At 67.2% G+C, this 54147-nt stretch carries 58 protein-coding genes and 1 tRNA gene (1 of these 59 only partly in view); 24 read left to right on the plus strand and 35 right to left on the minus strand.

From position 1 onward, the window contains the following. Positions 1-92 precede the first annotated feature (92 nt). Positions 93-572: a GNAT family N-acetyltransferase gene (locus WDC82_RS03260; protein WP_340115820.1), complete on the plus strand. Its 480-nt coding sequence runs from the start codon at positions 93-95 to the stop codon at positions 570-572. Between the two features lie 60 nt (positions 573-632). Then, positions 633-1976 carry a TldD/PmbA family protein gene (locus tag WDC82_RS03265; protein ID WP_340115821.1) on the plus strand — a complete coding sequence of 448 codons (1344 nt, stop codon included), beginning with the start codon at positions 633-635 and terminating at the stop codon, positions 1974-1976. A 16-nt stretch (positions 1977-1992) separates the two neighbouring features. Here the strand turns inward: WDC82_RS03265 and WDC82_RS03270 are convergent, their stop codons facing one another. Together WDC82_RS03270 and WDC82_RS03275 are read right to left on the minus strand one after the other, a co-directional pair. Further along, the gene (locus WDC82_RS03270) at positions 1993-2652 is read right to left on the minus strand and encodes a glutathione S-transferase family protein (protein ID WP_340115822.1); all 660 of its coding nucleotides are present in this window, start codon (positions 2650-2652) and stop codon (positions 1993-1995) included. A gap of 92 nt (positions 2653-2744) precedes the next feature. After that, positions 2745-3680: a diacylglycerol kinase family protein gene (locus tag WDC82_RS03275; RefSeq protein ID WP_340115823.1), complete on the minus strand. Its 936-nt coding sequence runs from the start codon at positions 3678-3680 to the stop codon at positions 2745-2747. Between the two features lie 164 nt (positions 3681-3844). Between WDC82_RS03275 and WDC82_RS03280 the strand changes: the two genes are divergently transcribed. From WDC82_RS03280 to WDC82_RS03295, 4 genes are read left to right on the plus strand one after another with little or no spacing between them, the layout of a single operon-like run. Continuing rightward, complete coding sequence (locus WDC82_RS03280; protein WP_340115824.1) at positions 3845-5695, plus strand: ABC transporter ATP-binding protein; 1851 nt, start codon at positions 3845-3847, stop codon at positions 5693-5695. Positions 5696-5720: 25 nt separating this feature from the next. Next, positions 5721-6461 (plus strand): lysophospholipid acyltransferase family protein, encoded by a 741-nt coding sequence (locus WDC82_RS03285; protein WP_340115825.1) that lies wholly within the window; start codon positions 5721-5723, stop codon positions 6459-6461. After that, the gene (gene lpxK, locus WDC82_RS03290; RefSeq protein ID WP_340115826.1) at positions 6448-7437 is read left to right on the plus strand and encodes a tetraacyldisaccharide 4'-kinase; all 990 of its coding nucleotides are present in this window, start codon (positions 6448-6450) and stop codon (positions 7435-7437) included. Before WDC82_RS03285 ends, lpxK begins: the two co-directional genes overlap by 14 nt. Then, positions 7434-8354 (plus strand): lauroyl acyltransferase, encoded by a 921-nt coding sequence (locus WDC82_RS03295; RefSeq protein ID WP_340115827.1) that lies wholly within the window; start codon positions 7434-7436, stop codon positions 8352-8354. Before lpxK ends, WDC82_RS03295 begins: the two co-directional genes overlap by 4 nt. 1 nt (position 8355) lies before the next feature. Here WDC82_RS03295 and WDC82_RS03300 read toward each other — a convergent pair whose 3' ends face one another. Both WDC82_RS03300 and xseA read right to left on the minus strand, forming a co-directional pair. After that, complete coding sequence (locus WDC82_RS03300) at positions 8356-9174, minus strand: M23 family metallopeptidase (protein WP_340115828.1); 819 nt, start codon at positions 9172-9174, stop codon at positions 8356-8358. An 8-nt stretch (positions 9175-9182) separates the two neighbouring features. Continuing rightward, positions 9183-10649 (minus strand): exodeoxyribonuclease VII large subunit, encoded by a 1467-nt coding sequence (xseA, locus tag WDC82_RS03305; RefSeq protein ID WP_340115829.1) that lies wholly within the window; start codon positions 10647-10649, stop codon positions 9183-9185. 87 nt (positions 10650-10736) lie between these two features. Here xseA and purD point away from each other — a divergent pair, with 87 nt between their 5' ends. Together purD and WDC82_RS03315 are read left to right on the plus strand one after the other, a co-directional pair. Then, positions 10737-12017 carry a phosphoribosylamine--glycine ligase gene (gene purD, locus WDC82_RS03310; RefSeq protein WP_340115830.1) on the plus strand — a complete coding sequence of 427 codons (1281 nt, stop codon included), beginning with the start codon at positions 10737-10739 and terminating at the stop codon, positions 12015-12017. An 11-nt stretch (positions 12018-12028) separates the two neighbouring features. Next, a complete protein-coding gene (locus tag WDC82_RS03315; protein WP_340115831.1) occupies positions 12029-12553 on the plus strand; it encodes a GNAT family N-acetyltransferase in 525 nt (174 codons plus the stop codon). Positions 12554-12557: 4 nt separating this feature from the next. Here the strand turns inward: WDC82_RS03315 and speE are convergent, their stop codons facing one another. Both speE and speD read right to left on the minus strand, forming a co-directional pair. Beyond that, a complete protein-coding gene (gene speE / locus WDC82_RS03320) occupies positions 12558-13406 on the minus strand; it encodes a polyamine aminopropyltransferase (protein WP_340115832.1) in 849 nt (282 codons plus the stop codon). Beyond that, on the minus strand, positions 13403-13891 hold the full coding sequence (speD, locus tag WDC82_RS03325; RefSeq protein ID WP_340115833.1) for an adenosylmethionine decarboxylase: 489 nt from the start codon (positions 13889-13891) through the stop codon (positions 13403-13405). Before speD ends, speE begins: the two co-directional genes overlap by 4 nt. 419 nt (positions 13892-14310) lie before the next feature. Here speD and WDC82_RS03330 point away from each other — a divergent pair, with 419 nt between their 5' ends. Continuing rightward, a complete protein-coding gene (locus WDC82_RS03330; RefSeq protein WP_340115834.1) occupies positions 14311-14598 on the plus strand; it encodes a TMEM165/GDT1 family protein in 288 nt (95 codons plus the stop codon). Positions 14599-14602: 4 nt separating this feature from the next. Here WDC82_RS03330 and WDC82_RS03335 read toward each other — a convergent pair whose 3' ends face one another. Together WDC82_RS03335 and WDC82_RS03340 are read right to left on the minus strand one after the other, a co-directional pair. Then, positions 14603-14947 (minus strand): DOPA 4,5-dioxygenase family protein, encoded by a 345-nt coding sequence (locus WDC82_RS03335; RefSeq protein ID WP_340115835.1) that lies wholly within the window; start codon positions 14945-14947, stop codon positions 14603-14605. A gap of 25 nt (positions 14948-14972) precedes the next feature. Beyond that, positions 14973-15443, minus strand: coding sequence for a nucleoside deaminase (locus WDC82_RS03340; RefSeq protein ID WP_340115836.1), 471 nt, complete (start codon positions 15441-15443; stop codon positions 14973-14975). Between the two features lie 180 nt (positions 15444-15623). Here WDC82_RS03340 and WDC82_RS03345 point away from each other — a divergent pair, with 180 nt between their 5' ends. From WDC82_RS03345 to rsmD, 4 genes are all read left to right on the plus strand, one after another. Beyond that, a complete protein-coding gene (locus tag WDC82_RS03345) occupies positions 15624-16067 on the plus strand; it encodes a DUF3775 domain-containing protein (RefSeq protein ID WP_340115837.1) in 444 nt (147 codons plus the stop codon). A gap of 62 nt (positions 16068-16129) precedes the next feature. After that, positions 16130-16855 (plus strand): gamma-glutamyl-gamma-aminobutyrate hydrolase family protein, encoded by a 726-nt coding sequence (locus WDC82_RS03350; RefSeq protein WP_340115838.1) that lies wholly within the window; start codon positions 16130-16132, stop codon positions 16853-16855. Positions 16856-16866: 11 nt separating this feature from the next. Then, on the plus strand, positions 16867-17997 hold the full coding sequence (locus tag WDC82_RS03355; protein WP_340115839.1) for a pseudouridine synthase: 1131 nt from the start codon (positions 16867-16869) through the stop codon (positions 17995-17997). Further along, complete coding sequence (rsmD, locus tag WDC82_RS03360) at positions 17972-18532, plus strand: 16S rRNA (guanine(966)-N(2))-methyltransferase RsmD (RefSeq protein ID WP_340115840.1); 561 nt, start codon at positions 17972-17974, stop codon at positions 18530-18532. Before WDC82_RS03355 ends, rsmD begins: the two co-directional genes overlap by 26 nt. A gap of 7 nt (positions 18533-18539) precedes the next feature. On the opposite strand, the gene mutL is transcribed toward rsmD, so the two are convergent. Together mutL and WDC82_RS03370 are read right to left on the minus strand one after the other, a co-directional pair. Then, the gene (gene mutL, locus WDC82_RS03365; RefSeq protein ID WP_340115841.1) at positions 18540-20390 is read right to left on the minus strand and encodes a DNA mismatch repair endonuclease MutL; all 1851 of its coding nucleotides are present in this window, start codon (positions 20388-20390) and stop codon (positions 18540-18542) included. 100 nt (positions 20391-20490) lie between these two features. Beyond that, positions 20491-20637: a hypothetical protein gene (locus tag WDC82_RS03370; RefSeq protein WP_340115842.1), complete on the minus strand. Its 147-nt coding sequence runs from the start codon at positions 20635-20637 to the stop codon at positions 20491-20493. Positions 20638-20800: 163 nt separating this feature from the next. Between WDC82_RS03370 and WDC82_RS03375 the strand changes: the two genes are divergently transcribed. After that, positions 20801-21178 carry a VOC family protein gene (locus tag WDC82_RS03375; RefSeq protein ID WP_340115843.1) on the plus strand — a complete coding sequence of 126 codons (378 nt, stop codon included), beginning with the start codon at positions 20801-20803 and terminating at the stop codon, positions 21176-21178. Between the two features lie 12 nt (positions 21179-21190). On the opposite strand, the gene WDC82_RS03380 is transcribed toward WDC82_RS03375, so the two are convergent. The 9 genes from WDC82_RS03380 to WDC82_RS03420 all read right to left on the minus strand — a co-directional run bounded on the left by WDC82_RS03380 (position 21191) and on the right by WDC82_RS03420 (position 31911). Further along, positions 21191-22600: a pitrilysin family protein gene (locus tag WDC82_RS03380; protein ID WP_340116949.1), complete on the minus strand. Its 1410-nt coding sequence runs from the start codon at positions 22598-22600 to the stop codon at positions 21191-21193. 80 nt (positions 22601-22680) lie between these two features. After that, positions 22681-24057 carry a pitrilysin family protein gene (locus tag WDC82_RS03385; RefSeq protein ID WP_340115844.1) on the minus strand — a complete coding sequence of 459 codons (1377 nt, stop codon included), beginning with the start codon at positions 24055-24057 and terminating at the stop codon, positions 22681-22683. Positions 24058-24346: 289 nt separating this feature from the next. Continuing rightward, positions 24347-24904, minus strand: a complete 558-nt coding sequence (locus WDC82_RS03390) for a DUF3035 domain-containing protein (RefSeq protein ID WP_340115845.1) — start codon at positions 24902-24904, stop codon at positions 24347-24349. A 26-nt stretch (positions 24905-24930) separates the two neighbouring features. Beyond that, positions 24931-25425 (minus strand): signal peptidase II, encoded by a 495-nt coding sequence (gene lspA / locus WDC82_RS03395; RefSeq protein WP_340115846.1) that lies wholly within the window; start codon positions 25423-25425, stop codon positions 24931-24933. Positions 25426-25442: 17 nt separating this feature from the next. Continuing rightward, positions 25443-28298, minus strand: coding sequence for an isoleucine--tRNA ligase (ileS, locus tag WDC82_RS03400; RefSeq protein WP_340115847.1), 2856 nt, complete (start codon positions 28296-28298; stop codon positions 25443-25445). Positions 28299-28327: 29 nt separating this feature from the next. Continuing rightward, positions 28328-29302, minus strand: a complete 975-nt coding sequence (locus WDC82_RS03405; RefSeq protein ID WP_340115848.1) for a bifunctional riboflavin kinase/FAD synthetase — start codon at positions 29300-29302, stop codon at positions 28328-28330. Between the two features lie 102 nt (positions 29303-29404). Next, positions 29405-29908: a MaoC family dehydratase gene (locus WDC82_RS03410; protein ID WP_340116950.1), complete on the minus strand. Its 504-nt coding sequence runs from the start codon at positions 29906-29908 to the stop codon at positions 29405-29407. A gap of 206 nt (positions 29909-30114) precedes the next feature. Continuing rightward, positions 30115-31407, minus strand: a complete 1293-nt coding sequence (locus WDC82_RS03415) for an MFS transporter (RefSeq protein WP_340115849.1) — start codon at positions 31405-31407, stop codon at positions 30115-30117. Between the two features lie 153 nt (positions 31408-31560). Continuing rightward, positions 31561-31911, minus strand: a complete 351-nt coding sequence (locus WDC82_RS03420) for an arsenate reductase (RefSeq protein WP_340115850.1) — start codon at positions 31909-31911, stop codon at positions 31561-31563. A gap of 215 nt (positions 31912-32126) precedes the next feature. Between WDC82_RS03420 and WDC82_RS03425 the strand changes: the two genes are divergently transcribed. Both WDC82_RS03425 and WDC82_RS03430 read left to right on the plus strand, forming a co-directional pair. Next, complete coding sequence (locus WDC82_RS03425; RefSeq protein ID WP_340115851.1) at positions 32127-32510, plus strand: response regulator; 384 nt, start codon at positions 32127-32129, stop codon at positions 32508-32510. A gap of 372 nt (positions 32511-32882) precedes the next feature. Further along, positions 32883-33563, plus strand: coding sequence for a response regulator transcription factor (locus WDC82_RS03430; RefSeq protein WP_340115852.1), 681 nt, complete (start codon positions 32883-32885; stop codon positions 33561-33563). Between the two features lie 83 nt (positions 33564-33646). Here the strand turns inward: WDC82_RS03430 and WDC82_RS03435 are convergent, their stop codons facing one another. From WDC82_RS03435 to WDC82_RS03450, 4 genes are all read right to left on the minus strand, one after another. Next, a complete protein-coding gene (locus tag WDC82_RS03435) occupies positions 33647-34738 on the minus strand; it encodes an ATP-binding protein (RefSeq protein WP_340115853.1) in 1092 nt (363 codons plus the stop codon). A 130-nt stretch (positions 34739-34868) separates the two neighbouring features. Further along, positions 34869-35690 (minus strand): SDR family oxidoreductase, encoded by an 822-nt coding sequence (locus tag WDC82_RS03440; protein WP_340115854.1) that lies wholly within the window; start codon positions 35688-35690, stop codon positions 34869-34871. 31 nt (positions 35691-35721) lie between these two features. Then, positions 35722-36339 (minus strand): GTP cyclohydrolase I FolE, encoded by a 618-nt coding sequence (folE, locus tag WDC82_RS03445; protein ID WP_340115855.1) that lies wholly within the window; start codon positions 36337-36339, stop codon positions 35722-35724. Positions 36340-36600: 261 nt separating this feature from the next. Beyond that, positions 36601-36687, minus strand: a tRNA-Leu gene (locus WDC82_RS03450). 642 nt (positions 36688-37329) lie between these two features. Between WDC82_RS03450 and WDC82_RS03455 the strand changes: the two genes are divergently transcribed. Continuing rightward, entirely contained in the window at positions 37330-37887 is a 558-nt protein-coding gene (locus WDC82_RS03455; RefSeq protein ID WP_340115856.1) for a cold-shock protein, read from the plus strand. 144 nt (positions 37888-38031) lie between these two features. Here WDC82_RS03455 and WDC82_RS03460 read toward each other — a convergent pair whose 3' ends face one another. Continuing rightward, positions 38032-38436, minus strand: a complete 405-nt coding sequence (locus tag WDC82_RS03460) for a nuclear transport factor 2 family protein (RefSeq protein ID WP_340115857.1) — start codon at positions 38434-38436, stop codon at positions 38032-38034. Between the two features lie 207 nt (positions 38437-38643). Here WDC82_RS03460 and WDC82_RS03465 point away from each other — a divergent pair, with 207 nt between their 5' ends. From WDC82_RS03465 to WDC82_RS03480, 4 genes are read left to right on the plus strand one after another with little or no spacing between them, the layout of a single operon-like run. Then, complete coding sequence (locus tag WDC82_RS03465) at positions 38644-39225, plus strand: YqaA family protein (protein ID WP_340115858.1); 582 nt, start codon at positions 38644-38646, stop codon at positions 39223-39225. Positions 39226-39251: 26 nt separating this feature from the next. Then, positions 39252-39755 carry a disulfide bond formation protein B gene (locus tag WDC82_RS03470; RefSeq protein ID WP_340115859.1) on the plus strand — a complete coding sequence of 168 codons (504 nt, stop codon included), beginning with the start codon at positions 39252-39254 and terminating at the stop codon, positions 39753-39755. 3 nt (positions 39756-39758) lie between these two features. Then, positions 39759-40337, plus strand: coding sequence for a demethoxyubiquinone hydroxylase family protein (locus WDC82_RS03475; protein ID WP_340115860.1), 579 nt, complete (start codon positions 39759-39761; stop codon positions 40335-40337). A 17-nt stretch (positions 40338-40354) separates the two neighbouring features. Next, positions 40355-40570 (plus strand): hypothetical protein, encoded by a 216-nt coding sequence (locus WDC82_RS03480; protein ID WP_340115861.1) that lies wholly within the window; start codon positions 40355-40357, stop codon positions 40568-40570. Between the two features lie 15 nt (positions 40571-40585). On the opposite strand, the gene WDC82_RS03485 is transcribed toward WDC82_RS03480, so the two are convergent. Further along, on the minus strand, positions 40586-41146 hold the full coding sequence (locus tag WDC82_RS03485; protein WP_340115862.1) for an HNH endonuclease: 561 nt from the start codon (positions 41144-41146) through the stop codon (positions 40586-40588). 294 nt (positions 41147-41440) lie between these two features. Here WDC82_RS03485 and WDC82_RS03490 point away from each other — a divergent pair, with 294 nt between their 5' ends. Continuing rightward, complete coding sequence (locus tag WDC82_RS03490) at positions 41441-43642, plus strand: methyl-accepting chemotaxis protein (RefSeq protein WP_340115863.1); 2202 nt, start codon at positions 41441-41443, stop codon at positions 43640-43642. 3 nt (positions 43643-43645) lie between these two features. On the opposite strand, the gene WDC82_RS03495 is transcribed toward WDC82_RS03490, so the two are convergent. From WDC82_RS03495 to WDC82_RS03505, 3 genes are read right to left on the minus strand one after another with little or no spacing between them, the layout of a single operon-like run. Continuing rightward, the gene (locus WDC82_RS03495; protein WP_340116977.1) at positions 43646-43888 is read right to left on the minus strand and encodes a hypothetical protein; all 243 of its coding nucleotides are present in this window, start codon (positions 43886-43888) and stop codon (positions 43646-43648) included. A gap of 35 nt (positions 43889-43923) precedes the next feature. Next, a complete protein-coding gene (locus WDC82_RS03500; RefSeq protein WP_340115864.1) occupies positions 43924-44628 on the minus strand; it encodes an alpha/beta fold hydrolase in 705 nt (234 codons plus the stop codon). A gap of 34 nt (positions 44629-44662) precedes the next feature. Then, positions 44663-45319, minus strand: a complete 657-nt coding sequence (locus tag WDC82_RS03505; protein ID WP_340115865.1) for a DNA-3-methyladenine glycosylase 2 family protein — start codon at positions 45317-45319, stop codon at positions 44663-44665. Positions 45320-45358: 39 nt separating this feature from the next. Between WDC82_RS03505 and gluQRS the strand changes: the two genes are divergently transcribed. Then, a complete protein-coding gene (gluQRS, locus tag WDC82_RS03510; RefSeq protein WP_340115866.1) occupies positions 45359-46246 on the plus strand; it encodes a tRNA glutamyl-Q(34) synthetase GluQRS in 888 nt (295 codons plus the stop codon). Between the two features lie 6 nt (positions 46247-46252). On the opposite strand, the gene WDC82_RS03515 is transcribed toward gluQRS, so the two are convergent. The 4 genes from WDC82_RS03515 to WDC82_RS03530 all read right to left on the minus strand — a co-directional run bounded on the left by WDC82_RS03515 (position 46253) and on the right by WDC82_RS03530 (position 50456). Next, positions 46253-47038, minus strand: a complete 786-nt coding sequence (locus WDC82_RS03515; protein WP_340115867.1) for an IclR family transcriptional regulator — start codon at positions 47036-47038, stop codon at positions 46253-46255. Positions 47039-47138: 100 nt separating this feature from the next. After that, the gene (locus WDC82_RS03520; RefSeq protein ID WP_340115868.1) at positions 47139-48527 is read right to left on the minus strand and encodes a TRAP transporter large permease; all 1389 of its coding nucleotides are present in this window, start codon (positions 48525-48527) and stop codon (positions 47139-47141) included. A gap of 6 nt (positions 48528-48533) precedes the next feature. After that, positions 48534-49052: a TRAP transporter small permease gene (locus WDC82_RS03525; RefSeq protein WP_340115869.1), complete on the minus strand. Its 519-nt coding sequence runs from the start codon at positions 49050-49052 to the stop codon at positions 48534-48536. Between the two features lie 168 nt (positions 49053-49220). After that, the gene (locus WDC82_RS03530) at positions 49221-50456 is read right to left on the minus strand and encodes a TRAP transporter substrate-binding protein DctP (RefSeq protein WP_340115870.1); all 1236 of its coding nucleotides are present in this window, start codon (positions 50454-50456) and stop codon (positions 49221-49223) included. Positions 50457-50661: 205 nt separating this feature from the next. Between WDC82_RS03530 and WDC82_RS03535 the strand changes: the two genes are divergently transcribed. Continuing rightward, positions 50662-52323 (plus strand): choline dehydrogenase, encoded by a 1662-nt coding sequence (locus WDC82_RS03535; protein ID WP_340115871.1) that lies wholly within the window; start codon positions 50662-50664, stop codon positions 52321-52323. 74 nt (positions 52324-52397) lie between these two features. On the opposite strand, the gene WDC82_RS03540 is transcribed toward WDC82_RS03535, so the two are convergent. The 3 genes from WDC82_RS03540 to WDC82_RS03550 all read right to left on the minus strand — a co-directional run. Beyond that, entirely contained in the window at positions 52398-53264 is an 867-nt protein-coding gene (locus tag WDC82_RS03540) for a DUF4743 domain-containing protein (protein WP_340115872.1), read from the minus strand. A 59-nt stretch (positions 53265-53323) separates the two neighbouring features. Continuing rightward, on the minus strand, positions 53324-53770 hold the full coding sequence (locus WDC82_RS03545) for a VOC family protein (protein ID WP_340115873.1): 447 nt from the start codon (positions 53768-53770) through the stop codon (positions 53324-53326). 90 nt (positions 53771-53860) lie between these two features. Beyond that, positions 53861-54147: the final stretch of an AraC family transcriptional regulator gene (locus WDC82_RS03550; RefSeq protein WP_340115874.1), read on the minus strand. 532 nt of this gene lie beyond the right edge of the window; 287 of the gene's 819 nt are visible here — the last part of the coding sequence; its start codon lies off the right edge, out of view; its stop codon occupies positions 53861-53863.

Genomic DNA, 54147 nt, shown 5'->3' on the forward strand with positions numbered 1-54147 from the left:
AGGGCGCCGCCCACTGTTTCGCCTTAGCCGCGCCAGAACATTTGCCGGCATACTGTCTTTGGGTGGTGAATCTCCTGTGAGAGGTGCCCTTCATGACCGCCGGCCGACTTCTGCGCCTGGCCACAGCAAGCGAATGCGGCAGCCTTTCGGCTCTGGCCCTGCGATCCAAAGCCTATTGGGGCTACGATCCCCTCTTCCTGCAGGCCTGTCGCGAGGAGCTCACCGTCGATCCCAAGGCCGCCACCGCCGGGCGCGTGGTGGTGCTGGTGGAGGAAGAGACCACCCTCGGCTTCTACGCCCTCTCCCCCGGCGAGCGGCGCGAGGAGGCGGAGATCAGCCTGCTGTTCGTCGAGCCGGCCGTCATCGGCCACGGCATCGGCAGAGCCCTCTGGGAGCACGCCGTCGCCAAGGCACGCGCTCAGGGCCTGAAGCGTCTGAAAGTACTGAGCGATCCTTTCGCACTGGGGTTCTACCGCGCCGTCGGCGCCACCCTCTCCGGCAAGATCCGCTCCGCCGTGCGCGCGCCCGACGGCAGCGAACGCTGCCTGCCGGTGCTGCATTTCGAGCTCTAAGCCCCTATATTCCCTGCAGCAGCACGCCCGCCCCTTCCCTCCCCGCACCAGAGAGGCCTTATGACCGCAACGGATGATCCGCTTTCCCTCTTGGGCGATCTCATCGCCAAAGCCAAGAAGGCCGGCGCAGAGGCCGCCGATGCCGTGCATTTCAGTTCCATCGGCCTGTCCCACGCCCAGCGCCTTGGCCAGCCGGAGCGCCTGGAGCGCGAGGAAAGCCACGACATCGGCCTCCGCGTCATGCTGGGCCGGCGCCAGGCCATCGTGTCCTCCACCGACACGGCCGCCGACAGCCTGGACGAGCTGGTCGAGCGTGCGCTGGCCATGGCCAAGGTGGTGCCGGATGACCCCTATTGTGGGCTCGCCGCGCCGGACGAACTGGCCAAGACGGTGCCCGACATCGACATCCTGGACAGCGACGAGCCGGCGCCCGAAGTGCTGATCGAGCGCGCCCGCGTCTGCGAAGAGGCCGCCCGCGCCGTCTCCGGCGTCACCAACTCCGAAGGCGCCGAGGCGAGCTGGAGCCGCGTCGAGATCGCGCTGGTGACCTCCAACGGCTTCGCGCAAGGCTACGCCCGCTCAGGCCACTCGGTCGGCGTCTCGGTGATCGCCGGCGAAGGCCTGGGCATGGAGAGCGACTACGAGTTCGCCTCCGCCGTCTATGGCCGGGAGCTGGACGATCCCGCCAAAGTCGGCCGGCGCGCCGGCGAACGGGCGGTGAAGCGCCTGGGCGCCAAGAAGCCGCCGACCCGGCGGCTGCCGGTGGTCTACGACCCCAGGGTTTCCAACAGTATGCTGCGCCACCTGGCCGGCGCCATCTCCGGCCCCTCGATCGCGCGCGGCACCTCGTTCCTGAAGGACAAGCTGGACCAGCAGATCTTCGCCCCGGGGATCACCGTGGTCGACGACCCGCACCGGCCGCACGGCCTTGCTTCCAAGCCCTTCGACGGCGAAGGGCTGGCCAACCGGCGCATGAACATCGTCGAGCAGGGGCGCCTCACCACCTGGATCCTGGACCTGAGTTCGGCGCGCCAGCTGGGCCTGACATCCACCGGCCATGCGGCGCGCGGCACCTCCAGCCCGCCCTCACCCTCGACCTCCAACCTCTACATGGAGCCGGGGACTCTCACGCCCGAGCAACTGATCGGCGAGATCGACGAGGGCTTCTATATCACCGGGATGATGGGCATGGGCATCAACGGCGTCACCGGCGACTATTCGCGTGGCGCCTCGGGCTTCCGCATCGAAAAGGGCGAACTGACCGTGCCGATCAGCGAAGCCACCGTCGCCGGCAACCTGAAGGAAATGTTCCTGAAGCTGACCCCGGCCAACGACCTGGTGTTCAAGTACGCGGTGAACGCGCCGACCCTGCGCATCGACGGCATGATGCTGGCCGGGAACTAAGCCGTCCTATTTCCGGCTAGTCCCGGTCGGGGGCGCCGAGGGGGAACAGCGGCCGGAAGGGCCGCGCCTCGTCGACGGCTCTGGCGAAGGACGGCCGGGCGAGCAAACGCCGGCGATAGGCCCGCACCGACGCGAAGTCTTCGCCGATGGGATGCACCCAGTCGGCATAGAACAGCGCCGGCGCCGCCGCGCAGTCGGCCAGGCTGAAGTCGCCGCCGGCCCCCCAGTCGCGCGCCGCCATGACGCCGTCGAGCCAGCGATAGGCCGTATCCAGCATCGCCCTGGCTTCCCCGACCCCGTAGGGATCGCGGCTCGCCTCCGGGCGCAGGCTGTCGCCCACCACTTTCTGCATCGGCGTCATCACGTAGATGTCGAAGAAGCGGTCCATCTTGCGTGCCTCCAGGGCCGCCGCCGGATCCTCGGGCAACAGGCGCCGCGGCCCCGGCCGCTTCAGCATGAGATGCTCGATGATGATGCTGCTTTCGATCACCGTCTCGCCGCCGTCGACCAGCACGGGAAAGCGCTTCATGGGCCAGAGAGCCGCAAGCTCGGCTCCCGCCGCCGGGTCGTCCGGGCCGAGTATCCGGTAATCGAAGGGCGTCTCGTTCTCATAGAGGGCGATGAGCACCTTCTGGCAGTAAGACGAGAAGGGATGGGCATAGAGGACCGGCGGCATCGGCTTCGTCCCGGCTGCTGTTCAGAAGCCTCTTTCTACCGATTCTGCTTTTATTTTGCAACCAGTTGCGAGGCCGGTCGCCGCCGGCCGGATCAGCCAGCCGTGACCATTCGCAGGGCGTCGGGCAGCGCGAAGATGCGCACCGGCAGCTGGGCGATGATGTCGCCGTCGGCCTGCAGCGGCGCGGCGGGATCACCCTCGATGTGGATGTCGCGGCCGGTGACGATGCGGAAGGTGTCGTCCTGGCGCAGCCGGCCGCACTGCAGCGCCATGGCGTAGCGCAGGATGTGGCAGGTGTCGCCATGACGAAACAGGCAGACGTGCAGCAGCGGATCAGCCAGCCGCGCCTCCGGCGCCAGCAGATAGCGTCCCCCATAGAAGCGCGCATTGCTGACCACCACGGAGGCCGCCTCGTAGATCCGGCCGTCGATCGTCACCTTCAGCGGCGGCGGCTTTTCCCGGCTCATCTGATAAAGCCCCTGCAGGACATAGGCGCCCTTGCCGATGAGGCGCTTCACGCGCAGGTCGATGCCGGCCACCACGCGGGCGTCGAAGCCGGCCCCGGCCATGAGGGAGAAGGCGCGGCCCTCGCCGTTGGCGGCCTCGGCACGGCCCAGGGAGACCGGCAGTGCCGGCCCCTCGGCAATCACCCGGGCGATCTGCGCCGGATCGAGGTCGAGCCCCAGCTCGGCGGCCAGCACGTTGGCGGTGCCGAGCGGCAGCACGGCCAGGGGTGGCGCCGCCTCGCCCTCCTCTCTGTTGAGGGTGATCAGGCCGTTGACCACCTCGTTGATGGTGCCGTCGCCGCCGGCGGCGACCACCAGGTCGTGGGCGGCCGGATCCGCCGTCCGCGCGAAGACCGCCGCGTCGCCCGCCGCCGTGGTGGGGCGCACGTCCATCTGACAGCCGCGGTCGGCGAGCCCCGCCAGCACGGCTTCGAAGCGCCGGCGGCGGCGGCCTCCGGCGGTCGGGTTGTAGATCACCAACAGACGCCGCGGGGCGCCGGGCCTGAGCTGCGAATCGGGCATGGTGGCCGCGATCATAAGGCTTCAGGCGTTAAAATCCATGACCACGTTGCCCTGGAAGCCCCGGAAAAGGCGGCTTTTGGCCGCGTGACGCCCAAGCAGGCTGCATGGTAAACTGCGGTCTTCATCAACGGCTGACGGCGCCTCTTAAAGGGCCCCCGGACGATTTGTCGGACAAACCCCACATTTCCAAAGAGCCCCGCGCTTCCAAACAGAAAGTCGATCTGCGCGACGAGCACACAAAGGTGCTGGTCCGCCGCCTTGTGCGCGACTACGTCGCCCGGCACAAGGGCCGCATCGCCCTCGCCCTCTTGGGCATGGGCATCGTCGCCGGCACCACCGCGGCCTTCACCCAGCTGATCAAGCCGGTGGTGAACGAGATCTTCATCAACAAAGAATCCACGCTGCTCTATCCCATCGCGCTGGCCACCATTGCCGTCTTCACGCTGCGCGGCTTTGCCGCGTACAGCCAGGCGGTGCTGATGAGCTATGTCGGCCACCGCGTCGTCGCCAGGATCCAGCAGCAGCTGTTCGACAAGCTGGTCGGCGCCGACCTGGCGTTCTTCCACCACAACGCGCCGGGCACACTGATCTCTCACTTCATCAACGACGTGAACCTGCTGCGCAACATGGCCTCCAACACCCTGACGGCCATCGGTAAGGACAGCCTGACGGCGATCTTCCTGATCGGCGTCATGTTCGCGGAGGACTGGCTGCTGGCGCTGATCACCACGGTGATCCTGCCGCTGGCGATCCTGCCGTCGGTGCGCATCGGGCGATCCATGCGCAAGGTCTCCGGCAAGAACCAGGTGCAGGTCGGGCGCCTCACCACGCTGTTGGACGAGGCTTTCCAGGGTATCCGCCACGTGAAGGCCTACGTCATGGAGCGCTATGAATCGAAGCGCGCCGACGATGCCATCGAGGAAGTCTTTCGACTCAATCAGAAATCGGCGCGGGTCAGCAACATCATCCATCCGGTGATGGAGGCGCTCGGCGGCTTCGCCATCGCGGCGGTCATCCTCTACGGCGGCAGCGAAGTGATCAGCGGCGACCGCGACGCAGGCTCGCTCTTCACTTTCATTTTCGCGCTGCTGCTCGCCTACGAACCCTTGAAGCGACTGAGCAAGCTGAACGCCATGCTGCAGAACGGCCTCGCCGCCGCGCAGCGTGTTTTCGCGCTGCTCGACCTGCCGCCGCAGATCGTTGACGCGCCTGACGCCAAGCCGCTGAAAATAGAGGTCGGCGAGGTACGCTTTTCCGGCGTGCATTTCTCTTACGATGGCGCCAAGGCAGCGCTGCACGGCATCAGCCTGGAGGCGCCCGGCGGCAAGACGGTGGCGCTGGTCGGCCCCTCCGGCGCCGGCAAGTCGACCATCCTGAACCTCATCCCGCGCTTCTACGACCCGGAGCAGGGCCGCGTCACCATCGACGGCCAGGATCTGCGCCACGTCACGCTCGACTCGCTGCGCCATGCCATCGCCCTGGTCAGCCAGGAGATCCTGCTGTTCGACGACACGGTGCGCGCCAACATCGCCTACGGCCGCCCCGGCGCCAGCGACGCAGCCATCGAAGAGGCGGCGCGCATGGCCGGTGCACATGATTTCATCTCCGGCTTCGCCGAGGGCTACGAAACCCAGGTCGGCCCGCGCGGTTCGAACCTCTCCGGCGGTCAGCGCCAGCGCATCGCCATCGCGCGGGCGATGCTGAAGGACGCGCCGATCCTGCTGCTCGACGAGGCGACCTCGGCCCTCGACAGCGAGTCCGAACGCCACGTGCAGCGGGCCCTCAATCAGCTGATGAGCGGACGCACAACCTTCGTCATCGCCCACCGCCTCTCGACCGTGGTCGACGCCGACCTCATCTATGTCATCGAGGACGGCCGGATCATCGAGCGCGGCAGCCATACCGAACTGCTGGCGCGCGGCGGCCACTACGCGCGGCTCTATGCCCTGCAGTTCGCCGAGCAGGAGGACGGCGCCTCTAAAGAGCCTGCCAAAGACCTCCGCATCCAGGCCTAAGCGGCCGCAGCGGTCTTCCACGCAGATGAAGCTGTTCTCCAACGCGATCAGATCGGAACCGGTGCAGCGGCTGCTCGGCGGCGGCGTCGCGGCCATGATGTGGCTGTTCCACCTCACGGTGCGCTGGCGTCGCGACATCCATCCGGAAACCCAGGCGCTGCTCGATGACGGGAAGCCGGTCATCCTCTGCCTGTGGCACGGCCGTATGTTCTTCCTCTCCGGCGGCTGGGCGAAGCCGCCCGAGCGCCTCGGCGTGCTGGCCTCCGGCCATCGCGATGGCCAGCTGATCGCCCGTGGCGCCAAATCCTTCGGCGGCTACGACACGGTGTCGGGCTCCAGCCGGCGTGGCGGGGTCACCGCCTTGCGCGGTATGAGCCGGCTGCTCGACCAGGGCATTACCGTCGTGATTACACCCGACGGCCCGAAAGGCCCCCGCATGCGCTTCAAAGCCGGCGCGGTGAAGGCGGCGCAGATGACCGGTGCGCCGCTGGTGGCGCTGACCGGCAGCGCCCGGCCGCGCAAGGTTTTCGACACCTGGGACCGCTTCTGCGTGCCACTGCCCTTCGCGCGCGCGGTCATTCACTTCGGCCCCCCGGTCTACGTGCCGCGCGACGCTGACGACGCGGTGCAGGAGCGCTGCCGCCAGGCCGCCGAGGACAGCCTCAACGATCTCACCAATGCCGCCGAGCGCACGCTCGGCCAGGAGGAAATCAAGGCGGCCCCCACTGACTCCCTGCACCGCGGCACCGGCCATGCGCGCGCCTGAATTCTGGCGCCACGACGGCCTGACCGCCCGCCTGCTGGGCCCACTCGGCCTCGCCTACCACGGCGCCGGCATCCTGCGCCGCGCCCTCACCAGGCCGTGGCGGTCCCCGGTACCGGTGATCTGCGTCGGCAACCTGGTCGCCGGCGGCGCCGGCAAGACCCCGGTGGTGCTGTCCCTGCTGGCGATCCTCGCGGAGCGCGGCCTGCGGCCGGTGGCGCTGACCCGCGGCTACGGCGGCTCGACGGCCGGGCCGCTGCGCGTCGACCCGGAACGCCACGACGCCCGCAAGGTGGGTGACGAAGCGCTGCTGCTGGCGGCAACCGCCACCACCTGGGTCGCGCGCGACCGCGTCGACGGCGCCAAGGAAGCGGTCGAGGAAGGCGCCGGTGCCCTCGTCATGGACGACGGCTTCCAGAATGCCAGCCTGAAGAAGGACCTGTCGCTGCTGGTGGTCGATGCCGCCTACGGTTTCGGCAACGGCCGGGTGATGCCGGCCGGGCCGTTGCGCGAGACGGTCGAGAGCGGCCTTGCCCGCGCCGACGCGGTGGTGCTGATCGGGGACAGGGCCCTCGGCGAGACGGAGCACCAGCGCTTCGCGGGGCGGCCGGTGCTGCGCGCATGCCTGGAGCCGCGGGACCGCCGCCTCGCGGGCCGGCGCGTCTTCGCTTTCGCCGGCATCGGCCGGCCGGAGAAGTTTTTCGACACGCTTCGCGCCCTGGGCGCCGAGGTCGCCGGCAGCGAGGCCTTCGCCGACCACCAGCCCTACGATGCCGCGATGCTGGCGCGCTTGCGTCGTGCCGCCGCCGCCGCGAAGGCGCAGCTCGTCACCACCGCCAAGGACGCCGCACGGCTTGGCGCGCTGCTGTCGCCCGACATTGCCGTGCTTGACGTCACCCTGGTGTGGGAGGACAAGGACGCCCTGCTCCGCCTGCTGGAGGGGCTTGCCGAAAAACCCAAAAGGACGGCGGTTTCATGACCGGCTGGGCTCACAAGCACCAACCCTGGCGCAAGGCGCTGCGGTCGTTCCGCCATGCCGCCGAGGCGCTGCTGCAGGCTCTGCTCATGGGCTTCTTCTGGCTGCTGCCGGTCGACTGGGCCTCCGGTCTCGGCGGCTGGCTGACGCGCCAGATCGGCACCCGCCTTTCGACCAGCCGGCGCGCAATGAAACACCTGGCCATCGCCTTCCCGGAGATGCCGGAGGCCGAGCGCAGGGTCGTCGTGGCCAGCATGTGGGACAACCTCGGCCGCATGATCGCCGAGTATCCGCATCTCGGCACCATCGCCGATCCCGCCTCGGGTCGCGTCGAGGTGCTGCATGCCGAGCGCATGGTCGGTGTGCAGCAGGGCGGCAAGCCCTTCATCGGCTTTTCCGCCCACATGGCGAATTTCGAGCTGATGCCGATCGTCGCCTATAACCACGGCCTCAACCTCACCGTGGTCTCGCGCCCGGTGAACAACCCCTTCATCCAGCGCATTCTGCTGTACTTCCGCGAAAGGCCCACCGGCAATTGGGGGAAGGTGCCCAAGGGCATCGAAGGCGGCCGCCAGACCGTGAAGCTGCTCGATCAGGGACTCAACCTCGGCGTCCTGGTCGACCAGCGCACCAGCCAGGGCGTTGCCCTGCCGCTGTTCGGACACCCGGCGCGCACCACCCTCGGCATCGCCAAGCTGGCCATCGACAAGGACCTGCCGATCGTGCCGGTACACCTTGAGCGCCTCGGCGGCGCACGCTTCCGCATCACCCTGGAAGAGCCGGTCGCCGTTCCCCGCCTGGGCGACCGGCAGGAGGAAGCCAAGGCGATGATGACCGAGGTGAACCGCATCATCGAGCGCTGGGTCCGCCAGCGCCCCGGCGACTGGCTGTGGCTGCACCGCCGGTGGGACCGGCCGTAGCCTACTCGGTCTTCGGCATCGGCGGCACCAGCAGCGCGGGATCGATGCGCTCGTCGTGCCAGTTCATGCGCCAGTCGAGGTGCGCACCGGTGACGCGGCCCGACTTGCCCATCAGCGCCACCACCTCGCCCTGCTTCACCCGCTGGCCTTCCGTCACCAGGATCTTGTCCAGGTGCAGGAAGGACGACGACAGGCCGTGGCCGTGATCCATGATGAGGGTGGCACCGGAGAAATACATCTCGGGATGGGCGAGAGTGACCACGCCGTCGGCCGGCGCCATCACCGGCGTGCCGACGGGTCCGGCGATGTCGACGCCGTAATGCGGCTGGCGCGGCTCGCCGTTGAGGATGCGCTGGGAACCGTAGACGCCGGAGATAGGCCCCTGGGCCGGCCAGATGAAGCCCGAGTCGAAGTCGGTCTCCGGGCGGTCGGCCTCGCGCGCCTTGGCCGCCGCCGCGGCATCGGCGCGAATGCGCGCCAGCACTTCCTCGGGCGGGCTCACGTAGTCTTTCTGGATGCCGTCGATGCGCTGGATGTCGTAGTCGCGCTGCGCGATCTCCAGCGCGCGAGTCTCCACCGAACCGTCCGGCGCGGTCACGCTCAACGTGGCGGTCGGCGCCGCCTCGCGTCCGAAGCCGAAGATGAAGCGGCCATCCGAGGTCAGGCGCAGCGGTCTGCCGTCCAGGCTGGCGGTCGCGCCCGGCACCGCCTGGCCGAAGACCAAGCCGCCCTGGGTGAAGCTGCCCTTCAGCATCACCTCTGCCGCCTGCGCTTGCATGGCGGCGAAACAGAAAACAGCGGCAGCAAGGGTGCGGATCATAGTCCCGTTCATAACAGCGAGCCCTGTGGGTCGTCCGAAGACGCCTTTTTCCTGCCTGCCGCCGGCTTCGGCGCGGGTTGCGGCGGCGCGCTCGACACCGGCTGGTCGGCGCCGCCAGTGGCCGCGGCCCGACCGGTGGCGAACTCCAGTTCGAGCGCCAGGCCCGGCGTGACGCCGTCCGGCCTGGTGATGGCACCCTGCGGCCCGCGCACCACGGCATAACCGCGCTGCAGCACCTTTTTGTATGAGACGCTCTCTAACACCCGGTTAAGACCGTCGATCTCGCGGGCCCGGTCGGACAAGAGCCGCGGACGGATATAGTCGAGCCGCGCCGCAGGGCTGGAGAGTTGCTCCGCCTTCACCGCCAGCAGCTGGCGCGGATGCGGCAGGCTGGCGCGCAGGTGGTCGACGCGGCCCTGACGTTCCTTGATGAAGGCGTTCCAGCAGTTCCGCAAACGCTCGGCACGCTCGTCCAGGCGCTGGCTCATGTCCTCCAGCAGGCGCTTGGGGTCGACGAGGCCGCGGCCCAGGCCGTCCAGGCGCTCGCGGCGCTCCGTCACCATGCGGGTGGCAGCCCCCAGCAGGCGGCGCTCCAACTCGCCGGTCTGGATGAGAAGCTCGCGGCGCACCGGCACCGCCATCTCCGCGGCCGCGGTCGGCGTCGGCGCACGGCGGTCGGCGGCGTAGTCGATGAGGGTGGTATCGGTCTCGTGGCCGACGGCGGAGATCAGCGGGATCGCCGATTCGGCGGCGGCGCGCACCACGACTTCCTCGTTGAAGGCCCAGAGATCCTCCAGCGATCCGCCGCCACGCGCGACAATCAGCAGATCCGGGCGCGGGAGCTTTCCCCCTTCGGCAAAGGCGTTGAAGCCACGGATGGCGGCGGCGACCTGCGCGGCCGCACCCTCGCCCTGCACCAGCACCGGCCACACCAGCACGCGGCGCGGGAAGCGGTCGGCCAGGCGGTGCAGGATGTCGCGGATGACCGCGCCGGTCGGCGAAGTGACCACGCCGATGACGTCCGGCAGGAACGGCAGCGCCCGCTTGCGCGACTCGTCGAAGAGACCTTCCTCGGCCAGCTTGCGGCGGCGGTCCTCCAGCAGCTTCAGGAGGGCACCCTCGCCGGCCAGTTCCAGCGACTCCACGACGATCTGGTACTTGGAGCGGCCCGGATAGCTGGTGATGCGCCCGACGGCGATCACTTCCATGCCGTCCTCCGGCGCGATGGCGAGACGGCCGGCGTTGCCGCGCCAGCACACGGCATCGAGGACCGCGTTCTCGTCCTTCAGCGCCATGTAGAGGTGGCCGGAAGCGGCGCGCTTGAAACCGGAAATCTCGCCGCGCACGCGCACCCGCTCGAAGGTGCCCTCGAGGGTGCGCTTGACGGCCATGGAGATTTCCGAGACGGAAAACTCCGGCACGTTCCCTGTGAGGCCGGCGTCGCCGGGGCCCGAATCTGGATAAAAATCGCTCATGTCACTGCCCGCTATGCTACAAGAGCGCCGCCGTGCAAGCCATGGCGGAGAGACGGATTTCCTGAGGATAATGGGGACGAAAGCAGCATGAAGGTACTGGTTGTGGGCGGCGGCGGGCGCGAGCACGCGCTGTGCTGGACCATCGCGGCCTCTCCCCTCTGCCACAAGCTCTACTGCGCGCCGGGCAACGCCGGCATCGCCGAGGAGGCCGAGTGCGTGCCCATCGGCGCCGAGGACGTCGACGCTCTGGTCGCCTTCGCCCAGAAGGAGGCCATCGACTTCGTGGTGGTCGGCCCGGAAGGCGCCCTGGTGCTGGGCCTGGTCGACCGCCTCGCCGAAATCGGCGTGAAGGCCTTCGGCCCCTCTGCCGCCGCCGCGCGGCTGGAAGGCTCCAAGGGGTTCACCAAGGACCTCTGTGCGAAATACGACATCCCGACCGCCGCCTACGCCCGCTTCACCGACGCCGAGGCCGCCAAGGCCTACGTGCGCGACCAGGGTGCGCCCATCGTGGTGAAGGCCGACGGCCTGGCCGCCGGCAAGGGCGTCACCGTCGCCATGACCGAGGCCGAGGCCCTGGCGGCCATCGACGAGGCCATGGCGGGCGGCGCCTTCGGCGCGGCCGGCGCCGAACTGGTCGTCGAGGCCTTCCTGGAAGGCGAGGAGGCGAGCTTCTTCGCCCTGGTCGACGGCGAGACCGCCCTGCCCCTGGTGACCGCGCAGGACCATAAGCGCGCCTACGACGGCGACGAGGGGCCCAACACCGGCGGCATGGGCGCCTATTCGCCGGCGCCGGTGATGACCCGGGCGCTCATCGACCGCACCATGGCCGAGATCATCGAGCCCACCGTCAAGGCGATGCAGGCCGAGGGCTGCCCCTTCAAGGGGGTACTCTACGCCGGGCTGATGATCACCAAAAAAGGCCCCGAGTTGATCGAGTACAACGTGCGCTTCGGCGATCCGGAGTGCCAAGTGATCCTCATGCGCCTGATGTCCGACCTGCTGCCGGCCCTCATCGCCAGCGCCGACGGCGTACTGTCGTCCTTCGACCTGCGCTGGTACGACGAGGCGGCGCTGACCGTGGTCATGGCCGCCAAGGGCTATCCAGGATCCTACGAAAAAGGCACCGAGATCCGCGGCCTCGACGTCGCGCCGGGCAACTCCGACGACGTGAAGGTGTTCCACGCCGGAACGAAGCGCGGCGAGGCCGGCGCGCTGCTCGCGACCGGCGGGCGGGTATTGAACGTCACCGCCATGGCGCCGACCATCAAGGAGGCTCAGGCGCGTGCCTACGTCGCCGTCGACAAGATCGACTGGCCGGGTGGCTTTTGCCGCCGCGATATCGGCTGGCGTGCCATTGCGCGCGGCTGAGCTGCTAGCACGTGCGCGACGTCCCCAACCTCACCACCAAGCGGCTGCGGCTGCGCGGCCATACCCGCGATGACTTCGACCATCTCACTGCACTGTGGGGTGATCCAGAGGTGGTGCGCCATATTACCGGCTCGGTCTCAAGCGCGTCCGACAGCTGGATGCGACTGCTGAACAGCGCCGGCCACTGGGCCTTGCAGGGTTTCGGCTACTGGGCGGTGGAGGAGCGGGGAAGCGGCTGTTTCGTCGGCCAGGTCGGCCTCGCCGACTTCAAGCGCGGCCTCGGACCGCGTTTCGACGGTATGCCCGAAGCCGGCTGGGTGCTGTCGCCCGCCTTCCACGGCAAGGGCTACGCCACCGAAGCGGTGGAGACCGTCCTGGCCTGGGGCGAAGCGAACATCGCCATGACGCGCTGCGTCTGCATGATCTCGCCCGATCACGCGGCCTCGTTACGCGTCGCCGAGAAATGCGGCTTCACGCCCTTCGCCGAGACGGAGTTCAAGGGCTCGCCGGTCGTCTTGCTGGAGCGGCTGAAGTAGCTCCTTACCCAGCCAGCTCCGCGATGTAGTTCGGCAGGGCAAAGGCGGCTTGATGGACCGCCGGATTGTAATAGCGCGTCGTGATGCCTGAGGCCTTGTAGCGCCGCTTCAGCGTCGCAAGGTCGACCCGCCGCTTTGCCGCATCGCCGCTGCCCCAGCCGAAGGCCATCGGGCCGCCGGTGTAGCTCGGCACCGTCGCCAGGTAGCAGGCGGCATCGGCGAAGAGCGCCTTGAAGGCGCGCATCGTGTTCTTGAGCTCGTCGCCCTGCAGGAAAGGCACGCCATTCTGGGTGACAAGAATACCGCCCGGCGTCAGGCAATCCTTCGCCTTGCCATAGAAGGTTTCGCTGAACAGCACTTCGCCGGGGCCGATCGGATCGGTCGAGTCGACGAGAACGACGTCGTAGCGCTCCGCGCACTGCGCGACGAAATCGAGGCCGTCGGCGATCACCAGGTCGAGGCGCGGATCGTCGTAGGCGGCCTTGCAGATCGAGGACAGATACTGCCGTGAGAAATCGACCACGCCGGCGTCGATCTCCACCTGAGTCACCTTCTCGATGCCGGAATGCTTCAGCACCTCTTCCAGCAGGCCGCCGTCGCCGCCGCCCACGATCAGCACCTTCTTCGCCGCGCCGTGCGCAAGGACCGGCAGGTGGGCCAGCATCTCGTGGTAGATGTACTCATCGCCTTCAGTCGTCTGCACGACGCCGTCCAGCGTCAGCACGCGACCGAAGGTCGCGTTCTCGAACAGCACGAGGCGTTGCTTGTCTGTCTCGCTGTCGTAGAGGATTTTGTCGGCCTTCAGCGCGGTGCGGAAATCGGCGTGCAGCGACTCCTCGATCCAGCGGCTCACAGGCCGCTGCCCCGCCGGTGCTCCGTCACCGCGACGTGGTCCGGCTTGAAGCGGTCGCGCAGCACCGCCACGGCGCGATGCGGCTTGGCCCCCCCGCACATGAAGATATCGAGTGCGGCGTAGCCCGACTCCGGCCAGGAGTGGATCGAGATATGGGATTCCGCCAGCACCGCGACACCGGAGATGCCGTCGTTGGGCGTGAAGTGGTGCAGGTGGATATGCAGCAGCGTCGCCTCGGCGGCATCAACGCATTCACGCAGAGTATCTTCGACGTAGGAGAGATCGTCGATCCGCTCGGCGCCCCACAGGTCGACGATCAGATGCGTGCCGGCGAAACGCTCGCCGTCACGCTCGATAAAGAAATCCTTGCGCTCCTCGTCCTCTAAGGTCGGGTGAGCGGCGGTGATGTGTTCTTCCGTTTTGGAGGCGCTTGGGTTCTCGTCCAAGTCGATCCCCAGTTGGAAGAGGGCGCGTGTGCGTGCCATCGGTCCTCCAACGCAACCAGCAGATTGACCCAGCAAAAAACTGAGGCGCGCGTTGTCGCGTCTTTTGCCCCCTCGACGCAAGGAAAAATTGGTCTTTAGTCTTGATAAATCAATGCGCAAGCGCAGGAGGCGCAGTTTTCCGCGCCGCCCGTTAACCCTGTGGCACGCGGATTCTTGCATTCGGCAGCGGGATCGCCTATCACATCAGCGGTTCGTAGGGGAGTAGCCGCCTCGATTTCACACTCTGTGATCTACGAGGCTCCGCATCAACAGACTTGTGCCGGCGTGCAACGCTCGGGACGTGGTGCGGAGAGATCCTTTGGATTTGGCGAGACCTACGGCGTTCCGCGGGGCAATAAGGAGCCGGCCCGCGCGGTGCGCCGTAGCGTTGAAAGCCGGCTCCGGAGAGATCAAGAAAAATGTCCCAAATCCTTGCCATCTTCGCGACCGTCTTCCTGGCGGAACTGGGCGACAAGACCCAACTGGCCACCGTCCTCTTTGCCGCCGGCAAGGAGACGCCGGCCTTCACGGTGTTTCTCGCCGCCGCCGCCGCCCTGGTGCTGTCGACCGCCTGTGCCGTCGCCCTAGGGGTCGCTGCCGAGCGCTACCTCGCCGTCCTGCCGCTGAAGCTCATCGCCGGCGCCGGCTTCGTCGTCCTCGGCCTGTGGACCATCTGGGATCACATGAAGTCCGTGCCGACAGCGTAAGAGTTTATTCCAGCGCCGCGAAGTTCAACGCCGCCTTGTCGCCAAGCCAGATCGCGTGATCGCGGTGGTCGGGCAGTGCATCACCGGTGTTGGGATGCACGAAGACCGTCAGGCCGCCGCGGTTAAGCGCCAGCCAGGGCACCAGCGTCGCAAAGATTTCGGGCGCGAAGGCGACCTGATAGCTCCATCGCGGATGCGGGCCGATCGGGCGATCGTGCCAGCGCCCCAGCCGCACGTCGAACTGGGCCTCGATTGCTGCGCGCAGCGCCTCGGCCGCCGGCTTCGACTCGGCATCGTAGTAAACGTGGGCGTGGTAGTCCGTGATGGCGCCGATTTCGCGCGGTGTCATGCCATTCCTCTCAACGGCGGGCCCCTCAACGGCGGGCCTGGAAGAAGTCGCGCAGCAGGGCGCCGCAGGCCTGCTCCTGCACGCCGCCGACCACCTCCGGGCGGTGATGGCAGGTCGGCTGCTGGAAGATGCGCGGCCCGTGGTCGACGCCGCCCCCCTTGGGATCGTAAGCGCCGAAGATCACCCGGCGCAACCGGGCGAAGGCGATCGCCTGGGCGCACATGGGGCAAGGCTCCAGCGTCACGTAGAGATCGGCCTCGGTGAGGCGCTTCAGGCCGCTGCCCGAGGCCGCGGCGCGGATCGCCAGCAGCTCGGCATGGGCGGTCGGGTCGGCGTCGCGCTCCACCCGGTTGTGCGCTCGGGCGAGGATTTCGCCGCTGGTGGCATCGACCAGAACGGCACCAACCGGGACCTCGCCGGCCGTAGCGGCGAGGCGGGCCTCGGCCAGAGCCTCGGCCATGTAGTCGGGGCGGGGTGTGGCAGCCGTCTGGGTCATGGCGCGCGGAGCCTGCCCGCCACGGGAACCGCGGTCAAGGGTGGGCGTTTGGCGGTAAGGGGCGATTGCTTTAAGTCAATGTCGGGCAACCGGCTGGCCCTTAATCTTTTAGATTGGAAAAGCGGCAGAACAGCTGCCGGCGACGATGTCACAGAGTGAGGCATGGAAGGAACGAAGCCCATGGTAGCCAGGCAAGAAGCCGATCCCGATACCCCTGAGATCGCCCTGGAAATCGACCCCGGCACGGTCGCTTTCCTGATCGCCAAGGCGCGCGCCTTCGACGCAAAGGTCGCGCCCGCCGACCGCGACGAGATCTCGCAGCCGGGCGAGGACGAGGACCACGACGCGCTGGAGGACTACGGCGACGACCCGGTTGCCGAGGAAATCGCCGCCGTTATCAACGAGCTGAATGTGGATGAACAGGTCGAACTGGTGGCGATGACCTGGATCGGGCGCGGTGACTTTGCCGTGGAGGAGTGGGAGGAGGCCCTGGAAGCCGCCCGCGAGCGCCGCGTCGGCTCGACCTCAAAGTATCTCCTGGGCATGCCGCTCTTGGGTGACATGCTGGAAGAGGGATTCGTCGCCCTGGGCTACACCCTCGAGGACTACGAGATCCCGGTCTAGGCGGCGCCTCCCTCGCCCATTCCCAGGTTGTGGCGGCGACCCGGCGCGCCTAGATTGCGGCCATGGCGAGCCGATCTTCCTCCCTGCCCGTTGTGGGCATCACCTTGGACTCCGAACCGGCCGGCGGCTGGTCGAAGTATCCTTGGTATGCCGTGCGCGAGAATTACTGCGCCGCGGTGGCCGAGGCGGGTGGTCTGCCCATCCTGCTGCCGCACGAACCGGACAAGGCCGAGGCCTACCTGGAGCGCATCGACGCCCTGCTCGTCACCGGCGGCGCCTTCGACCTCGATCCCGCCTTGTTCGGCGCCAACACACGCCATGAGACGGTGCGCACCAAGGACCGCCGCACTGCCTTCGAGGCCGCGGTCACCCGCGGCGCGCTGGAGCGCGACCTGCCGCTGCTCGGCATCTGCGGCGGTCAGCAGCTGCTGAACGTGGTGCTGGGCGGCACGCTGATCCAGCACATCCCCGACGAGGTGGAGAACGCCCTGGCGCACGAGCAGCCCAACCCCCGCCACGAGGCCGGCCATCCGGTGGCGATCACCGCCGCCGGCCTGCTGAAATCGATCTGCCGCGCCGCCGAGCTGCCGGTGAACTCGGCACACCACCAGGCGGTGAAGGGCGTGGGACCCGGGGTGGTGGTGAACGCGGTGGCACCCGACGGCGTCATCGAAGGCATCGAGGCGCCCGGCTACCGCTTCTGCCTGGGTGTGCAGTGGCACCCGGAATTCGCCGTCAGCCCCGGCGACAGCGCCATCTTCAAGGCTTTCGTCGCCGCGGCGGCGTAAAAGGAAGCAGCATGAGTGAAATCGAGAAAGGCGAACGCGTCGCCAAGGTCATCGCCCGTGCGGGGCTGTGCTCGCGGCGCGATGCCGAGGCCTGGATCCTCGCCGGCCGCGTGAAGGTCGACGGCAAGGTACTGACCAGCCCGGCCGCGACGGTGACCGTCGCCAGCCGCATCGAGGTCGACGGCGAGGCACTGCCCGCCGCCGAGGCGCCGCGCCTCTTCCGCTACCACAAGCCGAGGGGCGAGATCACCACCGAGCGCGATCCCCAAGGCCGCCTCACGGTGTTCGACCGCCTGCCCGCCGGCCTGCCGCGCCTGCAGGCGGTGGGGCGCCTCGACATCAACTCCGAGGGCCTGTTGCTGCTCACCAACGACGGCGGGCTGAAGCGGCAGCTCGAACTGCCCTCCAGCGGCTGGCAGCGCAAGTACCGCGTACGCGCCCATGGCACCGTGCATCCCGACCGCCTGGCGGCGCTGGCCAAGGGCATCACGGTGGACGGCGTCGACTACGGCCCGGTCGAGGCGACCCTCGACCGCCAGGTCGGCGCCAATGCCTGGCTGACTTTCGCCCTGAAGGAGGGCAAGAACCGCGAGGTGCGCAAGATCTGCGCCCACCTCGGCCTCTACGTGAACCGCCTCATCCGCATCGCCTACGGGCCCTTCACCCTCGGCACCCTGCCCAAGCGGTCGCTGGAAGAGGTCGATCCCAAACGCCTGCGCCAGGCCCTCGGCCTGGAGCCGAAGGAAAAGAAGCAGCACCGCAAGGGCTTCGCCAAGGCCAAGCCGAAGGCGAATCGGCCGGGCTCCAAGCGCGGCTTCAAGCACCAGCGCGAAGCCGCCGAGACAGGCGAGCCGCGCGAAAAACGCCAGCGGCGCAGCCCTAAGGCCGAGGCCGCGCAGCGCAAGGCCGCCGCCGAGAAAAAGGCAGCGGCCCGCAAGGCCCCGAAGAAGGCCGCTCCGAAGAAAGCCGTCGCTGCGAAAGCCGCGCCGCAAATGCCGGCGACCCCGAAGCCCGCTGCCAAGAAATTCGCGGCCAAGAAACGCGTCATAAAGCCGACGGTGAAGAAAGCATCGGCCAAACGGCCCGCCGGCCGCTCGGCAACAACACCCAAGAGTCATGCGAATCGTCGCCGGCCGTCATAGGGGCCGCAGCCTCAAGACGCCGGACGACCTCGCCGTGCGGCCAACCGCGGACCGCACCCGCGAGGCACTGTTCAACATCCTGGTGAGCGGCAAGCTGAGCGACGGGCACCGCCTCGCCGATGCGCGCGTGCTGGACGCCTTCGCCGGCACCGGCGCCTTGGGCCTGGAGGCCCTCTCGCGCGGCGCGGCGCATGCGGTCTTCATGGAGAACTATGCGCCGGCCATCGAAATCTGCCGCGCCAATATCAAGAATCTCGGTGAAGGCGAACGCGCCGAGCTCATCGCCTGCGACGTGCTGCACCCACGCCCGGCGCCGGCGCCCTGCGACCTCGTCTTTCTCGATCCGCCCTACAACCAGGGCTTCGCGGAAAAGGCGCTGACGAGCCTGGTGAAGGCCGGCTGGATCGCGCCGGGCACGTTGGTATGCGTCGAGATGATGAAGAACGAGGCGTTCGAGACGCCCGAAGGCTTCAGCGAGATCGACGCCCGCAAATACGGCAAGGCCAAGCTGGTGTTCCTGAAATACGCAGACTGAGCTGCGTTCACCGCCGGCCGAACAGCTTCTCGATGTCGGCGAGCTTCAGTTCGACGTAGGTTGGACGGCCATGGTTGCACTGGCCGCTGTGGGGCGTCGCCTCCATCTGGCGCAGCAGCGCGTTCATCTCGTTCACGTTGAGGAGGCGTCCTGCGCGCACCGAGCCGTGGCAGGCCATGGTGCCGCAGACGTGCTCCAATTTTTCTTTGAGCGCCAGCGCCTCACCCAGTTCGGCCAGCTCGTCGGCGAGATCGCGGATGAGGCCGTGCACGTCGACGTCGCCCAGCAGCGCCGGCACCTCGCGCACCACCACGGCGCCGGAGCCGAAAGCCTCCACCACCAGGCCCAGTTCTTCCAGTTCCTCGGCGCGCTCGGCGACGCGCTGGGCCGCCGGCTCGTCGAGTTCGACCACCTCGGGCAGCAGCAGCATCTGGCGCTGCACGCCGCGCTCGCCGAGCTGCTGCTTCATGCGCTCGTAGACCAGGCGCTCGTGGGCGGCGTGCTGGTCAACGATGACGATGCCGTCGGCCGTCTGTGCCACTACGTAGGTGCCGTGCACCTGCGCGCGTGCTGCGCCGAGCGGATAGCGCTGAGCCTCCGGGTCGGAAGCCTCCCGCGCCACTGCCTGCACGGCGGCAGCCACCGCCGCCGGCGCGGCGTCCAGTCCGGGCAACGTCCCTGCGCCCTGCGGCTGGCCCCAGGTGTCGTGCAGCGGCGCGGCATAGGTGGCCGTCGCCTCGGCGAGGCCGCGCGGCAGGAAAGTCCGCTGGCTGCCCCAGCCCGACTGATAGTTCGCCGGCGCCGTCTGCGGGCGGAAGGCCCCCAAGGCGCTCTCCGACACTGTGGTGGAGGCGCGGTGCCCTGCCTGGGCGAGGGCGTGCTTGGTCGCCGAGACGATGAGGCCGCGCACCAGCCCGGGATCGCGAAAGCGCACCTCCGCCTTGGCCGGGTGCACGTTCACGTCGACTTCCTCCGGCGGCAGTTCCACGAACAGGGCGACCAGCGGATGGCGGTCGCGGGCGAGGAAATCCTGGTAGGCGCCACGGATGGCGCCGTACAGCAGCTTGTCGCGCACCGGGCGGCCGTTCACGAAGAGGTACTGGTGCTGCGCATTGCCACGATTGAGGGTCGGCAGGCCGACGTAGCCGGTCAGCCTGATCCCCTCTCGCATCGCGTCGATCGGCAGCGCGTTGTCGGCGAAGTCGCGGCCCATAAGGGATGAAAGGCGCCTGAGGCGGCCCTCGAAGAGTTCGTCCTCGGCAGGCGCCAAGCTGACCAGCTTGCGCTCACCGTCGGAGAGGGTGAAGCCGACGTGGGGGTGCGCCATGGCGAGGCGGTTCACCGTGTCCTGCGCGTGGGAAACCTCGGTGCGCGCCGCCTTCAGGAACTTGAGGCGCGCCGGCGTCGCGAAGAAGAGGTCGCGCACCTCGACGCGGGTGCCCTTGGGGTGCGCCGCCGGCTGCGGCCGGCCCAGCTTTCCGCCTTCGACCGCGAGGCTCCAGGCCTCATCCGCCCCGGCCGGGCGGCTGGTCACCGCGAGGCGTGCGACGGCGCCGATGGAGGGCAGCGCCTCGCCGCGGAAACCGAGCGAGGCGATATGAACCAGGTCGTCATCAGGCAGCTTGGAGGTGGCGTGACGCTCCACAGCGAGGGTGAGTTCCTCCGGGGTCATGCCGCAGCCGTCGTCGGTGACGGCAATGAGCGCCCGCCCGCCGTCGCGCAGCATCACGTCGATATGGCGCGCCCCGGCGTCGAGGGCGTTCTCGACCAGTTCCTTCACCGCGGCGGCCGGACGCTCCACCACCTCGCCGGCGGCGATCTGGTTCACCAGGGTTTCCGGCAGGCGGCGAATCGGCATGAATACTGGGATCTCCGGTTGGGCTGCCGAAGCTTAGCAGACCCGCCGGAGTCGCGGAAAGCCGCCGCCCTGCCCGACTCGACCGCCGGACCTCAACCGCTTAGGCGATGCCGTAGGATAGCACCACGGCCACCACCACCACGGCAACAACCGTAATGCCCCATAGCTGCCAGCCCTTCATGCGCCGGAAGCTGAAGGATTCTTGGGCATACTTGTCCTGATCGCGCTTATCCGGTTCCTGTGCCATGTCTTCCTCCCGGGTTCGGGGTTCACATACAACACGCGTTTCGCGCTTATCCGAAAAACAGCGGCGGCACCGGCAGGGTTCCGGGAAAGGCCAGCGATAGGCGGATGTTCCTTGGAGCGGCGGTGTATAGTGGCTCGTAATGCCGACTCACGAGGCCATCCCCATGATCACCCGTATCGACCACGTCGTACTAACCGTGCGCGACATTGAGCGCGCGGTGGCCTTCTACTCCCGGGTTTTGAAGATGGAGGCGGTGACCTTCGCCGGCGGCCGCCGGGCGCTGAAATTCGGGCAGCAGAAGATCAACCTGCAGACCCTGGGGATGGAGACCCGCAACTATGCCGGCATCGGGTCCGGCGACCTCTGCCTGATCACCGAGTGGCCGCCGGAGCAGGTGGTCGCCCACCTGCAGGCCGAAGGGGTGGAGATCGTCGAAGGACCTATTGGGAAGACAGGTGCCGTCGGGACCATCGTCTCGGTCTATTTCAACGATCCCGACGGCAATCTTGTCGAGGTCAGCAGCTATCCGGGCGAGACGTAGAGGCGCGCGCCCTCAAGTTCCGTCGCCGGGGGCGTCGCGGGTGGGGGTGACGCCGTCCGGCGCACCGACCACCACCACGGTCAGCGCGTCGGGCCGGTAGAGCCGCTTGGCGACGCGCTTGGCGTCGTCAAGTGTCACCGCCTCGACGTAGTCGTTGCGCTTTTCCAGGTAGTCGATGCCGAGATCTTCCATCTGCATGCCGACCAGCATGCCGGCGATGTTGGCGGAGCTGGAGAAGCGCAGCGGGAAGGAACCGGTGAGATAGCGCTTGGCGTCGTCGAGTTCCTCAGCCGTCGGGCCGTCCTCGGCCATGCGGCGCCACTCCTGCCGGATGAGGTCGAGGGACTCGCCGACACGGGCGTTCTGGGTCGCGGTGCCGGCATAGATCATCGAGCCGTGATCGAAGGGGGCCAGATAGGAATAGACCGAATAGGCGAGGCCGCGCTTCTCGCGCACCTCCTCGACGAGGCGCGAGGCGAAGCCGCCGCCGCCCAGGATGTAATTCACCACGTAGGCGGCGTAGTAGTCGGGATCGTCGCGGCGGATGCCGTCCTGCCCCAGGGCGACCACCGACTGCGGGATCGGCTTGGCGATGACGACGGTTTCGCCGCCGTTCGCCGCCTCGACGGCGGGGATGCTGAAGGGCGCCGCCTTCTCCGGCAGCATGCCGAAGGTGTCGTCCAGCGCCTTGGCCAATTCGTCCGGCGTGATGTCGCCGACCACCCCGACAAACAGCCGGTCTCGACCGAAACGCTGCTGCACAAAGCTGCGCAGGTCGTCGGCGGTGATGCGGGCGATGGAGGCCTCGGTGCCGTTGGCCGGGCGCGCATAAGGATGCTCGCCGTACATCAGGCGGCGCAGCACGCGGCTGGCGATATAGTCCGGGTCTTCCGACTGGCGCGACAGGCTGGCGACGATCTGGCTGCGGATGCGCTCCACCGGCTCCGCGTCGAAACGCGGCTCGGTGAGCGCCAGGCGCAGCAGTTCGAAGGCGCGGTCGCGGTTCTCGGTGAGGGTCTCCAGCGAACCGCTGAAGCTGTCCAGACCGGCGTCGAACTTCAGGCTGATGGAAAGATTGTCGAGTTCGCCCTGGAAAGCCTGGGAATCGAGCGGGCCCGCGCCCTCGTCAATGGTGCTGGAAACCATGTAGGCAAGACCTGCCTTGTCCTCGGGATCCAACGCCCCGCCGCCGCGAAAGGCCAGTTCCAGCGCGATGATCGGGTTGGTGTGGTCCTCCACCAGCCAGGCCTCGATGCCGCCGGGGCTGACCACGCGCTGGACCTCCACGGCGCGCGCCTGGAACGCGGTGAGCAAGGCCGTCAGGGCGATCAGCAGGGCGACGGTCCAGGCCATCAGCGGCGACGTGCCGGATGCCCGACGGGCAACCGCCTGGGAAGCCACCCTGTTCTTCTCGCTGCGCATATCCACGGCGGATCCTTTCGCTGGGTCTTTAGTCTGGAGCCTTGTCCGGCATTCAGGGGCGGCCGGGACCTCTCAGCTGGTCAGCTGGTCGGGTCCGGCAGCAGGTAGCTGGTGACCGACTGCTCGTCGCGCAGCACCACCTTCAGCGCCGCGTTCACCTGATCGGCCGTTACTTCGGCGATGCGCTCGGGCCAGGACTCGACCTGTTCCAGGCTGCCGCCCGTCGTGAGCGCGGCTCCGATGACGCGCGGCGCCGTGCTGAGGTTGTCGCGGGCAAAGACGGCACCGGCGACCAGGCGCTTCTTGGCGGCGGCCACCTCTTCTTCCGTCACGCCGCTTTCCAGCAGCTTGGCGATCTCCTGGCGCAGCGCCGCCTCGGCGGGCTCGATCTCCTGGCCCGGGCGCGGCGCCACGTAGAACTCGAAGGTCGAGTAGTCGTAGTTGTTCGCGCCGTAGCCGGCCCCGGCGCTGCCGGCGACACCCTGCTCCACCACCAGCCGGCTGTAGAGCCGCGCAGTGGCACCGCCGCCGACGATCTCCGAGGCGACCTGCAGCGCATAGGCCTCTGCAGGATCGCCGTCCTCTGCGGCCTGTCGGTAGCTCGGCGCCAGATAGCTGATCGAGACCTGCGGCTGGCGCACGCGCGCGCTGGTCAGGCGCACCTCGCGCGGCGCGTTCTGCGGCGGCTCGATGACGCGCTGACGCTCGGGGATGTCCTTGGCCGGAATCACACCGTAGTACTTCTCGGCCAGGACACGCACCTCTTCGGGTTCGACGTCGCCGGCGATGATGAGGATCGCGTTGTTCGGCGCGTACCACTTGTCATAGAAGGCGATGGCCGCCTCGGTCGAGAGCTGCTCGATCTCGTGGTCCCAGCCGATGATGGGGATGCGGTAGGGGTGGTTGAGGAACTGCACCGCGCGGCTGATCTCACCGAGCTGGCTGGCCGGCTCGTTGTCGGTGCGGCTGCGGCGCTCCTCACGCACAACCTCGCGCTCCGGCAGCACCACCGCGTCGGTGAGCCGAAGATTGGCCATGCGGTCGGCCTCGTTCTTCATCATGATTTCCAGGCGGTCGGCGGCGACCGTCTGGTAGTAAGCGGTGTAGTCCCAGGAAGTGAAGGCGTTCTCGCGCCCGCCGTTGGCGGCGATGATGTCGGAGAACTCGCCCGGCGCCAGGTTCTCGGTTCCCTTGAACATGAGGTGCTCGAGGAAATGGGCGAGGCCGGACTCGCCGGCCTTCTCGTCGGCGGCGCCGACCCGGTACCAGACCGAGTGGTAGACGATGGGCGCGCGGTGGTTTTCAACCACGACCACCTGCAAGCCGTTGGCCAAGGTGAAGCTGACGGGATCGAAAACCCTCGCCTGCGCCGCCTGACCGAAGGCCGCGGCAAGAACAACCGACAATGCCGCGAACACAGGGGCAAGCAACCGGACAGGACGGCGCGAGTCTGCCATTTTTCAGGACCTCCCTTCAGCGTTTCAGGCCGCCAGCGTTGTAAAGACGGCCTGCCGCTAAACCAGAATGATTCTATTGAGCATCTATATGGCACGAAACCGGACGCCCGCAAGCGGAGGCCCGGTCGCATTATGGTGAACAATCGTTAATGACCGGTCAGCGAACCGGCGCGCCGCGACGATTCCGGCCCTCGGCGGATCGGGGCCGAATGGGATCGGTTTCAGCGATTCGTCGTCTCGGAGAACCTGATCTAACCATTTGAAGTAGAACAGATTCTCGGAGGCAGTTTTAGAACAGGCCTTCCAGCGGGGCCTTGCGACGACGCTCGATCTGCGGCGTCGCGCCGGTGGTCGGCGGCTGGCCCAGGGCGGCGTTCTCCTGCAGGCGGCGGGTCTCCGCCACCGGGTCGACGACGGTGCCGGCCGGGGTGGTGTTGTTCCAGAACACCAAGCTGTCCACGAAGTAGTCGGCCTCTTCGTTGATCTGATTGGTCTCGCGGTTCACGATCTGGCGGATGTTGGGATCAGCCTCGGTGGCGCCAGCGGCCTGCAGCAGCGCGGCCTCGCCGGCCGTGCGCGGCACGATGGTTCGCTGCTGCAAGCCAGGGTTCTGGCTGTTGGCAAAGACCGCGCGCTCGGCCTGCTGGGCCGGCGTGCCGACTTGCGGGCGCGGCGCGCCCGGCTCCGGCGGACGCAGGCTGTAGTCCGGCGGCAGGGTCAGCGGCGCGCGCGATACGACGCGGAATTCGTCGGGTGACTGCTTGTTCAGCCCCAACTGTTCGCGAAAGCCGCCGCAGGCGGAAACCGCCAGCGTCAGCCCGGCGATGATGAGAAGCCTCACGGTCATGGCACGATCCATTTTAGACGTCCTCCCTATCCCCGCCCCTTCTTACTCCGCCTGCCCGGCTGGAACAACCCATCCGCAACGATCAGGACAACACCGCAGACGATGGCGCTGTCCGCAAGGTTGAAGGCCGGCCAGTGCCAGCCGGCGAGGTGGAAGTCCAGGAAATCCGCGACCCCCGGTAGGTAGAGGCGGTCGACGGCATTGCCCAGCGCCCCGCCGACCACCAGGCCGACGGCAACCGGCAGCAGGCCCGCGCCGGTTCCGGCACGGCTCTCCTTGCGGAGCCAGACCAAGAGGCCGAGGGAGACGATGACGTTCACCGCGATGAGCAAGAACGGCTTCCAGGCGGCATCGCCCTGGAACATGCCGAAACTGACGCCAGTGTTGTAGGTCAGCACCAGGTTGAAGAAGCCGGTGACCTCGATCACCCGCGGCGGCTGCATCACCACCTTGAGGATGACCCACTTGCTGATCTGATCGCCCAGCAGGACGGCGGTGGCGAGGTAGAGCGCGCTTTGCATCGGGTTCGGGGCGGCGGCTACTGCGCCGCAGCGCCCAAGTGCTGCACCGCATCGGCGCAGCGCGAACAGGTTTCAGGCGCCTCTGCCACCTTGCCGACTTCGGGCAGAACCTTCCAGCAGCGCTCGCACTTCTCGCCCTCGGCCGTGGCGGCGACCACGGCGACTCCGGCAACCTCCGGCAGGCGGAAGGCGCCAGCGGGCGCGGCCGCATCGGTCAACGTGATGTCGGACGTGATGGCCACGTCGGTGAAGTCCACCGCGGCGACGGCATCCATCAGTTCCGGGCGCTCGATATGGACCACCGGGTGGGCCTGCAGACTGGAGCCGATCCGCTTGGCCGCGCGCTCGACCTCCAGCGCACCGGTCACCACGCGGCGCACCTCGCGCACCTTGGCCCACTTGGCCGACAGCTCCTTGTCGAGCCACTCGGCCGGCACTTCCGGGAAGGTGCGCAGATGCACCGAGGGCTCTTTGCCGGTGCCGCGCGCCCACCAGGCCTCCTCCGCCGTGAAGCAGATGATCGGGGCGAGCCAAGCGGTGAGGCAGGAGAACAGTTCGTCCAGCACCGTGCGGCAGGCGCGCCGGCGCAGCGCGTCCGGACGGTCGCAGTACAGGACGTCCTTGCGCACGTCGAAGTAGAAGGCGGAGAGGTCGACCGCGCAGAAGGTATAGACCGCCTGGTAGAGGGCGTGGAAGTCGAAGTCCTCGACGTTCTTACGCACCTGGGCATCCAACTCGGCGAGTCGGTGCAGCACCCAACGCTCCAGCTCCGGCATGTCCTTAGCCGCCACGCGCTCGCTCTCCTCGAAACCGTCGAGGTTGCCCAGCAGGTAACGCAGGGTGTTGCGCAGGCGGCGGTAGGCGTCGCCCTGGTGCTTGAGGATATCGGGACCGAAGCGCAGGTCTTCCTCGTAGTTGGAGGCGACCACCCAGAGACGCAGGATGTCCGCGCCCTGGCTGTCGACCACGTCCTGCGGCGAGAGAGCGTTGCCCTTCGACTTGGACATCTTCTCCTTTCCCTGCTCCTCCAGGATGAAGCCGTGCGTCAGCACGGCGTCATAGGGCGCACGTCCGCGCGTGCCGGCGGACTCCAGGAGCGAGGAATGGAACCAACCGCGATGCTGGTCGGAGCCCTCCAGGTAAAGGTCGGCCGGCCACTTCAGCTCGGGCCGCGCCTCCAGCACGAAGGCGTGGGTCGATCCGGAATCGAACCACACCTCGACCACATCGGTCACCTGCTCGAAGTCACCAGCGCTGTAGTCGTTGCCGAGGAAGCGCTGCGGGTCGCTGGCGAACCACGCATCACCGCCTTCGGCCGCGAAAGCCTCGGCGACGCGTTCGATCACCTTGGCGTCGCGCAGCGGCTCGCCGGTCCTCTTGTCGACGAAGATCGGCAACGGCACGCCCCACAGCCGCTGGCGCGAGATGCACCAGTCGGGGCGCTGCTCGATCATCGAGCGCAGGCGGTTGCGCCCGGTGCCCGGCACGAAGCGCGTGTCGTCGATCGCCTTCAACGCCTTCCCGCGCAGCTCGTTCGTCTCCATGGAGATGAACCACTGCGAGGTGTTGCGGAAGATCAGCGGCGCCTTGGAGCGCCAGGAATGCGGATAGCTGTGCTTCAGCTTGCCCTTGTGCAGCAGGCGCCCGGCCTCGACGAGGCACTTGATGACCTTGCCGTTGGCATCGCCCGGCTTGCCGTCGGCGTCGTAGACCACCGCGCCGGCCAGAAGCGGTACATGGTCGTAGAAATGACCGGCGCCATCGACCGTCTGCGGAATCTCGATGCCGTGCTTCAGGCCCAGCGCCCAGTCGTCGGCGCCGTGGCCCGGGGCGATGTGCACGAAGCCGGTGCCCTGCTCGGTGGTGACGAAGTCGCCCATCAGCACCGGCACGTCGAAATCGTAGCCGCCGCCGGCTTCCGGCGCACCGCGCCAGGGATGCGCGACCACGGTGCCGGCCAGATCACCGGCCTCGCCCAGCAGCGTCCAGGAATCGATTTTGGCATCGGCCTTCACCTGCTCGGCGAGGTCCTTGGCCAGCACCAGCTTCTCACCGGGGATCGCGGCGCTGCCTTCCGCCACCGCGTCGACACGGAACACGCCGTAGGCGATCTCCTCGCCATAGGCGACCGCGCGGTTTCCGGGAATGGTCCAGGGCGTGGTCGTCCAGATCAGCACGGCGGCGCCGTCGAGCAGCGGGTTCGCGCTCTTGGCCACCGGGAAGCGCACCCAGATGGTGGTCGAGGTGTGGTCGTGATACTCGACCTCGGCATCGGCGAGCGCCGTCTTCTCGACCACCGACCACAGCACCGGGCGCGAGCCCTTGTAGATGCCGCCGTTCAGCAGGAACTTGCCGATCTCGCGCACGATCTGCGCTTCGGCGTCGAACGACATGGTGGTGTAGGGGCGCTGCCAGTTGCCGATCACGCCCAGGCGCTTGAACTCCTCGGTCTGGATCTTCACCCATTTCTCGGCGAATTCGCGGCACTCGCGGCGGAACTCGACGACCGGCACGGCGTCCTTGTCCTTGCCGGCGGCGCGGTACTGCTCCTCGATCTTCCATTCGATCGGCAGGCCGTGACAATCCCAGCCGGGGACGTAATGGGCATCCTTGCCCAGCATCTGGTGGGCGCGGTTGATGAGGTCCTTGAGGATCTTGTTGAGCGCGTGGCCGATATGCAGGTGGCCGTTGGCGTAGGGCGGGCCGTCGTGCAGGATGAATTTCTCGCGGCCCTGGGAAACCGCGCGAAGCTGCGTGAAGAGCTCCATCTCGCTCCAGCGCTGCAGGGTCTTCGGCTCGTTCTCGGCCAGGCCCGCGCGCATCGGGAAGTCGGTCTTCGGCAGGAAGACGGTGGATCGGTAGTCGACGGTCATGCCGTGGCTCTTCTCACGCTTGGCCCGGGTCAGGCCCCGGGCAAGGCAAAGGGGGTGTCGGCCAGGATCTCGCGGGCCTGGCCGCAATCGAGGGCGATTTGTGCCCGCAAAGCCTCAAGGCCGTCAAACTTCTTTTCCGGCCGGAGGAAGTCGATCAGGCGCACCCGCAGCATCTCGCCATAGAGGTCGCCTGCGAAATCGAAGATATGCACCTCCAGGCGGACGCCCTCGCCGGCCACCGTGGGGCGGTGGCCAAGATTGGCGACGCCCGGCAGCCAGCGGGTCTCGCCGCCGTGCTCGACGCCGGGATCGCGCCCGGCCAACACCGCGTAGACTCCGAGCGCCGGGCAGAGGAACTCGCCGAGGCCCATGTTGGCGGTGGGAAAGCCGATGGTGCGGCCGCGCTGCTCGCCGCGCTCGACCCGGCCCTCGATCTCCCAGGGACGGCCCAGCAGCTCGGCGGCCTTGGCCGGGCGTCCTTCGCGCAGGTGGGTGCGGATGATGGAAGAGGAATAGACCTCACCTTCGCCGGTCATCACCGGGTCCACGGCAGTGACGCCGAAGCCGTGCTGGGCGCCCATCGACTTCAAGAGCGCGGCATTGCCGGCCCGTTTGTGGCCGAAGCAGAAATCCCAACCGACCACCACGTGGCGCGCCGCCAGATCGCCGACCAGGATGTCCTGCACGAAGGCCTCGGCCGGCTTCAGCGAAAAGGCGCGGTCGAAGTGCAGCACGAAGAGGTCGTCGACGCCGGCGTCCTGCAAGGCGTGTGCCTTGGCGCGCAGGGAGGTCAGGCGAAAGGGCGGCTGGTCCGGCAGAAAGACGCTGCGCGGGTGCGGCTCGAAGGTCAGCACCGCGAGGGGCACGCCCAGGGCATCCGCCTGGCTGCGCGCATCGGCCAGCAGCAGCTGGTGGCCGCGATGCACGCCGTCGAAATTGCCGATGACCACCACCGCGCCGCGGACGGCGGCGGGAAGGTCCTGGGTATGCCGGAAAATAGCCATAAGACCGGCTGGTCTGACGCCTTCGGCGGGGTCTGTCAACGAAAGAAGCTTGCGCCGCAACGCCTTGGGGGCAGCGCGGCGCGGCGGCGGCTCAGCCGGCACTCATTCGGCGGCCTGGGGGGCTTTCGCTGCGGCTTTGTTCCCGGCGCCCCGATCGTTTCCGGGGGTGCCGGCCATGTCCTGGCGGCTGGCCACCATCAGGGTCGCCTCGCCCTCCAGCACCACCGTGGTCCCGACGGTACAGACGGTGTCGAAGACCACCCGCTTCTTCTCCGATTGGATCTCCTTCACCGTGACCCGCGCCTCCACCGTGTCGCCAATCTTCACCGGCGCCTTGAAGCGCAGATCCTGGCGCAGGTAGATGCAGCCGGGGCCCGGCAGGCGGGTGCCAAAGACCGTCGAGATGAAGCTGGCCGAGAGCATGCCGTGGGCGATGCGCCCGCCGAACATGGTCTTCTCCGCAAAGCTCTGGTCCAGGTGAACCGGGTTGGTATCGCCGGAAATGCCGGCAAACATGGTGATATCGGCTTCCGTCACCGTCTTCCCGAAGACCGCCGTCATGCCGACCGTGAGGTCCTCGAGGAAGTAGCCGTGCTTTTCCTGCATCGGATCGACTCTCTCCGCCACTGTAATTATCTTACGATCAGAGAACTGACCGGGTAATTTTATTGTTGCTACTCTAGGGGACCACTCCCCCATTCGCAAGTGCGATTTTGCAGTCGCGAACAAGCCGGACTCTGGCACTTTTTGGTGAATTTTTGCCTTACGGGAACGCGCGGGTCGGGCGTTGGTTGCGCGGCGCAAAAAGAACGCTAGCGGCGGCGAAGCGGGCCGGCCATGGCGGCCAGGTCGCGGTCCATCTGGTCGCGGATCGCCTCCACCGGCAGGGTCGCGGTGGGGGCGCTGACAGTCGAGGCCACCGGCACGCTGGCGCCCTGCTCCTCCAGCGGTAGCGGCGCCCGGCGCAGCATGCGATAGAGGGCGAAGATGCCGATGGCGGCATGCACCGCCCCGATACAGATGAAGAAGCCCTCGCCACCCATCTGGCGCATCAGCAGCGATACCGCGATGGGCCCGAAGACCGCCCCGGCGCCGCCGACCATCATCAAGGTGCCGCTGGCGGAGACCATCTGCTTGGGGGTCAGGTAGTCGTTGGTGTGGGCGATACACAGCGAGTACATGGGCAGGCTCATGCCGCCCAGCAGAAACATCATGGCATAGAGAGCGATGGGTTCGCCGCTGCCGGCCTGGCCGGCGGCGAAGCTGGCGGCCACAGCTGCGAGCGCGCCGGCGAAGGTGACGCCGGTGAGCACGCGGCGGCGGTCGAGCTTGTCCGACAGGCGGCCGATTGGCCACTGGAAGGCCATGCCGCCGAGAATGCTGGCACTGACGAAGACGGCGATCTGCGGCACGCTGAGGCCGACCGCGCCGGCATAGACTGCCGACATGGCGTAGATCGCCGCGTTGGCCATGCCGGTACCCATGGCGCCAATCATGCCAAGCGGCGAGGTCCGGTAGAGCGCGCGCAGGCCGAGCGGCTCCGGCGCGGTGAAGTCAGGCGTCGGCGCGACCGAGACTGAGATCGGCACCAGCGCCATGGAGACCAGCACCGAGGCCACCACGAACAGGACGAAGCTGTTGGGGTCGGCGAGGTTCAACAAGAACTGGCTGGCAGCCAGGCCGCCCAGAACCACCAGCATGTAAACCGACAGGAGAGTGCCTCGGGTTTCGTTGGTGGCGCGGTCGTTGAGCCAGGATTCGGCAACCACGTAGAGGCCGGCGTAGCAGAAGCCGGTGACCATGCGCATCGCGCTCCAACTCCAGGGGTCAACGAAGACCGCATGGAGCAGTGCAGCGGTGGAAGCCGTGGAAGCGAGAGCGGCGAATACGCGCACGTGGCCGACGTTGCCAACCACCTTGGGCGTTACCAGGGCACCGACAAGAAGACCGACGTAGTAGCTGGCCATGATCAGGCCCGTCGCCTCGGTAGAGAAGGCTTCCTGGCCGGCGCGGATGCCGAGCAGCGAGTTCTGCAGGCCGTTGCCAAGCATCAGCATGCCGAGCCCGACGAAGAGCGCCCAAGCGGATTTGACGGCTACCAGCATGCAAGACCTGTTCAGGGAAAGGGTAACGGACCAGCCGGCCCGTTCCAGCCGGCCCGTTTACGTGGCGCTCTCCGGTTATGCAACGCCGCCCGACGGCACCGCTAGCGGATTTGCGCCGCCCCTAGGCGCGGACGGGCGCGTTCGGCGGCAGGCCTATGCCAGCGCCTTCAGGGCCGCCTGCTCGTCCGGCCCGAAGCCGACCAACAGGCGGTCGCCTGCCTCCACGACCGGCCGCTTGACGAGTGTGGGGTGGCGTTCCAGCAGCCGGGCGGCCTTGGCAGCATCCAGGCCGGCCTTTTCCGCCTCCGGCAAGTCGCGCCAGGTGGTGCTGCGCCGATTCAACAGGACCTCCCAGCCCGCCGCAGCGAGCCAAGAGCCCAAGCGCTCGCGCGGCAGGCCGTCGGCGCGCAGGTCGTGAAAGCGGAAGGGCCGCCCGCCTGCCTCCAGCAGCTTCACCGCCTTGCGGCAGCTGTCACAATTCTTCAGGCCGTAGATGACAATCACCCGTGCAATGCTCCCCTCCAATCAGGACTTGCCCTATAGCCGAGCACAGGGCGCCGCGTCGACCCCCTTTCCCTGTCTGCTCCCTGTCTGCCGGCATGCCCCCTTCGGGCCACTCCGTCGGCAGCCCTTTAGGACGGTTGACAGAGCGCACCGGCAGGCCTTCTCTAGGCGGAATGAATGCCGCCCAGACACAATCCGAGACTGACTGCAGGACCATGCTGGCCGGGCAGGTCATCGTCCTGCTGGAGGACGACGAATTGATCCGCCGGGCGACCGAGCGCATGTTGCGCCGCTTCGGCGCCGAGGTGGTGATCGGCACCAGCAGCAGCGAGGCCTTGGAAGCCGCCGCCGCAAGAAACTTAACCCCGAGTTGCATCATCGCGGACTACTGGCTGAGCCCCCAGGAAGACGGCCTGAGCGCCGCCGCCGCAGTCCGCGCCGCGGTCCGCGCCGCGACTGCGAAGCCCCTGCGCGGCCTCATCATCACCGGCGATCTTTCCAAGGAAGTCGCGGAGGACGTCCGCCGCGCCGGCTTCGTCCTGCTGCGCAAGCCGGTAAATGTGGATAAATTTCTCGACGCGCTCACCGGTCCTGTCTAATCAATTCGTGCAGATCACCAGCCTTTCGGACCAACTTCTTACTAAATTACAATCTATGGGTGTGTTTGACTGGGATTGAATTCGCACCGAGCCTGGAAGTCGCGGTAGCTGATAAGCAATTTCCAGCTGTTCTCGACCCAACGACAGCCCCGGCGGCACTCGTTTTGTAGTTGAAAAGCCAGCGAAAATTCGGAATATACCAGTCGTACAGGGGCGTCAGATGCTATGCTGATTCATGTTGTGTCGTTCGAACCTTCGGCGGCCAATGGATTGGCTCAAGATCAATTCGGGGAAAATTCTGATGCCCGGTGCCAATGAAATCCGGCCCGTCGATGACCGGAAGATGCAACGAATTTCAGGGTTCTCTAAAACATGAAGGTCCTCTACGCCGACGATCACTGGATTACACGCAGCGCCGCGAAGCATCTGATTGACCGGCTGGAGCCTGGCAGCGAGCTGCTCGAAGCGGCGGACTTTCGGCAGGCTCTCGAGATCGCGTCCGGCAACCCCGACCTGGATCTGATCCTGCTCGACCTGCTGATGCCCGGCATGAAGCGCTTCGAAGGCCTTCGCGCAATGCGTGAGTGCCTGCCGCAGGTGCCGGTGGTCGTCATGTCAGCCATCGAGGACCGTGACGAGATCCTGCGCTGCATCGAAGCCGGCGCCATGGGCTACATCCCGAAATCGGCTCAGGCCGACGAGATCGAGTCCGCGCTGCAGACGGTGCTCTCCGGCGGCGTCGCCTTCCCGCGCCGGCTGCTGGAGCAGCGTAACCCGGCCAAGAAAGCGCCGGTCTACGGCTTCGGCAGCGAGAAGTCGCTGGAGGATGTCGCCAACGCGCTGACCAAGCGCCAGCTGCAGGTCTACAAATATCTCGGCCAGGGCATGTCGAATGCCCAAGTGGCCGAGTCCCTCGGCCTTTCAGAGCACACCGTGCGGGTGCACGTCTCCGCCATCGTGAAGCGGCTGAACCTCGACAGCCGCACCCAGGCGGCCATCAGCGCCGCTGCGCAGGTCCGCGCGATGGAAGAGGCCGAAGCGGCCAATTTCTAAGCCGCCGCCGCAAGAAGCCATCGACAAGGGCCGCGCGCCATCGGGTGCGCGGCCCTTTTCTTTGCCGGCCAGGCTGGTGCCGGCTAACGGCGCGACAGCACGTAGTGGCAAAGCGCGCGCAGGCGCGCCGGCCTGACCGGCCGGAGCAGCACCTGCGCGACGGCAGCGAGAGGATCGCCCGGCACCAACGGCGCATCGGCAAGCAGGATGACCGGCGGCCCGCCATCGGCAGGCACATCCCAGCGCGCCCCGGCATCGAAGGCCGCCCGGTCGGCGATCACCAGGGCACCGTCACGCTCCAGGGCCACCGCCAGGCCGGCCGGCGGCACCACATGCACCTTGGCGCCCCAACCTTCCAGACAGGCCTGCAGCGCCGGCGCGTCCACCCCTTCCAGCACCACCACGTCGGCCCCCGCCAGGGGATTGCCGACGGCGGCGTCGAGCGGCTCCGCCGGCTTGCCGGCGGTTTCCACCGCGCCGGCCGCCGCCTCATCCGCACGCGGTACCGACAAAGCGAAGCAGGATCCCTTGCCGAGCGTAGAGGCGACCGTCAGCGGGTCACCGGCCAGTTCGGCGAGCTGTCGGGCATAGGTCAGCCCCAGACCGAGGCCACGCTCGCGCGGCCGCACTTCGTTTTCTAAACGGAAGAACGGCTCGAAGAGATGCTTCAACTGGTTCTCGGCGATGCCGAGGCCGCTGTCCCAGACCTCGATGCGCCAGCGGCTGCAGTCGCGCCGGCAGCCTAGCAGCACCTTGCCCTCGCGGGTGAACTTGGCGGCATTGTCGAGGAGGATGGCGAGGAGGTTGCGGAGGACCACCGGGTCGGCGCGCACCACGGCACGGGTCGGCGCCACCTTGAGAGTGAGGCCCAGTCCGGTGAAGTGCGGCGTGAAGTCTTCGCGCAACCGGTCGAACAGCGTGCGCAGCGGCACGTCCTCGACCTGCAAGGAAAGCAGACCCTGACGCGCACGCTCGACGTTGGCCAGCGATTCGAGCCAGGCGTTCGAGAGGGCCACGGCATAGCGCATGTCATCGGCGATGAGCGTCAGTTCATGCTGGTCGGGCCCCTGGCGCAGCTCTCCGATCAGCAGGCTGAGGGCATTCAGCGGCTGGCGCAGCTGATGCTCGGCATCCAGGAACAGGCCTCGCGAATGCCCTTTGCCCGGCCGGTCCAAGTCAGCCCTCCCTTGCCATGGTCCCCAAGCTCCGACACAAGGCCGGAAGCCCCGCTCACGCGCTGCCAGCATAAGCCGATCGGCGAAGGGGTGAAACGCTATGTCCTTTCGCGCGGCAGCAACGCGCCCGTCAATGGTTGCCTTCGGGCCGCGAGGTGCCGGCAGCCGGCCGGTTGTGGCTGAGATGATCGCCGCCGTCGAGGCCGATCATCTGCCCGGTCATCGAGGGGCTGGCGATGATGAAGCGCAACGCCTGGGCGATCTCCGCCGGGCTGGCGCCGTCGCCCAGCGGCAAGCCGGCACGCCGCGCCGCGAAATCGGCGTCACTCTGGCCGCGCGAGGGCAGTGTGGGGCCGGGGCCGATGGCGTTGACCCGGATGCGCGGCGCGAGCGCCTGCGCCAAGGTCTGGGTCAAGGTCCACAGCCCGGCCTTGGAAAGGGTGTAGCTGAGATATCCCGGGGCCAGGTTCCACACCCGCGTGTCGAGCAGATTGATCACCAGGCCCTTGGCCTCCGCCGGCAGCGCTGCGGCGAAGCGCTGGGTCAGCACGAAGGGCGCGCGCAGATTGACCTCGAGGTGCGCGTCCCAGCTCGCGCGGTCGCAGCTGGCGTGGTCGTCGAACTCGAAGATCGAGGCATTGTTGACCAGCAGGCCCAGCGGGCCGAGGGCCGCCGCCGCGCGGTCGATCAGCGGCGTCACGGCCGCCTCGTCGCCGAGGTCGGCCTGCAGCGCGACGGCGCGGCCGCCGGCAGCGGCGATCTCCGCTGCCAGGGCCTCGGCCTCGTCCCGGGAGGACTGGTAGTGCAGCGCCACGGCCCAGCCTTGCGCCGCGAGGTCGCGCGCCATCGCCGCGCCGATGCGGCGGGCGGCACCGGTCACCAGCGCGGCATTCGGGCCCTTAAACGGGAGAAGGCCCGGCGGCGGCGAAAAAGCGTCTTCGGTGGCGGTCATGGGAAATCCGGGAAGAGGACGAAATCGGCGGCTATCTGCCGATCATGCCGAGGAATTCGCGCCGCGTCTTGGGATCGTCGCGGAACACGCCCAGCATACGGCTGGTCACCATGGTGACGCCCGGCTTGTGCACGCCGCGGGTGGTCATGCACTGGTGCGCGGCGTCGATCACCACGGCAACGCCGTGCGGCTGCAGCACGTCGTCGATGGTATTGGCGATCTGAGCGGTCATCTTCTCCTGGATCTGCAGGCGGCGGGCATAGACCTCGACGACGCGCGCCAGCTTGGAGATGCCGACGACGCGGCGCCGGGGCATATAGGCGACATGGGCGACGCCGATGATCGGCGCCAGGTGATGCTCGCAGTGGCTCTCGAAGCGGATGTCGCGCAGCAGCACCATTTCGTCGTAGCCGCCGGTCTCCTCGAAGGTGCGCTGCAGGATCTCGACCGGGTCCTGGGAGTAGCCGGCGAAGAACTCCTCGTAGGCGCGCGCGACGCGCCCCGGCGTGCCGAGCAGGCCCTCGCGTGCCGGGTCGTCGCCGGCCCAGCGCAGCAGCGTGCGCACCGCAGCCTCGGCCTCCTCCCGGCTCGGCCGGCCCGTGGGATCGGCCTCTGTGGCCGCGGCCGCCCCGGCGATGTTTCGCGTCATGCTGATACTCCCCAGCCCATCATTCAATCGCTCCCGCAGGACAAATAGCCCATCGGCCCCAGATTCCAAGCGCCTCGCGGCCCGAACAGGCAAACGATGAGATGGGAACCACCCATGCCTCGGACATGCCGCCGAAACCGCGCAAACAGTCATGGGGTCAGGTCTTGCACAGATTCGGAGCAAGCATGCTGCACGCGGGTGCTCGCTTGCCGACCACGGCAGAAGCGGACAACCAACCTGTCCATGTTTGCGATCGTTGGATGGTGCCCCTGGCCTGACTCGAACAGGCACTCCCTTGCGGGAAACAGATTTTGAGTCTGTCGCGTCTACCAATTCCGCCACAGGGGCCCCTAAGAGGGGAGCCCGGGCGGGGCGGCACAGCGCCTCCGTTTCCGGGCCGGAGCGCATCATAGCCGGGGCCGCGCGCTTGGCAACCGGGGACTGCTGTCCAAGAGACCCGGCTGGCGTCCGCCGGGCCGCTCACCCCGGCCGGCGGCCCGCCGGGCCGCTCACAAGGATTTCTATAGCACTGACTTGGCAGACACGTTTAAATGCAACGTCCGTATGCGACGATCAGGTTGTGCCAAACTGGACGAGCGTGGCCCTCAGGCTGGCCGCAGAAGGCCACAAGGCGCCCCGACCGACGCCCGGACCTGGAGGACGAAGGCTAGGTAGAGCACGGAGTAGGACCTTAATGGTGGATGGGCGCGAGGGGTCACGCCCCCCGCGCCGTAAAGGGAAGAACCTGGCATCGCGACAGCGGGACGAACGGCAGGTCCCGCCGGTTTGCCTTCACCGGGCGTGTGAGTCACTCGGCATGGTCGTTACCCGGCGCTTTTGGGTGCCGGCGTTCAAGTTACCGGGCATGTGACACGGTTTCTCACGGGAACGGGTTCGGAGATTGCGGACAGGGCGGAAGGCCGCCGCCGAGCTTCCCAACATTGCGATGGCTGCAGGACGTAGGAAAGGGTCTCCCTTGCTTGTCTTGGAGTGGCCGTTGTGATGAATAATGATCATGATTTCGACAGGGACGAAATCACCCACCGTAACGTGAAGGCCGTGGTCAAGTGGTTCAACGCGACCAAGGGCTTCGGCTTCGTACAACTGAGCGAGGGCGCCCCCGACGCCTTTCTGCATATTTCCGTGGTCGAACGCACGGGCCATCGTGAACTGTATGAAGGCGCAGCCATCGTCTGCGACCTGATGCAGGGCCGCAAAGGCCTGCAAGTCGCCGAAATCCATAGCGTGGAAGCCGGTGCCGGGCCCGCCCCGAGCGCCGGACGAAGTTTCGGCGGCGGCGGCCACAGCAGCGGCCACGGCGGCGGCATGGCCGGCGCGACCGAGGTCATCGAAGGAACCGTGAAGTTCTTCAATACTGAAAAGGGCTTCGGTTTCGTCATCCCGGACAACGGCGGCAAAGACATCTTCGTCTCCGGCCGCACGCTGGAGCGCTTCGGTCTGCCCGCTTTGCAGCCGAACCAGCGGGTGCGGCTGCACTGCCGCATGGGTCAGAAGGGACCGATGGCCGAGCAGGTCGAACTGCTCTAGGGAGCAGCGGCTACGGCAGCAAATGAGGCCGGAAAGCGCCCGCCGGAAGGGCGATGCGATTCCGGTTGCCGGCGCCGGTGAACATCAGGGAAGGCTCATTCAAGCGTCCCTTGAGATTTCCTCCCGGCCTTGCCGAGGAGGCGGCTATTGGAGGCGGCTTTCCTCCTCTTCCGGCAAATCCGCCGGCGGCATGTTGCAGGGGCCGGCATGGTGATGCACCAGCTTCCAGCCGCCGTCCTCCAGCACGAAGACGTTGGTCGCCGCCAGCAGACTTTCCCCGATCATCTCGTAACAGGTGACGAAGGCGGTTTCGCCGTAGCGCCGCGCCTTGGCGCCGCGCATGGCGACGCCTTGGTTGTCGGGGTTGTTGAGGATCGCCGCCCAGCTCTGCATCACCTGGTCGCGCCCGCTTAAGGAAGGCCAGCCCGGATGGGTGCAGGCCACCGGAACGCGCTGTGCCCAGAGCGCCTCCATCGCCTCCATGTCCTTCAGCTGGAAGGCGAAGTAGAAGGCCTCGTTGGCGAAAAGGATCTCGGCGTGTTCCTGCATGGGCTCCCGAAGCGGTTATCCATCGGCACCGTTGCACCGGCCGGCGGGAGCCTAGCATGATCGCCGGGCAGCCGCCCCCCTGAAGCTTGGCCCCCTGAAGCTTGGCCCCCGGAAGCTTGCCCCCGTCAAGCGGCCCTGCTAAACGGGCGGCACAACAACGGGCGGCCGGAACCATTGCGCCGGCATGAGGAAAGGGTCTGATCGGACGTGCTGCGGCGACTCTATGATTGGACCATGGACCTGGCGGCCCATCGCCACGCCCTGGCGGCCCTGGCCTTCATCTCCTTCATCGAATCCTCGGTCTTTCCGATCCCGCCGGATGTGCTGCTGATTCCGATGATCCTGGCAGCGCGCGATCGCGCTTGGCTGATCGCCGCGGTCTGCACCGCCGCCTCGGTGGCCGGCGGCGTCGCCGGCTATGGTATCGGCGCCCTGCTGTTCGATACCGTCGGCCAGCCGATCGTCGCGTTCTATGGCTACCTCGATCGCTTCGAGGAATTCCAGGCACGCTACGAGGAATGGGGCGCCTGGATCGTCGCCGGCGCCGGCTTCACGCCGTTTCCCTATAAGGTGATCACCATCACCTCTGGTGTCATGAAGCTGGACTTCGGTGTCTTCATGACCGCCTCGGTGATCTCGCGCGGCGCCCGCTTCTTTCTGCTCGCCGCCCTGCTGTGGTACTTCGGGCCACCGATTCGCCGCTTCATCGAGCGCTACCTGCCGCAGCTCACCATTCTTTTCTTCGTGCTGCTGCTCGGCGGCTTCGTCGCTCTGCGCTACCTCTTCTAGCCCCCACAAAGGCCGGTCGACGCACCATGGACGCTCTCTTCCGCAATCCCCGCACCCTGCCGGCGCTGCTCGTTGCCGCCTGCCTCGGCGCCCTGGGCACCGCGCTCGCCTCGCAGTACTGGGGCGGACTCTATCCCTGCGTGCTATGCATCTACCAGCGCTACGCCTACGGCGCCGCGATGGCTCTGGCGGCGCTCGCCTTCCTGCTCGCTGCCGCGCCGGCCGGACGCCGCCTGGCGCTGATCGGCAGCGGCCTCGCCTTCACCGCGGGCATCGCCATCGCTGTTTTCCACGTCGGCGTCGAACAGAAGTGGTGGCAGGGCACCGCCCAATGCCATGCGCCGCAGCTGCCGGAGAACGCCACCGTCGAGCAGCTCCGCGAGATCCTGCTGAACCAGCCCTTCGCACCCTGCGACCGCATCCCCTGGGAGCTCTTCGGCGTCTCCATGGCCGGCTACAACGTCCTGGCCTACGCCCTGCTCGCCGCGCTAACCTTCTGGGCAGCCTTCCGGCCTACGCAAGGACGCTAAGCGATGAGCGAAAGCCCGCAGGACAAAAACCCCAACAGCGGCGCCGACCGCAGCCTGCCCGGCGACCTCGACGCGCAAGAGCGCCTGGCCCGCATGATCCGCGTCGACCATGCCGGCGAATACGGCGCCCGGCGCATCTACGAGGGCCAGCTGGCGGTGCTGGGCAAGAGCGCCTGCGCGCCGACCCTGAAGCACATGCACGAGCAGGAACTGCACCATCTGCGCACCTTCGAGAACCTGATGGTGGAAAACCGCGTGCGCCCCACCGCGCTGCAGCCGGTGTGGCACGTCGCCGGCTTCGCGCTGGGCGCCGCCACCGCACTGCTCGGCGAGAAGGCGGCCATGGCCTGTACCGTCGCGGTGGAAGAAGTGATCGACGAGCACTATGCCGGCCAGCACGCCGAACTGGCCGACGACCAAGCCAACCTCAAGGACACCATCGAGACCTTCCGCCAGGAAGAGCTGGAGCACCGCGACATCGGCCTGCAGCACGGCGCCGAGGAGACGCCGGGCTACGAGCTGCTGACCGGTGCGGTTAAGGCCGGCTCGCGCCTGGCGATCTGGCTGTCGGAACGATTCTGAGATCCACCGCAGGCACTATGCGCATCGTGCTGATCCTGCTGGGGGTGGTCATTTCCGTTGGAGCGCTGGTGTTCTGGCTCACGCTGAATGGCTTGGCGCGCGAAGGGTTGCCGAACGACGCTGAATTCTCGATCAATTGGCTGAGCGAGAGTGCCCTGATCTACTTCTGGCTATCCTTCCTGGCGGGCTGCGCCCTAGCCACCATGGCCGGAAAGCCGCGCAAGAGGCAGTAACAGGAGGCGGGCTGCTCAGGACTCCAGTTCGCTGTCCCAGTAAAGAAAATCCCGCCAACTTTCGTGGAGGAAGTTTGGCGGGAAGCAGCGACCGTTCTCCTGCAGCTGGTAGGTCGTAGGCTCTTCGACCGGCCTCAAGAGCGACATGCCGCTCTCTTTCAGCATACGGTTGCCCTTGACCAGATTACACTCCTGGCAGGCGGTCACCACGTTCTCCCAAGAGGTACGGCCGCCGCGCGAGCGTGGGACGATGTGGTCGAAGGTCAACTCCTCCGCCGGCAGTTCGTCGCCGCAATATTGGCATTCGAAGCTGTCCCGCAGGAACACGTTGAAACGGGTGAAGGCGGGCCGGCGGTCCAGGCTGACGTACTGCTTCAGCGAGATGACGCTGGGCAGCTTCATCTCGAAGCTGGGCGAGCGCACCACGGTGTCGTATTCCGAGACGATGTTCACCCGGTCGAGGAAGACCGCCTTGATGGAATCCTGCCAGGACCACAAGGACAAGGGGAAGTAGCTCAACGGCCGGAAATCGGCGTTGAGGACGAGAGCCGGATAAGCTTGCGCGGCACCGGTCATGTCCGGTCCATCCTCCCTCTGCGTCGCGTCTCATACTGGGATGCCAGGCCCAGGGACGCGCTATAAATACTAAATGCCGCCGCCACACACAAGATATTGGGAATTGCGGCGCCGGCAGTCGGGGTAAATTTCATGCAACCGTCATCCCCGGCGCCGGCCGCTGGCGGGCCACCGCCCAAGGCGACCCGCGGACCCTAATCATATTGATACGAATAATTAAACTTTAAAGCACTAGAGTAGTGTCGCAGCTATTTACACCATAAATGTGTCTTTGCAGGGAGACCCCCTCTCATCATGCCCGCCCCCGTCGGATCGAACAAAACCAACAATCTAGGGAGTCCGGTCCGGCGCGTCGGCAAGCTGACGATTGCGCGGAAGCTGCCGCTGGTCATCGTCGCCACGGCCCTGGTGTCCGCCATCGCGGTCGGTCTTGCGAGCTACCTGGAAGCGTCTTCGGCGATGCGCCGGGAGGCGGAAGTGAAGCTGACCGCCCTCATGCAGGTGCGCCGCACCGCCCTCACGGACTACCTCGACTCCATCCGCCAGGACCTGCGCACCCTGGCCTCCAACGAGGTGGTCCAGCGCGCGGCGGTGGATCTGGCCGCCGCCTACGGGGAGTTCGGTCCGGAGGCAAAAGACCGACTGCAGCAGGCCTACATTGCCGATAACCCGCATCCGGTCGGCCACAAGGAAGAGCTCGATGCCGCCGACGACGGCTCGCTCTACGGCATCTACCACGGCAACTATCATCCCTGGTTCCGCGGCTTCCTGCGCGAGCGCGGATATTACGACATCTTCCTCTTCGATCCGCACGGGAACGTGGTCTACACGGTGTTCAAGGAGCTCGACTTCGCCACCAACGTGATCACCGGCGAATGGAAGGACAGCGACCTCGGCAATGCCTTCCGGGCCGCCGTCGCCGAGCCGACCATCGGCCACCAAGCCTTCTTCGACTTCGCCCCCTACGCGCCGAGCAACGACGCACCGGCCGGATTCATTGCCACGCCCCTGCTGGACAAGAATGGGGTACTGATCGGCGTGCTCGCTTTCCAGATGCCGATCGACAAGATGAACGGCGTGATGCAGGACGTCGCCGGACTTGGCGAGCTCGGACAGTCTTTCATCGTCGGCAGCGATCTGCTGATGCGCAGCGATTCACGTTTCAGCCAGGAAACAACGATTCTCAAGCAGCGGGTCGACAATGACGCCGTCGCCAAGGCGCTGAGCGGCGCGGAAGGCGTCGCCGAACTGACCAACTATAGCGGCCACGAGTCGCTCACGGCCTATGGTTCGCTCGACTTCCTCGGCACCCGCTGGGCTTTGATCGCAGAGGACCAAAGCGAAGAGATCTTTGCCAGTGTCACCGCGATGCGCGACAGAAGCGTGGTCGTGACCCTGATCACCCTGCTCTTCGTCTCCGGTCTCGGATACCTGCTGTCGCGCGGCATCGTGCGGCCCCTCGTCGCGATGACTGGTGCCATGCGCGAGCTCGCCGCCGGAAACAAGGAGATCGTCATCCCCGCCCAGGGACGCACCGACGAACTGGGCGAGATGTCCGCTGCCGTGCAGGTCTTCAAGGAGACCGCCATCGAGGCTGACCGCCTGGCCGCCGAACAGGCCGCGCGCGACGCCCGTGCCGAACAGGAAAAGCGGCAGGCGACCCTGAAGCTGGCCGACGAGTTGGAAGGGAGCATCAAGTCCGTGGTCGACGCAGTCTCAGCCGCCGTCGGCCAGATGCAGACCGCCGCAAAGGGCCTTAACAAGAGCGCCCAGCGCACCGACGCCCAGGCGACCGAAGTGGCGACAGCCGCCGCAGAGGCTTCGGCCAATGTCCAGACTGTCGCCTCGGCCTCCGAAGAACTGGCCAGTTCGATCGAGGAGATCAGCCGCCAGGTCAGCCAGTCGACCGGGATATCCAGCGAGGCCGTCGAGCTGGCCGAACGCACCGGCACCACTGTGGAGGGCCTCTCGGAAGATGCCCGGAAGATCGGCGACGTGGTGCAGCTGATCAACGATATCGCCGAGCAGACCAACCTGCTGGCCCTCAACGCCACCATCGAGGCGGCGCGCGCGGGCGACGCGGGCAAGGGCTTCGCTGTGGTCGCCAACGAGGTGAAGTCGCTGGCCACCCAGACCGCCAAGGCGACCGAGGAGATTTCTCAGCAGGTCGGCAGCATGCAGCACGCCACCGAACAAACCGTCGCCGCCATAGAGGACCTGCGCGCCGCCATCGATCGCGTCAGCCAGGTCAGCGCCAGCATCGCCTCAGCGGTGGAAGAGCAGAACGCCGCCACGCTGGAGATCTCCCGCAACGTGCAGGAAGCCGCCGAAGGGACCAAGCGGGTGACAGGCAACATTCACGGCGTGACGGAAACCGCTGCCGAGACCGGTGCCTCCGCCGGCCAGGTGTCGAGCGCAACGGAGGCGCTGTCGTCGGAGGCCGAGCGCCTGCGCAGCTCGGTCGAGCGCATCCTCTCCTCCATGCGGGCCGCTTGAGGGCTATCCTCGGGAAGAAGTAAGGCGGGCTGCCCACGCACGCGCCCGGCGGATTGCCGCCTTGGCGGTCTCGCGCACCTTTGGAGAGCCGACGGCCAGCAGCAGCACGCCCAGCGGGATCATCCAGAACCCCAGCACGGGGAGAAAGCCGAAGACGCCACCCACGATCAGCAGCAGGCCGACGCTCCAGCGCAGCGGCGGCGGGGCCTGCAGGGCCCAGCTGTAGAGGGGGTTCGGTTTCTGCATGGGGCGGAGGGCTCCTCTCTTACTGCCCCAAACGTTCAGGAGCCGGATTTCGTTCCTGCCGCGTCCCCAGCACCCGCCATGGTTTCCGGAAACAGGTGCTGAACCAGGGCGACGGCGCAGAGCTGCAAACCTTCCTGGTCGATACCGTGGCCGAGGCCCGGGCGGGCATAGGCGGCGACCGGCACACCGTTCAGGCTCATCGCCTCTTCGGCGATCGCCATGGCCTCGAAGGGCACCACCGGATCGGCGTCGCCGTGAACCAGCAGCACCGGCGGGCGGCTGGCGATCTCCTCGCCCAGGATCTCGGGCGTCAGCAGTGCACCGGAAAAGCCGACCACCACCGCGCAGGCCCGCGGCCGGCGCAGCGCCGTATGCAGCGCGGTCATGGTGCCTTGAGAGAAACCGACGAGGGCAAGGCGATCGTCGCTCAGGCCCCGTTTTTCCAACTCGGCATCAAGGAAGGCATTGAGGCTGGGTGTCACGCCGGCGACGCCCTCCCGCAGCACCTCGGGATCGCGGTCCTGCAGGCTGAACCACTGGCGGCCCATCGGCGCCATGTCACAAGGAAAAGGGGCGTGGGGCGACACGAAGGCGGTATCGGGCAGCAGCGGTGCCAGCAAAGGCGCCAGCGAGATGAGGTCGTTGCCGTCGGCCCCCAGGCCGTGCAGGAACACCACCAGGGCACGCGCCTTGCCCGAGCTCTCATGTCGCGGGCCTTCCAGTTGCATCAGGTCACTCACTGCGGACCAATCCTTCCCTATCGAGACAAAAAATTCACGCCGTCCGCTTCACGGAACGCCCCAGGGCGACACCGGGATGGCGGTAGAGGTGCCAGAGAAAGCGCGCCGCGGCGCTGCGGTGCGGCCGCCAGGCCTCGGCCAGCGCCGTCATCACCTTAGGATCGGGGCGGGTCTCCAGCTTTTTCAGGTGCTGCGCCGCGACGCAGAGCGCGAGATCGCCCGCCGGCATGACGTCCGGCCGCCCCATGGCGAACAGCAGATAGATTTCCGCCGTCCAGCGCCCGATCCCCTTCACGCGGGTGAGCGCCGCCAGCACCGCCGCGTCGTCGAGGGCCTCAAGACCGTCGATGTCCAGCGTGCCGCCGGCGATCTCTTCGGCCAGGATGCGGCCGTAGCGCATCTTGGGGCGGCTGAAGCCCACGGCACGCAGGTCGTCTTCGCTGAGCGTCAGGAACCGATCCGCTGTCAGCGGCTCGACGCGCGCTTCCAGCCGCGCGATGATGGCCGCCGCCGACTGCACCGAGACTTGCTGGCCGGCAATCATCCGGATCAGGCCGGCAAAGCCCGGCGCGCTGCCGCGCACCGGCGGCAGGCCGCAGCGACCGTAGGCCTCGGCGATGTCGGGGTCGGCGGCGGCGAGCGCCTCCAGGGCCGGGCGCAGCCGCTCGTCGGGTACAGGTTCAGGGATCATCGCTGGACTTTAACCGCTGCTTGGCTTACGGCCAATCGCATGTCGCGCCCGGAAACCAACCCCAACGTCACCCGTTTCGCCCCCTCGCCCAGCGGCTACCTCCACCTGGGCCACGCCTACGCGGCACTGTTCGCCACCCGGGCGGCCGGCGCGGGAGGCCGCTTGCTGCTGCGCATCGAGGACATCGACGCCGACCGCGCCCGGTCCGCCTACGAGGCGGCGATCTTCGAGGATCTCGCCTGGCTGGGCCTCGCCTGGGAGCAACCGGTGCGCCGCCAGTCCGAACATCTGGCCGACTACTTACGAGCCCTCGCTGCATTGGATGCGCGCGGGCTGGTCTACCCCTGCTTCTGCACCCGCAAGGAGATCGCCGCCGAGATCGCCCGCGCCGGCGCGGCGCCGCACGGCCCGGCGGAGAGCCTCTATCCCGGCACCTGCCGCCGGCTCGCGGCAGCGGAGCGCAGGGCGCGCAAGGAGGCGGGCACGCCCTTTGCGGTACGCCTCGACGTCGAAATGGCAGTGGAAGCGGCGGAGTCCGCCCACGGCGGGCCGCTCACCTGGCACGATCGCGGGCGCGGCCTCCAGGTCTGCGATCCGCGTCCCCAGGGCGACGTGGTGCTGGCCCGCAAGGACATCGCCACCAGCTATCACCTGAGCGTGGTGGTCGACGACGCCGCCCAGGGTATCACCCTGGTGACCCGCGGCGAGGACCTCTTCGAGGCGACCCACGTCCACCGCCTGCTGCAGGCCCTGCTGGATCTGCCGGTGCCCGACTATCACCACCACCGCCTGATCACCGACGAGCACGGCCAGCGCCTCGCCAAGCGCAGCGACGCACTCTCGATCCGTGCCCTGCGCGAAGCCGGCCGCAGCGCGGCGGCGGTCGTGGCGCTGATCGGCCTGGAGGAGATCCCGACGGGAAACTAAGGCGCGCTACGCCTCTGCCGCCACCGCTTCGCTGGCGCCGAGTTCGGCGAGTTGGGCGGCCGCCTCGCGCAGCACGGGGACGTGGGTCATCGCCTGGTCGAGCGACATCCGCATGACCGGCGCATGGACAGCCAGGGCGGCGAAGAAGCGCCCCGCCGCGTCGGTGACCGGCACGGCCACCGCGACCATGCCTTCCAGGAACTCCTGGTTATCGGTGCCGACCTGGGTCTTGCGGATGGTGTCGAGCGCCGTGTTCAAGTCGTCACGATCGGTGAGGGTGTTCGGTCCGGGGGCGTTCAGGGTCAGGCTGCGCAGCACCGCCGCGCGCGGCGCCGGTGGGAGGCTGGAGAGGAACAGCTTGCCGCTGGCCGTGCAGTGCAGCGGCACGCGCGTGCCGACCGGCAGCTGCAAGCGCAGGGGCCATTCCGATTCGACGCGGTCGAGATAGACCATCTCGCCGTCCTTGGGGATCGAGAGGTTGCAGGTCTCGCCGATGCGCCGGGCGGCGGCGGCGAGGATGGCGTGGCGCGCGGCAGCCAGGCTGGCGCCGCCAATGAGGCTCTGCGCCAGGGCCAAGAGGCGCGGGCCGGCCACCAGGCCGCGGCCGCCCAGCTCCTTGCGCAGGTAGCCGTCCGCCTCCAGGGTGGCGCAGATGCGGTAAGCCGTCGCCTTCGGCAGGCCCGAAAGCTCGGTGATCTCCTGCACCGAGGCGGGTCGGTCCATGCCGGCCACCAGTTCGAGCAGTTCCAGCACCCGCGCTGAGCGCGATTTTGCCGCGGTCGGCTTTGCCAAGGCTAGATCCTCCCCTTCCTGTACCTCCTGCTATATGCCTGCCAGCGGCGAGGCAACATATGCTTTGGGCCCTTCCCACAGCGACCCTACTGCAGTTGCCCTACTGCAACTGGTAGACGCCGGCCCCCTTGTTCACCAGCAGGATGGTGGAGAGCTCGGGGATGAAGGCAATCAGCAGCCAAGCGACGATCAGCGCCCCAAGGTAGGGCATGGTGTACTTCAGCAGCCGGAAATAGGGGATGCCCGTGATACCGCTGGCGACGTAGAGGTTGAGGCCGTAGGGCGGCGTGATGAAGCCGATGGCGTCGCCGACCAGGAAGATGACGGCGAAGTGAATCGGATCGACGCCGATGCTGGCGGCAATGGGCGCCAGGATCGGCGCCAGGATGATGGTGTTGGGCAGCGACTCCAGCACCGTGCCGGCCAGCAGCACGATAAGCATGCAGGCGAACAGGATCGCGTAGTAGCCGCCGAGACCGCTCAGCGCCTCGGTCACGAAGGCATCGGCACCGAGCAGCGAGAGCAGCTGCTGCATCACCACGGAGACGGCGATGAGCGGCGCCAGCAAGCCGGTGATCTGGCCCGAGCGCATGATGACGCCGGGCAATTCGGCGAAGCTGAAGCCGGGGATGAGGAGGCGCTGCAGAAAGCCGGCATCGTCCGGCAGGGCACCCGGCGAGCCGTCACTGGCCGGCAGCAGGCGCTTGGCGAAGGGGTACATGATCAGGCCGACCAGAAGGCAGAAACCGGCGGTGACGCCCGCCGCCTCCGTCGGCGAGAAGGCGCCGGTATAGATGCCCCAGATGACCAGCAGGATGGCGAAGAAGCCGAGCCATGCACCGACGGCCATCTTCGCGCTGCGCAGCAGCTGGAAGGTGATGAGATGGCCCCAGCCGTTACGCTGGCAGATGAACCAGCACACCGTCTGCATGGCGACGACCATGAGGCAACCGGGAATGAGGCCGCCGATGAACAGATCGCTGATCGACAGGTTCATGAGGAACCCGTAGACGATGAAGATGATCGAGGGCGGAATGATGATGCCGACCGTACCGCCGGCCGCAGCGGTGGCGGCGGCGAAGTTCTTGTCGTAGCCGCCCTTGACCATCTCCGGGTGCATGATCGAGCCGATGGTCGCGGTGGTCGCGGAGTTGGAGCCGGAAATCGCGGCGAAGAGGCCGCAGGCGCCGAGCGAGGCCATGGCGAGACCGCCGCGCAGCCAGCCGAGGATTGAGTAGGCGAAATCGGAGAGGCGCTTGGCGATGCCGGCCGACTTGATGAGGTCGCCGGTCAGGATGAACAGCGGCAGCGCGAGGAGGCCGAAGAAGTTGAGGCCCTCGTACAGCGTCACGCCGATGTTGGCGAGGGTGAAGTCGATGACTAGGCTGACGCCGACCACCCAGAAGCCGATGACCAGGAATATCGGCACCCCGAGCAGGAAGAGACCCGTGACGCCGAGCGAGATGAGGGTGATCCAGAGTCCGTCCATGGCTCCTCAATCCCCGAAAATGTTGGCGTGCAGGTTGAACGGCCGCCCGGCACGGAAGTCGGCGTAGTCGGACCAGAGGTTCTGCAACACGCGGAAGACCAGCAGGCTCCAGGCGAAGGGCGTGGCGAGGTAGAACCACCACTGCATCACGTCGTCGGTCCCCTGGACGATGGCGAAGTTGTCGTAAGACAGCCACACCTGCTCGGTGGTGTAGGTGATGACGATGGCGGCAAAGGTGATCCATAGCACGGCATCGAGGCAGAGGCAGGCGAACTGCCCGCCATAGGGCAGCCGCAGGCGCAGTTCGTCGAAGCGCAAATGGGCGCGGATCTTGACGTTGTAGGTGCAGCCCAGCCAGACGATCCACAAGAACAGGTAGACAGGCACCGTGGTGCTCCAGGGCACCTGCTCGTTGAAGAGGAAACGACGGAACACCTCAACAAAGATGATGCCCGCCATGGTCACGTAGCAGATCAGGATGAAGATCTTCTCGACGTTCGCGTCGAGCCACCGCAATAGCACCATCTGTACTCTCGCCAGCCTACCCTGTTGTCGCGTGCGGGACGCTGCTTCGCCAGCAGCCCGGTCTGTGTCGCGCCGGCCCGCCCGCGATTCCAACGATTATCCTGTATCGGCGGGAACCGGCGGGGAAAGGGAAAGCTGTTCTTTCCCCGCCGGCCTAGCCGTCCCGGCTTACGCCTGGGACTTCCACCAACGCCGCGGCTCGACATTTTCCGGCAGCGTGTCCTTGGGGATCTCTCGGGCGATGTCGTAGATGAACTTGTAGGTGTCCATCCCGCCGGCCCAGCCGTTGAGGCGTTCGCGCCACTGTTCCCAGTCGGCCGGATGGAACTCCGGCGAGCACATCTCCTCGGCCTCGCGTTTGGCCTCGTCGCTCAGCATGGCGACCCGCGTGCCGGTCTTGGCGAAGATGGTGTTCGGCAGCTGCGGGTCGGAGAAACCGACAGTGTTGACCAGCGCCGCTTCGTTGGCCGCCTGTACGTGGACCTGAGTCAGGTAGGCCGATTCCATCACGGCGTCCTGCAGATCTCCTTCCAGCTTGTCGAAGACATCGGCATTCATCGCCGTATGCTCGGTACCGCAGAAGAACTCCAGGTTCACCACCTGGGAGACCACCGGCGCCATGTTGGCGTAGGCCACCGCGGAGGCCCAAGTCTCGGCACCGTCGATGAGGCCCTGCTTCAGGCCGTCGAGGGTCTCCTCCCAGGCGATCGGCGCCGGGTTCAGCTGCATCTTCTCCATGGCGATGCGACCCAGCTGCGTGCCGGTGACGCGGTTCTTGGTGCCGGCCAGTTCGGTCACGCTCTTGACCAGCGGCTTGTCCTTCCACTTGAGGCCCAGCTGGATGCCGCGCAGCTCCGCGTGGCTGAACAGGAAGTGCAGGTTGTGGCGCTGGCGCAAAGGTTCGCGCAGCACCTTCTCGCTGCCCGGGTGATAGAGGAAGTAGTACTGCGATGCCCGGCTCGGGAACATGTAAGCGTAGTCGAGCACGTTCAGGTAGGGCGCACCGCCGGCCGAGTTCTGTGTCGAGGCGGCGAAGATGTCGACGATGCCCTGCTGCGTCTTCTTCACGCAGTCGAGCTGGCCGCAGATCTGGTTGCTGCCGATGAACTCGACGCGGATGGCACCGTCGGTGCGCTCCTCCAGGTCGGCGGCGAACTGCAGGCAGCCGGCGCGTTCGATCAGCAGGTTGCGCTCGTTGAAGCCGGCGGCGCCGAATTTCAGGGTGTGTTTGGCTTCGGTCTTGAAACGCTTTTCGTAGGTCGAGTTCGCGGCCTCGGCGAGGCGCGCGAGCGAGACGGTACCCGTCAGGGCGCCGGCCGCCAGCAAGGTCGAGGTGATGCCGTACTGCCTGGTCAGGCGCAACAGGTCACGGCGCGATACGTGCGTGAGTTTTTCGCTAAGCATGGTTCCTCCCATTTCCCCGTGGGCCTTTTGACCCCGGCCGCTTGTGTTGCGGTGTTTCTCATTTAACGAGACTTATAGTTTCATTATTGCGATTGCACGCGCGGAAGGCAAGCGATATGTAATATTCGTGCCTTCTAGGAAGCACCAATGATCGAAAGTTGTTCTGCAAAAGCAGTTCGCACGTGGGGGGAAGGAGTTCGGCCCGGTGATCGCAGAGGATCAAGCGACTACGACACCGCCGCAGAGCGGTGAAGCGTCCGCGTCCGACGCCGCCGCTTATGACTACATCGTGGTCGGCGCCGGTTCGGCCGGCTGCGTGCTGGCCAATCGCCTCTCGTCCAACCCGGCGGCGCGGGTGCTGCTGCTGGAGGCCGGTGGGCGCGACTGGAATCCCTGGATCCACATCCCGGTCGGTTACTTCAAGACCATGCATAACCCGGGCACCGACTGGTGCTACAAGACCGAGCCGGACAAAGGCCTGAACGGGCGCCGCCTCGACTGGCCGCGCGGAAAAGTGCTGGGCGGTTCCTCCTCGATCAACGGCCTGCTCTACATCCGCGGCCAGAAGGAGGACTACGACCAGTGGCGCCAGCTCGGCAACACCGGCTGGTCCTATGACGATGTCCTGCCCTACTTCATCCGCTCGGAAGACCAGGAGCGCGGCGGCGACGACTACCACGGCGTCGGCGGCCCGCTGGCGGTCTCCAACATGCGCATCCGCCGCGAACTCTGCGACAAATTCATCGAGGCGGCGGGCGAACTGGGCATTCCACCCAGCGACGACTTCAACGGCGCCGCGCAGGAAGGCGCCGGCTATTTCCAGCTTACCGCCAGAAACGGCCGCCGCTGCAGTACCGCCGTCGGTTACCTGAAGCCGGCGAAGCGGCGTCCCAATCTCACCATCGTCACCCATGCGCAGACGGAACGGGTGATCTTCGAGGGCCGCCGCGCCGTCGGCGTCGCCTACCGCCGCAAAGACAAGTCCCTGGAGGCGCGCTGTCGCGGCGAGGTGATCCTCTCGGCGGGCGCCATCGGCTCGCCGCAGATCCTCATGCTGTCAGGCGTCGGCCCCGGCGCTCAGCTGCAGGGCTTCGATATCCCGGTGGTCCACGACCTGCCCGGCGTCGGCCGTAACCTGCAGGACCACCTGCAGGTGCGCATGGTGTTCAAGACCAGGGTTCCGATCACTATGAACGACCAGGTCCACAACCCCATCAAGAAGATGCTGATGGGCCTGGATTACATTTTCTTCCGTCGTGGGCCGCTGACCATGGGCGCCAGCCAGGTCTGCGTCTTCGCGCGCACCACGCCGGAGGCGGCAACGCCGGACATCCAGTTCCACCTGCAGCCCTTGAGCGCCGACAAGCCCGGCGAAGGCCTGCACCGGTTCTCCGCCTTCACATCCTCGACCTGCCAGCTGCGCCCCGAGAGCCGCGGCGTCATCGAACTGCGCAGCCCTTTCGCCCAGGACTACCCGGCGATCCATCCGAACTACCTGGCGACGGTGAAGGACCAGCAGGTGACCGTGGCCGGCATGAAACTGTCGCGCGCTATCGCCGCCACTTCTACGCTGGCGCCGCTGATCGAGAGTGAGCTGTCGCCGGGCACCGAGGCGGCGAGCGATGCGCAGCTGCTGGAGGCCGCGCGCAACATAAGCCAGACCATCTATCACCCGGTCGGCACCTGCAAGATGGGCCCCGACGAAACCGCGGTGGTCGACGAGCGCCTGCGCGTCCGCGGCCTTCAGGGGCTGCGCGTGGTCGACGCGTCGATCATGCCGACGCTGGTTTCCGGCAACACCAACGCTCCCACCATCATGATCGCCGAGAAGGCGAGCGACATGATCCTGGCGGACAGCCGCGCCTGATCGTGAACCCTCGCCGCGTGTGAGGGTGACGGTTGGTGTGGAAAGAACGGTGCGCCGATCGGCCGACCGCGCGCTCAGTCCTCGAACCGCCCCTGCAGCCCTTCAACGATCGCCTGATAGGCGGGCTCGCGGTCGGGGTTCAGCATGCCATGGCGCAGCGCGAAGTGCAGGTTCACCAGCGCGACGTTGAACTTGAAATCGTCGCTTTCCCTGATCCGCTCCAGCACCTGGTCCATGGACCACAGCGCGAAGGACTCGACCTCGTCGTCGTTAGGCGTCGGCTGAAAATCCCCCGGGAGTTCCAGGTCGAAGCAGAACACGACGTCGTTGCGCAGGCCCTCCTCACGCTCGCAGAGGTAGCGCAGCGCACCGACCGGCCGGGCAAGTCGCGCAAGGTCGGCGGGCACGCTGGCCTCCTCCTGCGCCTCTTTCACCACGTTCTCCATCAGCGAGAGGCCCAAGGGCTGGCCGCCGGCGACCAGGTGGTCGAGCTTGCCGGGCGCCACCGCCTTGTGCGCGGCGCGCTTGCCGACCCACAAGCGGGGACCGTCGTCGCCCATCACGTAGCCGTTCACGTGCACGCCGTAGGCCAGCACACCGAACAGCGGCACCGCGCCCCGCTCCATGCGGAACAGCGGCGGCGCCCCCCACCGCCGACCGATGCCGTAGTCCTCGCCGCGCCATTTCGGAATCTCGCCGGCGGCGTGGAGCTCTCTCAGTGCTTCCTCCAGCACCGCCGAGCGCGATTCGAAATCGCCGTAGCGCGCGGGCAGCAGCACCGCGGCTTCGGTGACGGTGAAGGCACTGGGGAAGTCTTTCAGACGCGCGGCGAAGTCATGCCCCACCCAACCCAAGGGCTGCGTGTCGCCTTCCAGCAGAAAGGGCCGGTAGCGTTCCGGCCGCCACTGGTGGCAGATCCTGATGCGGTCGAGGTAGCTCATGGCGCGGAGACTAAGCGGCGGTGCGCCGGAAAGCCACGGCTTTTGCGGGCCCCTGCGCGCTAACCGCTGCCGCTCAGCATCGCCGTGTAACGGTGCTGCATCTCCTCGGGCTCAACCGCTTCGATGGAATGGCCGATCATCCAGTCGTAGCCGAAGGGGTCGCGCAGGGTGCCGGAACGCTCGCCATAGAAATGGTCCTGTGGTGCGCGCAGCAGGCGGGCACCGGCTGCGACCGCCTTGTCGATCATCGCATCGGCGTCATCGACATGCAGATGAATGACGAAGCTGCTGGGCGCTTCGGGATCAGGGGCATGGATATCGAACTCCGGGAACTCATCAGACAGCATCAGGGTCGTGCCGCCAAGTTCAAGCTCCACATGGCCGATGCGCCCGCTTGGCTCGACGAGGCGGAACTTCTCCGTCGCGCCGAACACCCGCTTGTAGAAATCGACTGCCTTGTCGGCCGACTTCGCACGCAGATAGACGAAAAGCTCGTGCACGCTCATGGGGAAACTCCTTCGGTCTTCTCTGGCGCTCAGTCTCACCCTTCTCTTCGCCCGGGTCTTGAACGAAATCGACCCCGGGGAGTGCTGGGGCTACAGCGTGACGTGGCGGGCATTGGCGGGCGCACGCCGCCGGTAGTCGCCCGGCGAGAGGCCGGCGAAGGCCCGGAAGTCGCGGGTGAAGTGGGCCTGGTCGGCATATCCCTCGGCGGCGGCGAGTTCAGCCCAGGCAATGGCCGGTTCCGCCGCCAGACGGTCGAGAGCCCGACCGAAGCGCACCACACGGCCCCACAGCTTCGGCTTTAAGCCCGCTGCCGCACGGAAGCGCTGGGTGAAATGACGGTGGCTGAGACCGCATTCCGCCGCCACCTCGCAGACCG

The organism is Pelagibius sp. 7325 (assembly GCF_037652055.1).
Taxonomy (GTDB): Bacteria; Pseudomonadota; Alphaproteobacteria; order Kiloniellales; family Kiloniellaceae; genus Pelagibius.

Bases quoted from the DNA above. Each gene is read 5' to 3' on its own strand.
- WDC82_RS03270 (WP_340115822.1), bottom strand. From the start codon at position 2,652: ATGCCGCCGGTCCTCTATGCCCATCCCTTCTCGTCTTACTGCCAGAAG.
- WDC82_RS03460 (WP_340115857.1), bottom strand. From the start codon at position 38,436: ATGCAGGAACACGCCGAGATCCTTTTCGCCAACGAGGCCTTCTACTTC.
- WDC82_RS03375 (WP_340115843.1), top strand. From the start codon at position 20,801: ATGATCACCCGTATCGACCACGTCGTACTAACCGTGCGCGACATTGAG.
- WDC82_RS03430 (WP_340115852.1), top strand. From the start codon at position 32,883: ATGAAGGTCCTCTACGCCGACGATCACTGGATTACACGCAGCGCCGCG.
- WDC82_RS03340 (WP_340115836.1), bottom strand. From the start codon at position 15,443: ATGACCCAGACGGCTGCCACACCCCGCCCCGACTACATGGCCGAGGCT.
- WDC82_RS03405 (WP_340115848.1), bottom strand. From the start codon at position 29,302: ATGGCTATTTTCCGGCATACCCAGGACCTTCCCGCCGCCGTCCGCGGC.
- WDC82_RS03545 (WP_340115873.1), bottom strand. From the start codon at position 53,770: ATGAGCGTGCACGAGCTTTTCGTCTATCTGCGTGCGAAGTCGGCCGAC.
- folE (WP_340115855.1), bottom strand. From the start codon at position 36,339: ATGACGCGAAACATCGCCGGGGCGGCCGCGGCCACAGAGGCCGATCCC.
- WDC82_RS03410 (WP_340116950.1), bottom strand. From the start codon at position 29,908: ATGCAGGAAAAGCACGGCTACTTCCTCGAGGACCTCACGGTCGGCATG.
- purD (WP_340115830.1), top strand. From the start codon at position 10,737: ATGAAGGTACTGGTTGTGGGCGGCGGCGGGCGCGAGCACGCGCTGTGC.
- WDC82_RS03525 (WP_340115869.1), bottom strand. From the start codon at position 49,052: ATGGTGCTATTGCGGTGGCTCGACGCGAACGTCGAGAAGATCTTCATC.
- WDC82_RS03355 (WP_340115839.1), top strand. From the start codon at position 16,867: ATGAGTGAAATCGAGAAAGGCGAACGCGTCGCCAAGGTCATCGCCCGT.
- WDC82_RS03385 (WP_340115844.1), bottom strand. From the start codon at position 24,057: ATGGCAGACTCGCGCCGTCCTGTCCGGTTGCTTGCCCCTGTGTTCGCG.
- lpxK (WP_340115826.1), top strand. From the start codon at position 6,448: ATGCGCGCGCCTGAATTCTGGCGCCACGACGGCCTGACCGCCCGCCTG.
- WDC82_RS03380 (WP_340116949.1), bottom strand. From the start codon at position 22,600: ATGCGCAGCGAGAAGAACAGGGTGGCTTCCCAGGCGGTTGCCCGTCGG.
- WDC82_RS03390 (WP_340115845.1), bottom strand. From the start codon at position 24,904: ATGACCGTGAGGCTTCTCATCATCGCCGGGCTGACGCTGGCGGTTTCC.
- WDC82_RS03265 (WP_340115821.1), top strand. From the start codon at position 633: ATGACCGCAACGGATGATCCGCTTTCCCTCTTGGGCGATCTCATCGCC.
- WDC82_RS03490 (WP_340115863.1), top strand. From the start codon at position 41,441: ATGCCCGCCCCCGTCGGATCGAACAAAACCAACAATCTAGGGAGTCCG.
- WDC82_RS03295 (WP_340115827.1), top strand. From the start codon at position 7,434: ATGACCGGCTGGGCTCACAAGCACCAACCCTGGCGCAAGGCGCTGCGG.
- WDC82_RS03260 (WP_340115820.1), top strand. From the start codon at position 93: ATGACCGCCGGCCGACTTCTGCGCCTGGCCACAGCAAGCGAATGCGGC.
- WDC82_RS03335 (WP_340115835.1), bottom strand. From the start codon at position 14,947: ATGACACCGCGCGAAATCGGCGCCATCACGGACTACCACGCCCACGTT.
- WDC82_RS03425 (WP_340115851.1), top strand. From the start codon at position 32,127: ATGCTGGCCGGGCAGGTCATCGTCCTGCTGGAGGACGACGAATTGATC.
- rsmD (WP_340115840.1), top strand. From the start codon at position 17,972: ATGCGAATCGTCGCCGGCCGTCATAGGGGCCGCAGCCTCAAGACGCCG.
- WDC82_RS03440 (WP_340115854.1), bottom strand. From the start codon at position 35,690: ATGACCGCCACCGAAGACGCTTTTTCGCCGCCGCCGGGCCTTCTCCCG.
- lspA (WP_340115846.1), bottom strand. From the start codon at position 25,425: ATGCAAAGCGCGCTCTACCTCGCCACCGCCGTCCTGCTGGGCGATCAG.
- WDC82_RS03345 (WP_340115837.1), top strand. From the start codon at position 15,624: ATGGTAGCCAGGCAAGAAGCCGATCCCGATACCCCTGAGATCGCCCTG.
- WDC82_RS03275 (WP_340115823.1), bottom strand. From the start codon at position 3,680: ATGCCCGATTCGCAGCTCAGGCCCGGCGCCCCGCGGCGTCTGTTGGTG.
- WDC82_RS03475 (WP_340115860.1), top strand. From the start codon at position 39,759: ATGAGCGAAAGCCCGCAGGACAAAAACCCCAACAGCGGCGCCGACCGC.
- xseA (WP_340115829.1), bottom strand. From the start codon at position 10,649: ATGAGCGATTTTTATCCAGATTCGGGCCCCGGCGACGCCGGCCTCACA.
- mutL (WP_340115841.1), bottom strand. From the start codon at position 20,390: ATGCCGATTCGCCGCCTGCCGGAAACCCTGGTGAACCAGATCGCCGCC.
- WDC82_RS03495 (WP_340116977.1), bottom strand. From the start codon at position 43,888: ATGCAGAAACCGAACCCCCTCTACAGCTGGGCCCTGCAGGCCCCGCCG.
- WDC82_RS03540 (WP_340115872.1), bottom strand. From the start codon at position 53,264: ATGAGCTACCTCGACCGCATCAGGATCTGCCACCAGTGGCGGCCGGAA.
- ileS (WP_340115847.1), bottom strand. From the start codon at position 28,298: ATGACCGTCGACTACCGATCCACCGTCTTCCTGCCGAAGACCGACTTC.
- WDC82_RS03505 (WP_340115865.1), bottom strand. From the start codon at position 45,319: ATGATCCCTGAACCTGTACCCGACGAGCGGCTGCGCCCGGCCCTGGAG.
- gluQRS (WP_340115866.1), top strand. From the start codon at position 45,359: ATGTCGCGCCCGGAAACCAACCCCAACGTCACCCGTTTCGCCCCCTCG.
- WDC82_RS03470 (WP_340115859.1), top strand. From the start codon at position 39,252: ATGGACGCTCTCTTCCGCAATCCCCGCACCCTGCCGGCGCTGCTCGTT.
- WDC82_RS03370 (WP_340115842.1), bottom strand. From the start codon at position 20,637: ATGGCACAGGAACCGGATAAGCGCGATCAGGACAAGTATGCCCAAGAA.
- WDC82_RS03530 (WP_340115870.1), bottom strand. From the start codon at position 50,456: ATGCTTAGCGAAAAACTCACGCACGTATCGCGCCGTGACCTGTTGCGC.
- WDC82_RS03485 (WP_340115862.1), bottom strand. From the start codon at position 41,146: ATGACCGGTGCCGCGCAAGCTTATCCGGCTCTCGTCCTCAACGCCGAT.
- WDC82_RS03480 (WP_340115861.1), top strand. From the start codon at position 40,355: ATGCGCATCGTGCTGATCCTGCTGGGGGTGGTCATTTCCGTTGGAGCG.
- WDC82_RS03415 (WP_340115849.1), bottom strand. From the start codon at position 31,407: ATGCTGGTAGCCGTCAAATCCGCTTGGGCGCTCTTCGTCGGGCTCGGC.
- WDC82_RS03350 (WP_340115838.1), top strand. From the start codon at position 16,130: ATGGCGAGCCGATCTTCCTCCCTGCCCGTTGTGGGCATCACCTTGGAC.
- speD (WP_340115833.1), bottom strand. From the start codon at position 13,891: ATGGCACGCACACGCGCCCTCTTCCAACTGGGGATCGACTTGGACGAG.
- WDC82_RS03285 (WP_340115825.1), top strand. From the start codon at position 5,721: ATGAAGCTGTTCTCCAACGCGATCAGATCGGAACCGGTGCAGCGGCTG.
- WDC82_RS03300 (WP_340115828.1), bottom strand. From the start codon at position 9,174: ATGATCCGCACCCTTGCTGCCGCTGTTTTCTGTTTCGCCGCCATGCAA.
- WDC82_RS03520 (WP_340115868.1), bottom strand. From the start codon at position 48,527: ATGGACGGACTCTGGATCACCCTCATCTCGCTCGGCGTCACGGGTCTC.
- WDC82_RS03330 (WP_340115834.1), top strand. From the start codon at position 14,311: ATGTCCCAAATCCTTGCCATCTTCGCGACCGTCTTCCTGGCGGAACTG.